Source organism: Veronia nyctiphanis (assembly GCF_004116385.1).
Taxonomy (GTDB): Bacteria; Pseudomonadota; Gammaproteobacteria; order Enterobacterales; family Vibrionaceae; genus Veronia; species Veronia nyctiphanis.
Window position 1 is genome coordinate 1 of record NZ_PEIB01000037.1, and the last position, 42,826, is coordinate 42,826.

36 protein-coding genes, 1 tRNA gene and 9 pseudogenes are annotated in these 42,826 nt (G+C 47.1%); 23 read left to right on the forward strand and 23 right to left on the reverse strand.

The features are described 5' to 3' along the window. Positions 1 to 116 precede the first annotated feature (116 nt). A pseudogene (gene ligA / locus CS022_RS20760) lies at positions 117 to 2,125 on the reverse strand (NAD-dependent DNA ligase LigA). Between the two features lie 336 nt (positions 2,126 to 2,461). Between ligA and CS022_RS20765 the strand changes: the two are divergent. Next, on the forward strand, positions 2,462 to 4,027 hold the full coding sequence (locus CS022_RS20765) for a lytic polysaccharide monooxygenase (RefSeq protein WP_129123859.1): 1,566 nt from the start codon (positions 2,462 to 2,464) through the stop codon (positions 4,025 to 4,027). An 89-nt stretch (positions 4,028 to 4,116) separates the two neighbouring features. On the opposite strand, the gene zipA is transcribed toward CS022_RS20765, so the two are convergent. Continuing rightward, positions 4,117 to 4,989, reverse strand: a complete 873-nt coding sequence (zipA, locus tag CS022_RS20770; protein WP_129123860.1) for a cell division protein ZipA — start codon at positions 4,987 to 4,989, stop codon at positions 4,117 to 4,119. A gap of 280 nt (positions 4,990 to 5,269) precedes the next feature. Between zipA and cysZ the strand changes: the two genes are divergently transcribed. The 5 genes from cysZ to crr all read left to right on the forward strand — a co-directional run bounded on the left by cysZ (position 5,270) and on the right by crr (position 10,098). Beyond that, positions 5,270 to 6,031, forward strand: a complete 762-nt coding sequence (cysZ, locus tag CS022_RS20775; protein WP_129123861.1) for a sulfate transporter CysZ — start codon at positions 5,270 to 5,272, stop codon at positions 6,029 to 6,031. Positions 6,032 to 6,221: 190 nt separating this feature from the next. After that, on the forward strand, positions 6,222 to 7,190 hold the full coding sequence (cysK, locus tag CS022_RS20780; protein ID WP_129123862.1) for a cysteine synthase A: 969 nt from the start codon (positions 6,222 to 6,224) through the stop codon (positions 7,188 to 7,190). 315 nt (positions 7,191 to 7,505) lie between these two features. Then, positions 7,506 to 7,763 (forward strand): HPr family phosphocarrier protein, encoded by a 258-nt coding sequence (locus CS022_RS20785; RefSeq protein WP_129123863.1) that lies wholly within the window; start codon positions 7,506 to 7,508, stop codon positions 7,761 to 7,763. Between the two features lie 55 nt (positions 7,764 to 7,818). Beyond that, positions 7,819 to 9,546, forward strand: a complete 1,728-nt coding sequence (gene ptsI, locus CS022_RS20790; RefSeq protein ID WP_129123864.1) for a phosphoenolpyruvate-protein phosphotransferase PtsI — start codon at positions 7,819 to 7,821, stop codon at positions 9,544 to 9,546. A gap of 42 nt (positions 9,547 to 9,588) precedes the next feature. Further along, positions 9,589 to 10,098, forward strand: a complete 510-nt coding sequence (crr, locus tag CS022_RS20795) for a PTS glucose transporter subunit IIA (RefSeq protein ID WP_129123865.1) — start codon at positions 9,589 to 9,591, stop codon at positions 10,096 to 10,098. A gap of 70 nt (positions 10,099 to 10,168) precedes the next feature. On the opposite strand, the pseudogene CS022_RS20800 reads toward crr, so the two are convergent. From CS022_RS20800 to CS022_RS20810, 3 genes and pseudogenes are all read right to left on the reverse strand, one after another. Continuing rightward, a pseudogene (locus tag CS022_RS20800) lies at positions 10,169 to 11,070 on the reverse strand (Dyp-type peroxidase). A 199-nt stretch (positions 11,071 to 11,269) separates the two neighbouring features. Next, positions 11,270 to 11,662, reverse strand: coding sequence for a hypothetical protein (locus CS022_RS20805; protein ID WP_129123866.1), 393 nt, complete (start codon positions 11,660 to 11,662; stop codon positions 11,270 to 11,272). Positions 11,663 to 11,671: 9 nt separating this feature from the next. Further along, positions 11,672 to 12,139: a DUF2919 domain-containing protein gene (locus CS022_RS20810; protein ID WP_129123867.1), complete on the reverse strand. Its 468-nt coding sequence runs from the start codon at positions 12,137 to 12,139 to the stop codon at positions 11,672 to 11,674. A 399-nt stretch (positions 12,140 to 12,538) separates the two neighbouring features. Here CS022_RS20810 and CS022_RS20815 point away from each other — a divergent pair, with 399 nt between their 5' ends. Next, positions 12,539 to 13,102 (forward strand): thioesterase family protein, encoded by a 564-nt coding sequence (locus tag CS022_RS20815; protein ID WP_129123868.1) that lies wholly within the window; start codon positions 12,539 to 12,541, stop codon positions 13,100 to 13,102. A gap of 26 nt (positions 13,103 to 13,128) precedes the next feature. Next, positions 13,129 to 13,569, forward strand: a complete 441-nt coding sequence (locus CS022_RS20820; protein ID WP_129123869.1) for a DUF1499 domain-containing protein — start codon at positions 13,129 to 13,131, stop codon at positions 13,567 to 13,569. A 6-nt stretch (positions 13,570 to 13,575) separates the two neighbouring features. Here the strand turns inward: CS022_RS20820 and CS022_RS20825 are convergent, their stop codons facing one another. Next, a complete protein-coding gene (locus CS022_RS20825; protein ID WP_129123870.1) occupies positions 13,576 to 13,860 on the reverse strand; it encodes a helix-turn-helix domain-containing protein in 285 nt (94 codons plus the stop codon). Positions 13,861 to 14,100: 240 nt separating this feature from the next. On the opposite strand from CS022_RS20825, the gene CS022_RS20830 reads away from it, so the two are divergent. From CS022_RS20830 to CS022_RS20840, 3 genes and pseudogenes are all read left to right on the forward strand, one after another. After that, a complete protein-coding gene (locus tag CS022_RS20830) occupies positions 14,101 to 14,448 on the forward strand; it encodes an ArsC family reductase (protein WP_129123871.1) in 348 nt (115 codons plus the stop codon). Between the two features lie 27 nt (positions 14,449 to 14,475). Next, the gene (gene dapE / locus CS022_RS20835; protein WP_129123872.1) at positions 14,476 to 15,612 is read left to right on the forward strand and encodes a succinyl-diaminopimelate desuccinylase; all 1,137 of its coding nucleotides are present in this window, start codon (positions 14,476 to 14,478) and stop codon (positions 15,610 to 15,612) included. Continuing rightward, positions 15,613 to 16,277 (forward strand): annotated as a pseudogene (locus tag CS022_RS20840) (M15 family metallopeptidase). A 303-nt stretch (positions 16,278 to 16,580) separates the two neighbouring features. Here the strand turns inward: CS022_RS20840 and purC are convergent. From purC to dapA, 3 genes and pseudogenes are all read right to left on the reverse strand, one after another. Then, on the reverse strand, positions 16,581 to 17,303 hold the full coding sequence (gene purC / locus CS022_RS20850) for a phosphoribosylaminoimidazolesuccinocarboxamide synthase (protein WP_129123873.1): 723 nt from the start codon (positions 17,301 to 17,303) through the stop codon (positions 16,581 to 16,583). 55 nt (positions 17,304 to 17,358) lie between these two features. After that, positions 17,359 to 18,374, reverse strand: a pseudogene (gene bamC / locus CS022_RS20855) (outer membrane protein assembly factor BamC). A 15-nt stretch (positions 18,375 to 18,389) separates the two neighbouring features. Then, positions 18,390 to 19,267: pseudogene (dapA, locus tag CS022_RS20860) on the reverse strand (4-hydroxy-tetrahydrodipicolinate synthase). Positions 19,268 to 19,486: 219 nt separating this feature from the next. Here dapA and bcp point away from each other — a divergent pair. Continuing rightward, positions 19,487 to 19,960 (forward strand): thioredoxin-dependent thiol peroxidase, encoded by a 474-nt coding sequence (bcp, locus tag CS022_RS20865; RefSeq protein ID WP_129123875.1) that lies wholly within the window; start codon positions 19,487 to 19,489, stop codon positions 19,958 to 19,960. Between the two features lie 50 nt (positions 19,961 to 20,010). On the opposite strand, the pseudogene CS022_RS28275 reads toward bcp, so the two are convergent. The 3 genes and pseudogenes from CS022_RS28275 to CS022_RS20880 form a co-directional block, all read right to left on the reverse strand. Next, positions 20,011 to 21,455 (reverse strand): annotated as a pseudogene (locus CS022_RS28275) (FAD-dependent oxidoreductase). Positions 21,456 to 21,573: 118 nt separating this feature from the next. Beyond that, positions 21,574 to 22,644 (reverse strand): AI-2E family transporter, encoded by a 1,071-nt coding sequence (locus CS022_RS20875; RefSeq protein WP_129123876.1) that lies wholly within the window; start codon positions 22,642 to 22,644, stop codon positions 21,574 to 21,576. Between the two features lie 12 nt (positions 22,645 to 22,656). After that, positions 22,657 to 22,878 (reverse strand): sulfurtransferase TusA family protein, encoded by a 222-nt coding sequence (locus tag CS022_RS20880; RefSeq protein WP_129123877.1) that lies wholly within the window; start codon positions 22,876 to 22,878, stop codon positions 22,657 to 22,659. 134 nt (positions 22,879 to 23,012) lie between these two features. Here CS022_RS20880 and bepA point away from each other — a divergent pair, with 134 nt between their 5' ends. Genes bepA through CS022_RS20900 form a run of 4 tightly spaced genes read left to right on the forward strand, consistent with a single transcriptional unit; the run spans position 23,013 to position 25,872 of the window. After that, on the forward strand, positions 23,013 to 24,467 hold the full coding sequence (gene bepA, locus CS022_RS20885; protein ID WP_129123878.1) for a beta-barrel assembly-enhancing protease: 1,455 nt from the start codon (positions 23,013 to 23,015) through the stop codon (positions 24,465 to 24,467). Positions 24,468 to 24,501: 34 nt separating this feature from the next. Next, entirely contained in the window at positions 24,502 to 24,852 is a 351-nt protein-coding gene (gene arsC, locus CS022_RS20890; protein WP_129123879.1) for an arsenate reductase (glutaredoxin), read from the forward strand. Then, a complete protein-coding gene (gene wrbA, locus CS022_RS20895; RefSeq protein ID WP_129123880.1) occupies positions 24,849 to 25,442 on the forward strand; it encodes an NAD(P)H:quinone oxidoreductase in 594 nt (197 codons plus the stop codon). The genes arsC and wrbA overlap by 4 nt, the downstream gene beginning before the upstream one ends. Before the next feature lie 10 nt (positions 25,443 to 25,452). Next, positions 25,453 to 25,872: a DUF2069 domain-containing protein gene (locus CS022_RS20900; RefSeq protein WP_408057285.1), complete on the forward strand. Its 420-nt coding sequence runs from the start codon at positions 25,453 to 25,455 to the stop codon at positions 25,870 to 25,872. An 81-nt stretch (positions 25,873 to 25,953) separates the two neighbouring features. Here the strand turns inward: CS022_RS20900 and CS022_RS20905 are convergent, their stop codons facing one another. Next, the gene (locus tag CS022_RS20905) at positions 25,954 to 27,150 is read right to left on the reverse strand and encodes a DUF2066 domain-containing protein (RefSeq protein WP_129123881.1); all 1,197 of its coding nucleotides are present in this window, start codon (positions 27,148 to 27,150) and stop codon (positions 25,954 to 25,956) included. A gap of 222 nt (positions 27,151 to 27,372) precedes the next feature. Between CS022_RS20905 and CS022_RS20910 the strand changes: the two genes are divergently transcribed. Continuing rightward, entirely contained in the window at positions 27,373 to 28,614 is a 1,242-nt protein-coding gene (locus CS022_RS20910) for a uracil-xanthine permease family protein (RefSeq protein ID WP_129123882.1), read from the forward strand. 83 nt (positions 28,615 to 28,697) lie between these two features. On the opposite strand, the pseudogene upp reads toward CS022_RS20910, so the two are convergent. Beyond that, positions 28,698 to 29,323, reverse strand: a pseudogene (gene upp / locus CS022_RS20915) (uracil phosphoribosyltransferase). A gap of 178 nt (positions 29,324 to 29,501) precedes the next feature. On the opposite strand from upp, the pseudogene purM reads away from it, so the two are divergent. Both purM and purN read left to right on the forward strand, forming a co-directional pair. Further along, positions 29,502 to 30,544: pseudogene (purM, locus tag CS022_RS20920) on the forward strand (phosphoribosylformylglycinamidine cyclo-ligase). After that, positions 30,537 to 31,175 (forward strand): phosphoribosylglycinamide formyltransferase, encoded by a 639-nt coding sequence (gene purN / locus CS022_RS20925; protein WP_129123883.1) that lies wholly within the window; start codon positions 30,537 to 30,539, stop codon positions 31,173 to 31,175. The pseudogene purM and the gene purN overlap by 8 nt, the downstream one beginning before the upstream one ends. A 97-nt stretch (positions 31,176 to 31,272) precedes the next feature. Here purN and CS022_RS20930 read toward each other — a convergent pair whose 3' ends face one another. Continuing rightward, complete coding sequence (locus CS022_RS20930; RefSeq protein ID WP_129123884.1) at positions 31,273 to 32,076, reverse strand: class II glutamine amidotransferase; 804 nt, start codon at positions 32,074 to 32,076, stop codon at positions 31,273 to 31,275. A gap of 30 nt (positions 32,077 to 32,106) precedes the next feature. Next, the gene (lpcA, locus tag CS022_RS20935; RefSeq protein ID WP_129123885.1) at positions 32,107 to 32,685 is read right to left on the reverse strand and encodes a D-sedoheptulose 7-phosphate isomerase; all 579 of its coding nucleotides are present in this window, start codon (positions 32,683 to 32,685) and stop codon (positions 32,107 to 32,109) included. A gap of 291 nt (positions 32,686 to 32,976) precedes the next feature. Here lpcA and fadE point away from each other — a divergent pair, with 291 nt between their 5' ends. Continuing rightward, positions 32,977 to 35,472: an acyl-CoA dehydrogenase FadE gene (fadE, locus tag CS022_RS20940; RefSeq protein WP_129123886.1), complete on the forward strand. Its 2,496-nt coding sequence runs from the start codon at positions 32,977 to 32,979 to the stop codon at positions 35,470 to 35,472. Positions 35,473 to 35,556: 84 nt separating this feature from the next. On the opposite strand, the gene CS022_RS20945 is transcribed toward fadE, so the two are convergent. The 3 genes from CS022_RS20945 to dnaQ are packed head-to-tail and all read right to left on the reverse strand — an operon-like array spanning position 35,557 to position 37,604. Continuing rightward, positions 35,557 to 36,525 carry a TIGR03503 family protein gene (locus CS022_RS20945; RefSeq protein ID WP_235869834.1) on the reverse strand — a complete coding sequence of 323 codons (969 nt, stop codon included), beginning with the start codon at positions 36,523 to 36,525 and terminating at the stop codon, positions 35,557 to 35,559. Next, positions 36,522 to 36,869, reverse strand: a complete 348-nt coding sequence (locus tag CS022_RS26825) for a hypothetical protein (protein ID WP_235869835.1) — start codon at positions 36,867 to 36,869, stop codon at positions 36,522 to 36,524. Before CS022_RS26825 ends, CS022_RS20945 begins: the two co-directional genes overlap by 4 nt. Positions 36,870 to 36,878: 9 nt before the next feature. Continuing rightward, positions 36,879 to 37,604, reverse strand: coding sequence for a DNA polymerase III subunit epsilon (dnaQ, locus tag CS022_RS20950; RefSeq protein ID WP_129123887.1), 726 nt, complete (start codon positions 37,602 to 37,604; stop codon positions 36,879 to 36,881). Positions 37,605 to 37,655: 51 nt separating this feature from the next. Between dnaQ and rnhA the strand changes: the two genes are divergently transcribed. Next, positions 37,656 to 38,120 carry a ribonuclease HI gene (rnhA, locus tag CS022_RS20955; RefSeq protein ID WP_129123888.1) on the forward strand — a complete coding sequence of 155 codons (465 nt, stop codon included), beginning with the start codon at positions 37,656 to 37,658 and terminating at the stop codon, positions 38,118 to 38,120. Positions 38,121 to 38,129: 9 nt separating this feature from the next. On the opposite strand, the pseudogene CS022_RS20960 reads toward rnhA, so the two are convergent. Continuing rightward, positions 38,130 to 38,865: pseudogene (locus CS022_RS20960) on the reverse strand (methyltransferase domain-containing protein). Between the two features lie 27 nt (positions 38,866 to 38,892). Here CS022_RS20960 and gloB point away from each other — a divergent pair. Together gloB and CS022_RS20970 are read left to right on the forward strand one after the other, a co-directional pair. Next, positions 38,893 to 39,651 (forward strand): hydroxyacylglutathione hydrolase, encoded by a 759-nt coding sequence (gloB, locus tag CS022_RS20965; protein WP_129123889.1) that lies wholly within the window; start codon positions 38,893 to 38,895, stop codon positions 39,649 to 39,651. Between the two features lie 69 nt (positions 39,652 to 39,720). After that, a complete protein-coding gene (locus CS022_RS20970; RefSeq protein ID WP_129123890.1) occupies positions 39,721 to 41,295 on the forward strand; it encodes a LysM peptidoglycan-binding domain-containing protein in 1,575 nt (524 codons plus the stop codon). Positions 41,296 to 41,338: 43 nt separating this feature from the next. On the opposite strand, the gene CS022_RS20975 is transcribed toward CS022_RS20970, so the two are convergent. From CS022_RS20975 to CS022_RS20985, 3 genes are all read right to left on the reverse strand, one after another. Beyond that, a complete protein-coding gene (locus CS022_RS20975; RefSeq protein WP_129123891.1) occupies positions 41,339 to 42,187 on the reverse strand; it encodes an endonuclease/exonuclease/phosphatase family protein in 849 nt (282 codons plus the stop codon). Then, positions 42,184 to 42,522 (reverse strand): DUF1904 family protein, encoded by a 339-nt coding sequence (locus tag CS022_RS20980; protein WP_129123892.1) that lies wholly within the window; start codon positions 42,520 to 42,522, stop codon positions 42,184 to 42,186. The genes CS022_RS20975 and CS022_RS20980 overlap by 4 nt, the downstream gene beginning before the upstream one ends. A gap of 145 nt (positions 42,523 to 42,667) precedes the next feature. Continuing rightward, a tRNA-Trp gene (locus CS022_RS20985) sits at positions 42,668 to 42,744 on the reverse strand. Positions 42,745 to 42,826 lie beyond the last annotated feature (82 nt).

Below are 42,826 nucleotides of genomic sequence, written 5' to 3' on the forward strand. Positions count from 1 at the left end.
TTACGGGCTTAGCCCCGATTTAACGATCACCACCTCCATAGGAGGTGGTTTAATACTGACAACAAAAAACCAGCGCCACAAGGCACTGGTTTCATGGGATAAAGACAGGCCAGTTTTTAAGGCAAGAGATCTATCATTCCCTGTTCATCAATGATCTCGATACCCAAATCCTGCGCCTTGGTTAATTTAGAACCGGCAGCTTCACCCGCAATTAACAAATCGGTTTTGGCTGAGACACTTCCCGTTACTTTTGCACCCAGCGCCTGCAAAGCGGCTTTCGCATCACCACGTGACATCTGAGACAAGCTACCTGTCAGTACGATCGTCTTACCCATCAAAGGTTGTGGCTGATCTTCAGCTGGCGCAGAAATCTCTGGCCAATGAATGCCAGCAGAAAGCAGGGCATCGATAACTTCTTCGTTATGCTTCTCAGAGAAAAACGAAATCAAATGGCGGGCAACCACTTCGCCACATCCTGCACATCAATCAATTGTTCTTCGTTAGCTGCGCGGATTGCATCCAGCGTTTTAAATTGATTAGCAAGGTTAGCTGCTGTAGCTTCACCCACTTCACGAATCCCAAGCGAGTAGATAAAGCGCGGCAAAGTCGTTTCTTTCGCAGCATCCAGCGCATTGACAAGATTCTGTGCTGACTTTGGCCCCATACGGTCAAGCATTGTTACTTTACCCGCCGAGAGCTTAAACAAATCTGCGGGGGTTTCAATCAACTCTCTGTCAATCAACTGTTCAACAATTTTGTCGCCAAGGCCATCAATATCCAACGCTTTGCGCGATGAGAAGTGCTTGATGGCTTCTTTGCGCTGCGCAAGACAGATAAGTCCGCCACTGCATCGAGCAACCGCTTCACCTTCGATACGCTCAACGTGAGACTGACAGACCGGGCATTCAGTAGGAAAAACAATGTCACGGGCGTTATCAGGGCGACGGCTGTCTACCACCCCAACAATCTGTGGAATAACGTCACCAGCACGACGGATGATCACCGTATCGCCAACTTTTACGCCAAGGCGCTCAATTTCGTCAGCATTATGGAGCGTGGCATTTGATACCGTGACACCGCCGACGAATACAGGATCGAGTTTGGCAACCGGTGTAATTGCGCCAGTTCGGCCAACTTGAAATTCCACATCCTCCAGCAGGGTGATTTCCTCCTGAGCTGGGAACTTATATGCAATCGCCCAACGCGGTGCCCTTGCAACAAAGCCAAGGCGCTCCTGCATTGCAATATCATCAACCTTAATCACCACACCATCGATTTCATACGGCAGTGCGTCCCGTCGGACGGAAATATCCTGATAATACGCTTTAACCTCTGCCAGATTCGCAATGCGTTTAACCTCAGGGCTGAGCGGTATTCCCCATTCCTTGAGCTGATGAAGACGACCAACGTGCGACTCACCAAAAGCCTCTGACATCACCCCCACCGAATAGGCGTAAAAACTCAGCGGACGGGTGGCTGTGATTTTGGAATCCAACTGACGCAAACTTCCGGCTGCCGCATTTCGAGGGTTAGCGAATGTCTTTTCTCCTTTCTTGAAGTTAGTTTCATTCAGTTTTTCAAACCCTTCTTTGGGCATGAACACCTCGCCTCTCACTTCAAGACGCACCGGCCAGCTATTGCCCTGAAGCCTGAGAGGAACGTTACGAATCGTTTTTACATTCTGGGTGATGTTTTCACCCGTAGAGCCATCACCGCGCGTTGCGGCCTGCACCAATACGCCGTTTTCATACATTAGACTCACGGCGAGTCCATCCAGTTTTGGCTCACAGCTATAGGTAACGGGATCATTGCCAGCAAGACGGTCTTTCAAACGCTTTTCAAAGCCATCAAGGTCGTCATCATCAAAGGCATTATCCAGCGACAACATGGGAATTTCATGCTGTACCTGTGTAAAGGCAGAGAGCGGCGCACCTCCAACTCGTTGGCTGGGGGAATCGGTCGTGACTAACTGTGGGTTTTCGGCTTCCAGTTTCAACAACGCCTGCATCATTCTGTCGTATTCGGCATCAGGCAATTCGGGGTTGTCCTCGACATAGTAGAGGTGGCCGTGATAGTTGAGCTGCTCCCGCAGCGACTGGTGTTGTGCTTGGATATCGGTTGTCATCGTAATGCCTGGTTGAGTGCGCTTTCATGGTGATCAGCGTTCAATCTGATCACGTGCCTGATATGCCCGTTAGTATATGGGGGAAGGATTTACTTGGAAATGATATCGCCAAGAAATTTGTTCGTTGTCCTGTATAAAAGCACCAATTGATAAAACTGTTTTTTCGGTGACGCTCGTCGATCGAATGTTCTCCCTTAGTTCGATTCATGAAATAGCTAAAATAGTTTTTCGAGTCGGTTAATAAATGGTTAGAAGAATGTTTGCAAAGTGTTCCAATTTATTCGAGATAAGTAGGTGTAGTACCCAAACCACTAACATACTTATAAGGAAATCATTATGTTACGCCTCACTTCCACTCGCCTTAGCGTTGTTGCAGGGAGCGTTCTCGCTGCATTGGCGTCAACAGGCGCTGTCGGTCACGGCTACATGGACTATCCCCCTGCCCGTCAGGAGGTTTGTGAACGGGATGGCGGTCATTGGGACTCAGATGATGGTTCTACCATTCCCAATGCAGCTTGCCGTGCATCATTTCTTGAATCAAGCTGGACTCCTCTGGTTCAAAAACACGAGTTCGCGAAACTTGTCTCCAATTACCGAAGTCAGGATGCTGTTGAGCAAGCTGTACCCAACGGCTTGCTGTGTTCAGGTGGTGATCCGGATAAAAAAGGCATGTCTTTGCCTTCTGCCGACTGGCAAACGACTCCCATTGACCCAGCTCAAAACGGTAAGCTTCGCCTGACCTACCGCGCTTCCACCCCTCATAACCCTAGCTACTGGAAAATCTATTTGTCTAATACCAGTTTTAATCCAGCAACCGATGAACTGGGTTGGGACGATGTGGATTTAATTGCTGAATTTGGCAACCTTCCGTTAACCGAAATTAACGGCAAGAAGTATTACCAAATGGATATAACCCTCCCGACAGACCGTTCAGGCGATGCTGTTCTTTTCTCTCGCTGGCAGCGTAACGATGCCGCAGGTGAAGGCTTCTATAACTGTAGCGATATCAGCTTCGGTGGAGATATTGACGTGCCAGAGTGGACCAGCTTAGGCAGCTTGGTCAAATCGTCAACTGACGCGCAAGCAGGTGATACTGTCTGGTTCAGGGTGTTTGACGGTTCAGGCAGCGAACAGGTTTTTGAAAAGCTCAATATCACCGCCAATAACGAAGACGAAAGTACTTGGGCGGCGCAGTTGGCTGATGTCGTTAACACTGGATTTTCGTCTGTGGCTAAGCTGGGCGTCGAACAATCGGACGGTCAGGTGAACTGGGACAGTTCTGATCTTTACAGCAACCTGGTATTTGTTAAAGACAAAGAGGCGACCTTCCAGCTTGAAGTTAAAAAGCCAACGCCAAACCAACCACCTATTCTGAGTGGCCCATCATCAGTGAACACCGTGAGCGGAAAGACTGTTTCGTTCAATGTCAGTGCTTCAGATCCAGAAAATGCAGCTTTGACTTTCACCAGTGATAAAGGCGAACTCAATGCATCAGGAAACTCAGCGTCAGTAACGTTCACGGCGCCAGTGACTGATACCTCTCTGACCGTCGATATTACTGTTCAGGTATCCGATGGCGAACTCACAGACTCACTCACAGTCACTGTGAACGTCGAGCCTGAAGACGTTACATCAACGTGGGACAGCGACAAGATATACCTCGCTGGCGACACTGTCACCCACAAGGGTAAAACGTTTACTGCACAGTGGTGGAATAAAGACGCTGAACCAGGTGTTGCACCTGTGTGGCTTGAAGAAAGTGCGGGTGACAAAAACGAGTGGGTGAAGTCTAAAGCCTACACGACGGGACAGAAAGTCACTTATCAGGGGAGCTCTTATGAGGCCAAATGGTGGACTCGAGGAGATGTGCCTTCTGCAGGCGGTCCTTGGAAATTATTGTAAGCAGCATTAATCAGGTTGAAGTACCTTTGATTAACATAAACAAAAACGCCCTTGAAAAAGGGCGTTTTTTTATTTCTGGCTAGGTTGTGTTAGGCAGGCTCAGAGAAGCTTTTCACCTGTTCACGATAACCATCAAGGCGCTGAGGCGTCATCAAGTTTCTTGAATCATCGGTTACCAAACCACCTAACTGATCTGCCACCTTTTGAGCCGTTTGCAACATGAGCTTGAAGTTTTGCTCTGCATCTCCGTAGCAAGGCAGGGTCATGAAAAACGAGATACCTTGCGTGGTAAACTGATTGATGTTCTCAAGCGGGAAACTGCCAGGGTTATACATATTTGCCGCACTGAAAAGTACCTTACCCGTGCCCGATAAATCAGCATGACGATGGAATATATCCATTTCACCGTGGATCATGCCATTCTGCTCAAGGCTGTTCATCAGGTCGATCCCCTGAAATTGGTCATTGGCAGAAGATTGCACGTTTACAATCAACACTTCTTGTCTAACAGGTGATTCAGAAACCGCTTCTTCTTGCTCACTTTCACCAACAGGCAAAGGCTCAGATATCTCCGTTGATTTATCATCTGCTTCGTCGGCATAAGGTGCATCAGTAAACAGTAAATCTTTTTCTTCATTGGTCACAGGGGATGATGAAGGCTCAATGTCAGCTTTCAGATCAGCAAATAGTGGGTCTACCGCCGCGGGCTCATCATCAAAATGAAAACCTGGCTCCTTGCGTTGGATCTCTTCGGGCTTGTCAGTGTTGCTCTTTATCACCCTGACCGCACCGATACCGTCCTCGTCAAAACCACCCTCTTCTCCGTCTTTCAACTTACCCAGCGGCTTATCAGCAAATTTTTCCGGACGTTCTTTTCGACTGCTCCATAATCCATGGATGATCAGCGCGGCAATCACCAACGCTCCCAGAACAATCAATACAAGGCGCAATTCCTGCATCATTTTATCTCAGCATTTGTTCATTTAACGACTTATCACCTGATGAAGCGATAACCACAACGTTTCATACCCCAAGCTCGAGGCGTAGGCAATGTCGCATAGACTTACCCTTTACTGTATCAAAAAGGGGAGAAAAGTTAATGCTCAGTGCCTACTTCTGTCTAAAAAGTGGTTGTTATATCGGACTTTTGAGCCAGTTACTGTTCAAAGTATCACCTTAGTTAACATTGCCAATAGACGGGCAATGGCTTTAACATGTCAGTATATAAGGAAAGGAGATAGTATGAACCCAGCAAATTTGGCACAGCAGCCCACATCCGGCGCGAAGTATTTTATCCGAGGCTTTTCGCTCGCCTTCACTCCGGGTATTCGCCGATTTGTGATCATTCCACTCGTTATCAATCTGATGCTGATGGGGAGTCTTATTCTTTTTGTCCTGTCTCAGCTCGGCAGTTGGATGGACAGCTGGCTATCATATATCCCGGGTTGGTTAGACTGGCTCGCCTATCTCATCTGGCCAATGGTGGCCATCGGCCTGTTGGTTGTCTGCTCGTACTTCTTCAGTACAGTCGCCAACTGGATAGCCGCTCCCTTTAACGGTTTGCTTGCTGAGCACTTGGAAGCCAAGCTTACTGGCCAGAAAGCACCCGATGCAGGTTTGGCAAGCGTATTGAAAGACTTACCTCGGATTTTTAAACGTGAATGGCAGAAGCTCTGGTACTACCTACCGAAAGCGCTGGGACTGTTACTTCTGATGTTTATCCCAGCGATAGGCCAAACTGTCGGACCCGTTTTGTGGTTTCTATTCAGCGCCTGGATGATGGGAATACAATACTGTGACTACCCGTTCGATAACCACAAAGTTCCCTTCCTTGATATGAAACAATCACTGCGTGAGAAGCGAGGCTCGACACTCAGTTTTGGCAGTCTGGTGATGCTTTTTACCATGACCCCGGTTTTAAATTTGTTTGTTATGCCAGCAGCGGTGTGTGGAGCCACAGCGATGTGGGTTGATGAATACAGGACTAAACACGGTCAATACTAGAAAATACAACGAAGCCATATCTCGACGGCCTGCAGTTTCTTCTGTGGGCCGTTTTCATCTCTAAGATGTCATTAAGCACCGAAAAAGTGCATCAAACAATATCATATAACTATCTGTTACTTTTCAATCCCTCCCCGCTGTATATGCTGTATTTACACGAAACGTATGACCATACGAAGGAACGATTGAGATGGGTAAAATTTACGAAGATAACTCAACCACAATAGGGAATACCCCACTGGTACGCCTTAACAGAGTAAGTAACGGTAAAGTACTGGTAAAAATTGAAGCTCGTAACCCAAGCTTCAGCGTTAAATGCCGTATCGGTGCCAACATGATCTGGAGTGCAGAAAAATCAGGTCAGTTAAAAGCAGGTACCGAACTTGTTGAACCAACAAGCGGTAACACGGGTATTGCTCTAGCATACGTTGCAGCTGCACGTGGCTACAAACTGACTCTGACTATGCCTGAGTCAATGAGCCTCGAGCGTCGTAAACTTCTCAAAGCACTGGGCGCAAACCTTGTTCTGACTGAAGCAGCGAAGGGCATGAAAGGTGCTATTGCTAAAGCAGAAGAAATTGTTGCTACTGACCCAGCAAAATATCTGATGCTTCAGCAGTTTGATAACCCTGCTAACCCAGAGATTCACGAAAAAACTACAGGCCCTGAGATCTGGGACGACACAGACGGTGAAATCGATGTGTTTGTTTCTGGTGTTGGTACGGGCGGTACACTGACCGGTGTTAGCCGCTACATCAAAAACACCAAAGGCAAAGTGATCACTACAGTGGCTGTTGAGCCTTCAGAGTCTCCTGTTATCCGACAAACCATTGATGGTGACGATGTACAGCCTGCACCACATAAAATCCAGGGCATCGGCGCTGGTTTCATCCCAGGCAACCTTGACCTGTCATTGATCGACAAAGTCGTACAGGTTTCTTCTGACGAAGCAATGGACATGGCGCGTCGTCTGATGGAAGAAGAAGGCATTCTGGCGGGTATCTCTTCAGGTGCAGCCGTTGCTGCTGCAAACAAGATTGCTGAGCTGCCTGAGTTTGCGGACAAGAACATTGTCGCTCTCCTGCCAAGTTCTGCAGAGCGTTACTTAAGCTCTGCACTGTTTGCAGGTATCTTCACTGAGCTTGAAAACCAGCAGTAATATACATTACTGATCTCATAGATCAGCATGCATACCTCATAAAAGCCCCGTTAGGGGCTTTTTTATTTGATTTTTGGAGCCCTCTCTAGTAAAAATTCCCCGCTATTTATTTTTAGCTCCAAAATAAAACATTGCCTCCAGCTAAAGACACATGACCTGTTGACGAAAAATGTCGTAAAACTTTGATACAGGTTAAGCCACGGTAGGCAAAATCTGGCTAGATTAGCACCAGACATAGCATCATATGGCTATTCGGTTTAAGCTAGCCAGGTATTTATTACATGAACATAAATTATTAATGCATTGGGGTAAAACATGTATCAGAAGCAAGTAGAAATCACGGCTCCTAACGGTCTGCACACTCGCCCAGCGGCTCAATTCGTTAAAGAAGCTAAAGGCTTCGATGCGAAAATTACTGTTGAGTCAAATGGTCGTGAAGCAAGCGCAACCAGCCTGTTCAAACTGCAAACTCTGGGCCTGACTCAAGGTACTGTTGTTACTATCAAAGCTGAAGGCGCTGATGCTGAAAACGCTGTTGAAAGCCTGGTAAAACTGATGGACGAGCTGGAATAATCCAGCTCTACTTCTACACACCAGTCAATTCATTCAGTCAACGTAGGACAAGGCTATGATTTCAGGTATCCTGGCATCTCCTGGTATTGCTTTCGGTAAAGCACTTCTTTTGCAAGAAGACGAAATCGTCATCAATAAAAATCCGGTTGCAGCGGACAAGCTCGACCAAGAAATTCAGCGTCTCTTTGATGCGCGCGAAAAATCAAAAATACAATTAGAAGCCATCAAAGAGAAGGCTCGCGAGACATTTGGTGAAGAGAAAGAAGCTATCTTCGAAGGCCACATCATGTTGCTGGAAGACGAAGAGCTGGAAGAAGAAATCATCGCTTTCATCAAAGACAATAAAGCGTCTGCCGAATTCGCGATCCACAGCGTGATTGAAGAACAAGCAGTAACGCTTGAATCACTGGATGACGAATACCTGAAAGAACGTGCTACGGATATCCGCGATATCGGCTCACGTTTTGTTAAGAACGCACTGGGTATCAACATCGTGTCGCTAAGCGCAATTAACGAAGAAGTTATCCTTGTTGCTAATGACCTGACACCGTCTGAGACAGCACAAATCAACCTCGATTATGTTCTGGGCTTTATCACTGACATTGGTGGTCGCACTTCACACACGTCTATTATGGCGCGCTCACTGGAACTGCCCGCGATTGTCGGAACTAACGACATCACGAAGAAAGTGAAAAATGGCGACATGCTGGTACTGGATGCTATCAACAACACCGTTGTTATCAACCCAAGTGCCGATGAACTTGAGAAGTTCAAAACTATCAGAAACACTTTCCTTGCAGAAAAAGAAGAGCTGGCCAAATTGAAAGATTTGCCCGCCATCTCTCTGGATGGTCACCAAGTAGAAGTTTGCGGCAACGTAGGTACAGTGAAAGACTGTGACGGCGTAAACCGTAACGGTGGCGAAGGTGTTGGCCTCTATCGCACTGAGTTCTTGTTCATGGACCGCGATTCGCTGCCGACTGAAGAAGAGCAGTATAAAGCTTACAAAGATGTGGCTGAAGCCATGCATGGCCACCCTGTCATTATCCGCACCATGGATATTGGTGGCGACAAAGACTTACCATATATGGACTTGCCACAGGAAATGAATCCATTCCTGGGCTGGCGTGCTGTTCGTATCAGCCTTGATCGCCGTGAAATTCTGCGTGACCAGCTGCGTGCTATCCTGCGTGCCTCTGCACACGGTAAGCTTCGCATCATGTTCCCGATGATTATCTCTGTTGAAGAAATCCGTGAACTGAAAGCAGCGATTGAGCAATATAAAGCGGAACTTCGTAAAGAAGAATTAGCGTTTGACGAAAATATCGAAATCGGTGTAATGGTTGAAACGCCTGCTGCGGCTGCAATTGCGCATCACCTTGCAAAAGAAGTTGCGTTCTTCAGTATTGGTACCAACGACCTGACCCAGTATACTCTGGCTGTAGACCGCGGTAACGAACTGATCTCGCACCTGTATAACCCGCTATCGCCAGCTGTACTGACCGTGATTAAGCAGGTTATCGATGCCTCTCACAAAGAAGGCAAGTGGACAGGTATGTGTGGTGAACTGGCTGGTGACGAACGTGCAACCCTACTTCTGATGGGTATGGGTCTGGATGAGTTCAGCATGAGTGCTATCTCTATCCCGCGCGTGAAGAAAATTATCCGTAATGCGAATTTTGCTGACGTGAAAACAATGGCAGAAGAAGCATTAGCAATGCCTACAGCCGCTGAAATCACTGCACATGTAGAAAAATTCATTGCTGAGAAAACTGTCTGCTAGAATACAGCAGCACCAAATTGATTACGCTTAGGAGCAAACACTATGGGTCTGTTTGACAAACTGAAGAAACTGGTTTCTGAAGACAGCAATGACGCGAACGCGATCGAGATCATCGCACCGCTTTCCGGTGAAATTGTTAACATCGAAGACGTGCCAGACGTTGTTTTCGCAGAGAAAATCGTCGGTGACGGTATTGCGATTAAACCATCAGGTGACAAGATGGTTGCACCAGTAAACGGTACGATCGGCAAGATCTTCGAAACTAACCACGCGTTCTCGATTGAATCTGAAGATGGCATCGAGCTTTTCGTTCACTTCGGTATCGATACCGTAGAACTGAAAGGCGAAGGCTTCAAACGAATTGCTGAAGAAGGCCAGACGGTGAAAGTGGGCGACCCTATCATCGAATTCGATCTTGCAATGCTGGAAGAAAAAGCGAAATCAATTCTGACGCCGGTTGTTATCTCAAACATGGACGAAATCAAAGAGCTGAGCAAGCTTTCTGGTGCCGTAAATGTTGGTGAAAACCCAGTGCTGCGTATCAAAAAGTAATTGATACGATGAGAAGAGAAAGCGCGGCCTAGGCTGCGCTTTTTTTGTTTCTGGTGATAGACGTTTCCATTTATGCACTCAGTGATTCAAGCTGAGTCTGCGAAGGCGCATACAGGTAGGCCCCCGTCACCGCTTTAGAAAAACGCAAAATGGCGTCAGTTTTTCCGTCTGTCGCACCAAACATACTTTTGACCATCGCATCGAGGTTATGCTGATTATCACAATAGGCTAAAAACAACAGACCATGATCGCCCGATACACTGCCATATGGCAGACTGTGCCTTACAATCTTTAACCCTTTACCGTTTTCTTTAATATCGACACGACCAACATGAGAGTCCGAAGGTACATCTTCAAGTTCAATAGAATCAGGTTTTGTACGTCCGATAATCTTCTCTTGTTTTTCCACTTCCACCTGTTCCCATGCAGAAAGGTTATGCACGTAACGCTGATGCAAAACAATACTTCCACCAGCACATGGCCCTTCTTTAACAATGGCAACATCAAAGCGCGCCTGATCGCCCGCAGGGTTTTCAGTGCCATCGACAAACCCCGTCATGTCTCGTGAGTCCAAATAGCGATAGCCGTAGGTCTCATCAACGACGTTGACCACATCGGCGATCGGCGTCAAAAATTTTCTCAGGAGATGAAAGTTAAGGTCATGGCGTTCTGAATGGATATGAATCAATATATCGCAATTCGTTGATGGCGCCTCAGCGTTACCCTCACCCACGGCTTCAAACCCTGAAAAGTCAGCAGGCACATCTATGTTCAATAAGGCACAAACAGATGGCTAAACGAAACCGCCGCTTTCAGGTGACTGTTCGGCTGAAAATCAGTAATCTCCTGACAAAGTGATGCAATATCACAACAGCGAGCAACAACGCTTGGCAGATCAGACTTTACTTTAATTAATGCGTAGAGAGCGAATGCCCCTGCTGCTGGCACAATTGCCGCTTGAGGTTGACTCACGATAGCCTCCATTCAGTGTTATTAGTATTGATTTGCGATCAACATAACGTTGTGGGAAAACTATAGCAAGCCAGTGCACATAGCCTTGGGGAAAAAACGCCACAAAATACATCTAACTCACATCATGTTTGATCCCTATCATCCAGACACAAAAAAACCAGCGCTAGGCTGGTTTTCAGTTGCTGCATTACTTTTCTTATTACACAGACGTGAGCTGAATTTTCAATGAAGCAAACTCTTCGGATTGCGTGTCGCTGACATCAAATGATGTTGGAGCATCTAAACCTGTTTTCATGATCGGTGACATGATCGTGCGGCGTGCACCGTCATCCAACTCCTCTTGAATCAACATAGCAATACTGACTTCTTCTGCCGTCACCTCAATAAGCTCAGCTTTGCCTATCAAAGTACGCCCGCTGTTAACTTCAAACAGCAATGTCTCTTCACCCGGTACCAAAGAGACTGATGTCTCGGTGCTTTGACTCAAACCTTCACGGGAAAATTCGAAGGCGACATCCATTTGCCAGTCCGCCATTGCCAGCGGGCTCAGCATAGCGCTAAACAGCACTAAACCTTTTTTCCAGTCATTCATAATCATTGCTTAATCAAGGGCACAAAAAAGCGACCTAACCCGGCGGCTTTTAAAAATATAAAACGTCATCCAAACTCCAACGAGTAGTGTTACTGCTGCACTCCACTGAAACTGCCAGTGCAACACATTCATATGTCGGACCTGAATGGCCAAATCAACAACACAACTTACGGGCAGGCACCACCAAAAGTGCTGCCACTTATTTTTAAGCCAACTTGGAAAGCGGTGCTGGCTACCCGTCATTAACATCATACAAATTGCAGGTAAACCGGTTACCAAGCCTGTGTACAACGCATACTTATCTGGGTATAGCAGGCTGAGAATACTCTCTCCCTGCTGCCTACTTGCACCAGCTAATATGAAAACCCACCACGCGCGAGCCAGAAATACTGAAACCAAGAGATAAAGAACGGGAGCTTTTCTATTTCCGTGTTTATCAAAGTGGTCTGGGTTTTCAAGTAGCATACTGCTTTCCATTATTATTTGCTGATTGGCAGATATTTCCCGTCAACACAGCAATTTATAACGTTACTGTGTCAAAAAATCGCCGTATCGCATAGCGTAAGAAAATAAATGTGAGGCCTGATTCAAAGAGTTATCGGCGACTCTAGAAACAAGATCACACTTTAAGCGTACTTTTAATAAAAATTTAATTGAACGTGTGTTTTTTAGACAGTAACTGAATCACTAATGCCAAGAACCAATGACAAAATTTTAACGTTAAATGTCTTAACCGTAGAGGCAATACCTACCAAGCTCTCTGTCTCAATTTGGGGTCACATGATGAAAAATCAACCAAACTTGCCGACTGGTACGACCTCTGTTAGCCTGATTCTGCGAATAACGAAATAATGAAGACAACAGTAGGGACAGTATATGAATTTGCTCTTCAGGTTACTTTGGGTCGTGCTATGGAAAGCTCGCCAAGGCAAACAAACCGGTGCATTTGACACTTCGTACATTTCATTCCGAGCATGGCCAACTGATTGCGACGTTTATATGCACATGACTAACTCACGTTATTCATCGTTTAACGACTTAGCGCGGACTAACTTACTCGCCAAGATTGGTGTTTTACCAACGTTAATTAAACGCAACATGAAGTTCTACGTTAATGCCTCTGAATTTACTTTTATTCGCGGCATTCAACCTCTACAGAAATTCACAATTGAGGCGCGCTTAGTCGGATGGGATGAGAAGTATCTCTATGTTGAGCATCGTTTTGTCAGTAAAAAAGGGTTACATTGCATTGCCCATGCACGCGCTGTCATCACTACAGCAAAAGGTCAGCAGGTGCATTTGACTGAGCTGTTAAGTGAAAAACGCTATGAGGAGCAACCACAGCTTCCTGAAGCCGTCATTGCGTGGAAATCACTGCTGGAAAAAAAGAAAGAATCTTCTGTTCAATCCGGCGCTGGGACTGAAGCCAGAGCCTGTTGATGAATGCCATATAGGGAGGAAACTTAATGATACGTTTTGTCGCACCGACATTTGCAGTTGTAGCCATAAGTGGATTACTAACAGGCTGTGTATCTGGAGAAAAGACCATGGCAGACAAATCAATGCAGCCTTGTGGTTATAAACCAAACTGCGTGTCGACTCAAGACGAACGACAAAAATATACCCTATCTCCCTTCTTACTCAGCTCTGAAAGCGACATTGAGAGTATCAAAACCGCCGCCCTCACTTTACCTGGGGCAAAACTTGCTGAGCAGGAAGAAGATTATTTACGCATTGAGTGTACAAGCCGTTTTTTGCGCTTTGTTGATGACCTTGAGCTGCGCATCGATCAAGGAAAACTCATTGTTCGCTCGCAGTCACGTCTCGGCTACTCTGACTTTGGCGTTAACAGAGCCCGTGCTGATGCCCTTCGGGCTGCACTGGCAAACAAGGGTCTGTTGAAATAAGTAATGTTAAGACGGCTGAAACATTTGGGCCAATTGAATGTGGTGGTTATGCACCCACTCTTTATTGATTGGTCCCCAGTCGTCAATCTGATAAAAACCGTCATTATGACGTTTTCCATCCTCAACGAAACTCATCGAAACACCAAACTGAGGTAGCGACTTAATCGCATCCTGAAGGGTTCGACGGGGCCAATCTGTGATATTCATCAAGTGAGGTACATTCGGCCGCTCAGTGGTATCTATCAGGTACATGAGATATAGACGTCGGGCAAAAACAGGATTGAGATCCACGGTAATTCCTTGTTGTACAAAAAGTTATAATACTGTTAAAGATACCATTTTACCTCACAGACTAACGATGTCTTATTCAAAGTTCGTGTGGTTTCCTGAGCAATCTTATCAGTCGATGATATGCAGGCTCATCGGCTCCCACGTTGGGAGCGATATTCGCCTTTGGTCTCTCTTGCTTTACTGTCATCTCAATGTCACTCTATGCCCCAGAAAACAACAGCAAAAATGGGGAAGTAGCGAATGACTACAGTTGTTTATGGGATCAAGAACTGCGATACGATAAAAAAGACGCTGAAGTGGCTAGAAGCGGAAAATAAGGCATTCGAGTTTCATGATTACCGTAAAGACGGTATTGATCAGGCGATGGTGCAACGGTTTATTGATGCATTAGGCTGGGAAGCTCTAGTGAACAAACGTGGGACCACCTATCGCCAATTAAGCGATGAGCAAAAAAACAACCTTAACGCAGACAACGCTGCGGCCCTCATGCTTATTCATCCTGCTATGATTAAACGCCCTTTGCTCGAACATAATGGCGAATATCACCTAGGCTTCAAGCCAGAGCAGTACGGAACAATTTTTAGTTAATACATCATTAAGAAGTAAGGAAACCCAATGACAGACAGCGCAGTATTGTCTTTAGCCAAGGATTTGATCAGCCGACCATCCGTCACACCAGAAGACGAAGGCTGTCAGGAAATGATGATTGCCCGTCTGGAGGCGTTGGGCTTTACCATTGAGACAATGGTGTTTGAAGATACCACCAACCTTTGGGCACGCCGAGGCAACACCGGCCCGCTACTTACCTTTGCCGGTCACACAGATGTCGTGCCTGCTGGCCCACTTGAGGACTGGAATACACCTCCTTTTGAGCCTACGGTTATCGACGGATATCTTTATGGCCGTGGCGCTGCTGATATGAAAGGCTCTTTGGCAGCTATGTTGGTTGCGGCAGAGCGTTTTGTCACTGAGAACCCCGATCACAAAGGCTCAATTTCCTTTCTGATCACCTCCGATGAAGAAGGTCCGTTCATCAATGGTACGACACGTGTTGTTGATACTCTGATGGCCAGAAACGAAATCATCGATATGTGTATTGTCGGTGAACCTTCGAGTACTAAAGAAGTGGGAGACGTGGTCAAGAATGGACGTCGCGGGTCAATTACTGGTGATTTGACCGTAAAAGGCATTCAAGGGCATGTCGCATATCCTCAGCTCGCTAAAAACCCCGTACATGAAGCCTTGCCCGCTCTTGCAGAGCTCGCCAGCACAGAATGGGACAAAGGAAATGATTACTTCCCACCAACCAGCTTCCAAATTCCTAACCTTGCATCAGGAACCGGTGCATCGAATGTGATCCCTGGTGAATTTTCTGTCCAATTCAATTTTCGTTTCAGTACAGAGCTGACTGACGAACTGATTAAGCAACGTGTTCATGATGTATTACAGAAGCATGATCTTGAATATGACCTTAAATGGACACTCAGTGGCCAACCTTTCCTGACAGATACGGGTGATCTGTTGGATGCCGTGGTCGATGCGGTTGCTGAAGTTAACGATCAAAAACCAGAACTACTGACTACTGGCGGGACATCCGACGGCCGTTTTATTGCGCAAATGGGCAGCCAAGTGATCGAGTTAGGGCCAGTTAATGCGACCATTCATAAAGTAAATGAGTGCGTAAAAGTGGCGGATTTGGAAAAATTGACCGATATGTATCAGAAGGTATTGGAAAAAGCATTGGCGAAATAAATGACACCTTCTGAGCTGACTGGCCGGGAAACCGGCCATTTGATTCAACATGGTTCACACTGGCTTCATCGCGATATCATTGATGACTTTCTGCTGTTATCACAGGCATCTCAAGAAGCGGGCTTCACCCTTGATATCGCCAGTAGCTTTCGTGATTACGACCGACAAAGCCAGATTTGGAATGCCAAGTTCGATGGTAAGCGCCCTATCCTCAACGATGATGGCCTGACGCTCAATCCAGACAGCTTATCTGACAGTGAAAAAGTGCATGCTATTTTACGCTGGTCGGCCCTTCCCGGCGCCAGCAGGCACCACTGGGGCACAGACATAGATATTTTTGCCAGTAACCTTCTACCAGCAGAAACGTCGCTTCAACTTGAGCCTTGGGAATATGATGACGGTTACCAGCGCCCCTTCTCTCATTGGCTGGATAATCACCTCTCAGACTTCGGTTTTTCCGCCCATACGCTGCCGATAGAGGCGGAGTAGCGCGCGAGCCATGGCATATCAGCCATGTAAAGACCAGTGAGCCACTTCTGTCACAACTTACCAACACCTTACTTCATGACGTCGTGGTCAAAAGCCAAATCTCAGGAAAAGATACTGTCCTCACAGAGCTTGATTCGATATATTGCCGATATATAAGCAATATTTGCGGACATTAATATGGACATCCTAACAAACCCGTATGTCATCATCGCGATCGTCTTAGCTGTGATCATCAGTAATATCATGCAATAAAGTACACGGCCAATTCTAAATTTGGAATGAAGAACAAAGATAAGACCGAAGAAAGGAAAAACGACAGCAGCAAGAAAAAAAAGCAAAGTGGATATGATGACGAAGATGACGATAAGTCCTCTTTTCTCTAACAAGGTTAATGGCTCTCGATAGCGTAACGAGTCACAATAAAATAAACAGCCTCATAGCATTATTCTTTACCTCTGGGAATACAATCATATGTGAGCCTAATGCTCACTCAGATCAAGTCCAATGCGGCGTGCAACCTCAATGTATGAGGTAATAATTCCATCGGCTCCAAGGCGAAAACGGTCTTTATCTAACTTAACCCGTGTCTCTTTATCCCATAATCGACAACTTTCAGGGGTAAATTCATCACCAAGGAAAAGCTTACCTTCGCTGTCGATACCGAACTCCAGCTTATAATCAACAAGAAGCATCCCGGCATCATCAAAGAGCTGACTTAATACCGTGTTCACTTTGTAAGTTTGGGCTTTTATCTCAGACAATTGAGCTGGCGTGGCAAATCCCAGTGACTCACAAAGTGATTCATTGACCATCGGGTCATGTAAGACATCGTTTTTGAGGAATAACTCAAACGTTGGCGGCGAAAGATCGGTTCCCTCTTTGACTCCCAGTCGTCGACACAATGAGCCAGCAGCCACATTGCGAACAACGCACTCGAGAGGGATCATATCCAGCCTTCGTACCAGCGTTTCACGGTCAGAGAGCAGCCTATCTATCTGCGTTGCAATGCCCGCACTTTCAAGCTTACACATGATGAAATAATTGAATTTATTATTCACCTCACCTAAACGATCAAGCTGTTCACTGCCCGGTTCATCAAATGCGAACGCATCATTACGAAAATGGAAGATCAGGCGTTGTTCATTGCCAGAGGTATAAACAGATTTTGATTGATCACGATATAATTCAACACGTTTTGTCAAAGCCCGAAATCCCTGAAAATAAGCAAAAAAAAGGAGCTATCGCGTCCTCTGTATTTTAATTTTCGACACTCTGACGACCTACACCCGCCGAGAGCACAGGCACCAGATTTGATAATGCCTGTTCACTGATCGGTTTACCTTTAGAATCAGTGACATTGATAGATGTTCTGTTACCGAGGTCACCCAGCAGCAATATGTATTTACTGCGTTTAAATTCAAGTTCGCTGTCGCCAATGTTCTGCCAAAGCTGCTCGTTTGTGCTTCAAATTCCGCATTAATTGTGCCTTGTGAGCGGTTGCGATACTCAACCTCAAAGCCAATCAACTCAAGAATACCCGGTAAACGCTCCCACACAATGTCATAAGGTGCTCTGGCAATAATGACAGGTAAACCGCCACGGTCTTTACCCAAAGTAATAGGGATATTTTTGTTGAGTGCGACCGCACGCTCCCGCGCTTCGGCGCGGACTGACGCGTCGTAACCCTCGGTGATCAAATTGGCCATGCGCGCATTGAAACTTTGACGAACACTTTGGTTCGGCGCGCCTTTATCTGAGTTCTGCCATTCAATCACATCAAGGCGCAAACCGTAGCGTTTGTTACTCGACAGTTTGCTAATCATGTAACGGGCTTCTGACGCACCACCGTTTGGCCATTTCACCCAGTCTGTTTCAATCTCTTCGCTGTTCTGACTGCGAACAGTAAACTGCTCATTAGCAGCAAGCTCAGTGGCTGTTCGCCATAGACGGTCAGACTTTTTATCAGTGTCTACCCAAAGTGTCACACCGCGGCGATCATTGACAATTCGGGCACCCGGAATGGTCCCCAACACCTGAAGAGGTGGACGAATATCTACACCCGCGCCAAATTCACCAGGGAAGTTACCCGATGGAACCTTAAACGCACTGGGAGCCGCAGATTGTTGGTTAGGAAGCGCCGTCAAATCAATCAATGGCGGCGTTTCAAGATAAGAAAAGTCATCTTTGGCCTGATGCTTATCAGCAACGCCACCAGCACAACCTGCCAGAGATAGAATCACTACACTGGCAGAGAGCTTAAAAATGGGTTTCATCGGCAAGTATATCCTTTATACCATTCCGGCTTGTGAGAGTGCCTGCATCACCTGTGGTTGGAGATTCTTATCCAACTCAGTCAGTGGCAAACGAAGGGTGCATGATCAATCAGTTTCATTTGGTGCGCCGCCCACTTAACCGGAATCGGGTTTGCTTCAACAAAGAAGCCTTTATGAAGAGGCATCAAACGCTCATTGATGGCACGAGCTTCTTCCAGATTTCCAGCAAGCGCCAACTTGACCATTTTTGCCATATCTGCAGCAGCAATGTTGTTAACAACAGAGATAACGCCCTGACCACCTTCAGCAATGAAATCAAGCCCAGTTAAATCATCACCGCTGAATAGGACAAAGTCTTCGCCACAAAGTTCACGATGTTGTTTTACACGGCTTAAGTCAGCTGTGGCATCTTTTAAGCCAATGATGTTGTCGAACTCGGAGAGGCGAGCAACGGTCTCCGGCAACATATCGGCGACAGTACGGCCCGGTACATTATAGAGAATTTGTGGAAGTTCAGATGCTTCTGAAATCGCTTTGTAGTGTTGGAACAAGCCCTCTTGAGAAGGTTTGTTGTAATAAGGCACAACACTTAGGCAGCCGGCAATACCAGAGCCTGCGAACATTTTACTGAACGTGATAGCTTCATGAGTAGCGTTTGCGCCTGTACCCGCAATCACTGGGATACGGCCATCTGCAAACTCTAGGGTCTTCAGGACGATCTTGATGTGTTCTTCAACGGTAACGGTTGCTGACTCACCGGTTGTCCCAACGGCAACGATCGCATCTGTCCCTGCGTCCACGTGAAAATCCACCAACTTCTTAAGACTCGTATAATCCACTTCCCCTGATGAGTCCATTGGTGTCAATAACGCAACGATGCTTCCTGAAAACATGCCTTTACTCCAATCTTTTGTTTGTTTTGACATGGTACTTTATGCCACAGGGCAAAAACAAGCACAGACAGAGTAAGGACTCCCGTGCTTTGCGTGGTTGATCACCGTCTTATTGAGCGCTATCGTCACTACTAACGTACTGATTTCCACTTGGTTAAGTATTACTATTTGCAGCGTTATCCATCTTACATCTAATGAAACCATCAAAAAGGAAAGAATATGCAAACCCTGACAGCAGGCACACCCGCGCCAGATTTCACTCTGCAGGACCAAAATGGAAATGATGTTACCCTGAGCCAATTCAAAGGCGAAAAGAACGTACTGGTTTACTTTTATCCTAAAGCGATGACACCGGGCTGCACCACACAGGCGTGTTCTCTGCGAGATAGCAAGGCTGAGTTAGACGCGCTTGATACGGTCGTTTTCGGCATTAGCCCTGATGCGGTCAAGCGTCTGACCAAATTCACTGAGCGTGACGAGTTGAACTTCACACTTCTTAGCGATGAAGATCATGCCGTAGCCGATGCATTTGGTGTCTGGGGCCTTAAGAAATTTATGGGCAAGGAATATGATGGCATCCATCGCATCAGCTTTTTGGTGGGGAAAGACGGTGACATCGCGCATGTATTCAATAAGTTCAAAACCAAAGACCATCATGATGTGGTGCTGAGCTACCTAAAAGAAAACGCATAGCCCCGAATAGAAAAAAACCGGCGAATCGCCGGTTTTTTTTATCCCATTGTTTACTGGGTAGGATTTACAGGGACTGGGACTGCCAATGATTCAGGGTACCCCCTTGACGCTGCTTGTTTCCTTGCCAGAGACGTTACATCGCTTTCAGTAAGCACCGAAGACGCCAAATTCGTCGGACTTTCCCACCCTTCTGTCAAATGAATGCTGCCTTGTTCATTCAAATGACGAACAATTTTATCTATCGCAACCAGCGCGGAGGACGCTTTCACTGTTTCGACTCTCGCATAATGGTCACCAACAAATGACGTATCCGCTGCACGCAGGCTAGGCTCAGCTCCCGGTATCTGCTGGGCGCCACATAACGGCTTTCCGCCTACTTCAGCATCATTGAACGCTGGCATCCACTGGGAAAAATGCTCGATAGCTCGTTCAGTTCTTTCTCGCATCTCATCAAGCTGCCAGCCTATATCAATCTTGTTAAGGAAAGACGTTGCCAGCTTAGGTTGTGCACTGCGTTCATCACTGCTCACGAGGCCATTGTCGAACAGGGTAATGTTTTTTGTCATACCATGAAGTTGGAAGAAACCATCGGGGTAAGGCGTCAGCTGTGCCATACCCGTTGGAGTGCCTCGCTCCCCGTGGACAATCACTTCAGGCCAGTGTCCTTGCTGTGATGGCCAATGTGCAATGTAAGCCGCTTTGTACTCGACCATACGTTTCTTGGGAGCCTGAACTAAATCGTCGACAATGCCAGTCCGGAATCCACAAGCATTAATCACAAAATCGACATCTTGGGCCGATTCAATACCATATCTATCGGTCGCGGTGATTTTCCAACCCTTTGTGGTCTCAACAACGTCTTTAACCCTGTGCTTCAGCTTGATGTCACAACACGTGCTGTTTTGTAGTCCAAGTGTCGCGGATGCAGAAAGACGGAATACACTGACGCCGTACTCTTCAACAAGCACCACTGGTATTTAAGCTTGTCGAGATCCATAAACTTGGCAACAGGTATCATCCATTCGTCAGGCGTGTTGGGTTCATCAGGTAGAGGCTGCTCAGACAAGTCATCCATGTCAGCGCGGCTGTATAAACGGAAGTAATTGTCCGGCTCACCGAGCACTTTGTTGCTTTCATTTTGTGTCACTAATTGACGATAATTTGCCGTCAACGTTTTGAGCCTTGGAATTATGTCTTCTGGGGCGCCTTTATCAATAGTTGGCACCGCAATGACAGTCGGCCGTCGGTTAACGGTATGAGGATAAGCGCGCACCAGATTGATGGATTGCTCGAGCAATCGTAAGCACTGCTCTTCGCTTATTTCACGATAGAGGTTTCCACCCGCGTGTAAATGACAAATAGGTGGGCCGCTTACAAGGCTCTCACTGGATTCAAAAAGTACACTCTCAACCCCTAAAGAGGAAAGACGCAAGGCAGCCGTTGAACCAGCTACTCCGCCCCCAATGATACCTACACGAAATCCTTTGTTTTTCAAATCAACCTCAACAGGATATTTACGCTTCGACAGGGCTTCTATGCCCTAAAGACGGCTTGGTAAAATGCCGGGTAACTTCCCCGGCAAGTTCAGTTTGATGGTATTACGTTAGAACATCCTATTCAGATTTAGCCTCTTCTAAATCAGATGTCGGAAATGCATTCCAAACTGCTTTAACCAATGTGGCAAGAGGGATAGCAAAGAAGACGCCCCAGAAACCCCACAGACCACCAAAAAACAGCACCGCAACAATAATGGCAACAGGGTGCAAGTTGACTGCCTCTGAAAACAGTAGAGGGACGAGAAGGTTGCCATCAAGCGCCTGAATAACGCCGTATGCCAGCATCAGATAACCTAGCTCAGGCGTCAGTCCCCATTGAAACAGCGCCACAAAGAAAATAGGCACAGTGACTGCCACGGCACCAATGTATGGGATCAAGACTGATAGTCCAGTTGCAACACTCAACAAAGCGGCATAACGAAGGTCAAGAATGGAAAAAGTGATGTACGTTGCTACACCGACAATCATAATCTCAGTGACCTTGCCACGAATGTAATTGGTGATCTGCATATTCATTTCTACGCCTACTTTATCGGTGAGGCGACGGTTGCGGGGCAGCACCCGAAAGAAGGCAGACATCATCTGGTCTTTGTCTTTGAGGAGGAAGAAAGCCAACAAAGGCACCAGAATAAGGTAAATCAGCACCGTAACAATGCTCACGAGAGAAGCCAGTGAAATGGTTACAACACTCTCACCCAGCTTCAGCACCCTATCTTGCAACGTATCGAGAAACGTCGTCACCATATGTGGCTGGATGAGCTCAGGGTATTGCTCTGGCAGTTTTGATACGAAGCTTTGCAGGCCGTTAAACATCTTCGGCAAATCAGACATCAGGTTAACCACCTGCGTCCATATCGTCGGCATCAAACCGAGGAAGGCAATCAGCATTAGCCCGGCGAAGAGTATTAAGACCACAGAGACCGAGACTGTCCGGTTCAAACCAAGACCGATCATCCGGTTGACTGGCCACTCAAGTAAGTAAGCAATGACAATAGCGACCAATAGCGGCGTAAGTAAGTTACCGAAAAAATAGATAGTGACAAAACCAATGAGGAGCAACATCACCAGACTCACTGCATGTGGGTCTGAGAACCGCCGTTTATACCAGCGGCTGAGCATTTCAAACATTCTTCTTCCCGTTTACTGTTTGATGACTAGTAGGACTGTCGCAAATGCATCAGTCGATTTTGTTACCTGAAAAGCCTGCTTGAGCAAATATCGGTGAATATCTTGTTCTGATGCAGCATCCGATATCATGATCATCAATCCTTGCCCTTTATCCAACCCTGTACAAGCTCGCTTCACCAGCAACAAGCTCATAGGACATCGTTGATCTCGTAAATCAAGGGATTGAATTTCCATTATCTTTCGCTGCTGGCTATTATCAGAAGCATTGTAAAGGACAAAAGTATTAACACCAAAGAAACCCTCGTGTGAATTGGGTGTCTATTTGTTTACACCACAAGTTTTTTCGACAGAGGTTTACCAACTACGATATGCCTAAAATCCGTAAATCCTTGCTCGGTCTGTTCGTCGGCGTTCTGTTTAATTCTCCCTTAACGTTTGCCGATACATCAGGATATGGTTTGCCTGATCTGGGCACCGCAGCAGCCAGCACACTCACTATCGACAGAGAAAGGGAATATGGTGATGCATTCGTACGAATTCTGCGTGCGCAGCAGCCGATAGTGACAGATCCGCTGTTGAATCATTATGTCAACGATTTGGGCAGTCGCTTGGTCGGCAGTGCCAACGATGTGAAAACGCCTTTCACGTTTATGTTAATACAAAAAAATGACATCAATGCGTTTGCGTTCTTCGGCGGCCATATCGCGCTACATACCGGATTGTTCCGCTATGCACAGACAGAAAGTGAGTTGGCATCTGTCATGGCTCATGAGATTGCTCACCAGACCCAACGTCACCTTGCCCGCGCGATGGAAGATCAGGCAAGACGCACTCCCCTGACCATCGCAGCGACAGTAGGGTCAGTGCTGTTAGCCATTGCAGCACCAGAAGCAGGCATTGCTGCTGCGCATGCGACAGCTGCTGCAACCGTACAAAGTAAAATTAATTATACGCGCGACAATGAGAAAGAGGCAGACCGCATTGGCATCAGTATTCTGTCCCGAGCAGGATTCGATACCCGAGCGATGCCAACATTTTTTACCCGGCTTGCTGACCAGTACCGCTATGCATCAACGCCGCCAGAGTTTTTGCTGACACACCCCCTGCCTGACTCCAGGGTGTCAGACACCCGAGCGCGAGCACAGAATTATCCAACAAAATCCGTCTCCGTATCAGAGAACTATCAACTGGCAAGAGCCCGGGTCATCGCTCGCTACACAGAGAGCAAAGCTGCGTTAGACTGGTTTAATCGCAAGCTTAAAGTGGCACCAAAATCGCTGAAAGCCCCTTTACAATTCGGCAAAGCATTACTCAGCATTGATGAAGGAAAGTTTAAAGAGGCCAAGGTGCTACTATTGCCTTTGTACCAGTCTGAGCCTGCTAACCTCTTTTACCTCGATGCCATGACAGATTTGGATTTGGCTCAGGGGCAAACAAGCTCGGCTATTTCACGTCTCAGAAAAGCGCTGGACGTTAATCCTGAAAACGGTGTTCTCAAGCTAAATCTTGCCTACGCACTCAACAAAGCAGGCCAATTTGAAGACGCTATCAGCCTGCTGCAGCACTACACACACCTCGCTCCCGACAATATTATTGCCTTCACCATGCTCCAGGAGGCATTTGAAAAGAACGGTAATCGCCATGGTGCACTGGCAGCTCAGGCAGAAACCTTCGCACTACAAGCAAGGTGGGACGACGCTATCAATAATTACAGCCTCGCCAGCGAGTTGGTTCCTCTGGGCAGTCTTGATCAAGCAAGATATGATGCACGTATTGATCAGTTGCGGACCAAGCAACTGCGATTTAACCAGCTAAGAAACTGACGCTGTCAGAGCAATTAAAGAGTAAGGAATATTCATGAGCGTAACCATTTATCACAATCCACGCTGCTCAAAGAGCAGACAGACTCTGGCCCTACTGGAAGAGCGCAATATTACACCTGACGTCGTGAAATATCTTGATACGCCGCCTTCTGTCGATGCATTGAAAACACTTTTCACTCAACTGAATTACGACTCGCCGCGTGAGATGATGCGTACCAAAGAAGATATCTACAAATCACTGAACCTTGGTGCGAACACCGTGACTGACGAGCAGCTTTTTGAAGCCATGGCCGCAAACCCCAAACTGATTGAGCGCCCAATCGTTGTCGCAAATGGCAAAGCAGCCATGGGGCGTCCACCGGAGCAAGTACTGGATATTCTGTGATGAAAATTTTGGTTCTGTACTACAGCAAGCACGGCGGAACCCAGCAACTCGCGCGGGCCATAGCCCGTGGTGTAGAAGCCGAGGGCGCTGAGGCTGTATTGAGAACAGTGCCAGATCTCCCACCATTTGGCGCCCAACATAACCAAAGCAGTAATGGCAATGCATCAACCGACCCCATCGTCACCCTTAATGATCTGAAAGGTTGTGATGGTATGGCATTGGGGAGCCCAGTCAGGTTTGGCAATATGGCTGCGCCGCTAAAACAATTCATCGACAGCACCAGCAAAGACTGGTTATCCGGAACATTGATTGGTAAACCGGCTATCGTCTTTAGCTCAGGCTCGATGATGCATGGCGGGCAGGAAACCACACTTCAATCAATGATGCTGCCTTTGTTACACCATGGCATGGTGTTAGTTGGCTTACCGCACAGTGAAGCGGCGTTGCACTCGACAGTATCAGGTGGCACACCTTACGGGCCTACCCACCTAACCTCTGAGAGTCAACGTTCACTGACAGCTGATGAAAAGGCATTATCCCTTGCTGCAGGTAAACGGCTTGCTGCTGTTGCCCAAAAACTGAAAGAGTGAACAAAGGAGTATTCATGTGACTGTCAGGCAACTTAGGTACCTCGCACTCAGCGCGCATTTAGCTATGATGGCACTCGTCGTACTTTGGCACAGTGTGCTGTTCCCTCATGCGGATATTAGCTCTGTCGGGTTGACGGTTGGTTGGTTACTTCCACTAATGCTTCCATTGCCAGGTATATTGAAAGGCAAGCCATACACCCATGCGTGGGCAAATTTCATCCTGATGTTTTACTTCCTTCACGCCCTGACAATGATCTGGGTAGACGAAGGCAAACAAGGCATCGCCATCGCTGAGTTGATATTGACCAGTATTTCCTTCCTTGCCAACGTCAAGTACGCCAAGCTGCGTGGACGGGAGCTGGGGCTAGGGCTGAAAAAACTGTCTCAGGTGGAGAAAGACGAAAAAGCTTTTTTTGAATCGTCAAATTGATGTCTTGGTTGCTATGTGCTTAACGCTGGCATAAAAAAAGCAGGCTAACGCCTGCTTTTTTTTGTACTCAGAACAAATCAATTACTGACTATCGTCACCACCGTTGTCCACGACCTCAGTACTTTGTATATCCTGTTCTGTGCCCTCAGTGGCGACTTCCGTGGCAATCTCAGTACTTGAGGTACCGTCCTGAACCGTTTCTGTGGTGACAGGTGCTGGTACAGGCAGCTTTGCAATGCCCTGCCAACGGTAATTCAGTCTCAGTGGTACCACATTACCATCAACAATTTCAGTGTCTGCGTCCTGTTTGCGGATTCGGCGGTCAACCGTTAATTCGTTGTTGAATACGTCCTCAGAACTCAACAAGCTGATTCTGTAAGTCACCAGCTCCTTGCTTAACGTTTCCAGCTCCATAGAGGCGATAGAGTTAAGACCTTTCAGCGTTCTCTCTAAAGCAAAATAATCTTCAGATGACTGAAGACCTGAAACAGACAGCAGTGTCGTGTTGGTTGCATCATTGCCTAACGATACCGCAGTACGGCTGGCATATTGATCGGCAATCTGATCAACCACGCTGTTCAGCATAGCGTTAATTTCACCTGACTCAGACCCTGACACAGGCGCAGAGTATTTCATGTCTGCAAATTTGGGGTACAGCTGCCAGCTCAAGCGGTTGCGGCGAATTTTCACCAACACCACACCATCAGGGTTGTAACGCTCACTGACATCACTCAATGGATTCACAAAGCCACCCCAGATATCTGGTACAGACACGTTCACCACGTCATCGAAGTCACCCACAGGTACCAAAATAGGCAAGCCGCGTCGCTCCCCTTCAGCTTTGAGCACAGACACCATGTCGTTTTCCGACTGCTCCCAGATAACATTGCGTCCGTTGGCGCCGTCCTCAACCAGCCAAAAAAGCACATAGGGTCTTGGTTCCCCCCAGAAAGTGGCGTCAGCCTGAATAAGCAGAGCGCGAATTTTACTGCTTTCGAATCCTGCTATCAGTGTCTTTTGCTCATTTTTCTCGCCGTAACCGACCGAAGAGATAAAGGTATCAACAGAACCCAAAGATTTTTTGACGACCGGATTTTCAGTGATCTCTGATTGACCCGAGACCCTCACTAACACTTCCAGCATTGCCTGTTGCTTAGCCGCCAGCTCCGTTGCCGTATCACTGTCTTCCACTGGCACCTCAGCATTGTAGAGCGATGAGGCAAAAGCGGTGAATGAAGCTAGAAAAAGTGTCGAAATTAAAACAAGTAACCTTAACATATCCGTGCCGTTAGTCTTTTTGATTGACTCTGATCATAATCGTAACCACGATTATTCAGCAATGCCAAATCAGGGAAAATGCGCCTGAATCACCCTAATGTGGCGCTTTAATATGCAAAACATTGTCGGAATGACCCATATCATGGAAAGCTTCTGCTGTTTGAAGGTATTCAGAATGCCCGTGTGCTAGTATTCCGCGATTTTTTACAGAGGGATAGCTTAATGATGCAGATACTCCAAGGCGCACAGATGCTTTTTGTCGCATTTGGCGCACTGGTTTTGGTTCCACTATTAACCGGGCTTGATCCAAATGTTGCGCTGTTTGGCGCGGGCGTTGGCACTCTTTTATTTCAAATTATCACTAAACGCTCAGTACCTATCTTTCTTGCTTCCTCGTTTGCGTTTATTGCCCCCATTTTATATGGCGTTCAGGCTTGGGGCGTCCCCGCTACCATGGGCGGGCTAATGGCAGCAGGCGCTGTCTATGTGATGCTCGGTGGTTTAATAAAAGTTAAAGGCATTAACTTTATCCATAAGCTGTTACCACCTGTCGTTGTTGGGCCTGTCATCATGGTCATTGGCCTGGGGCTTGCTCCGGCCGCGGTAAATATGGCGCTCGGTAAATCAGGAGACGGCGGCACTGTTTTGGTTGATGGATCAGCAGCATTATCTATCTCACTGGTCTCATTGCTGACAACCATTATTATCTCGGTATATGCAAAGGGGATTTTCAGGCTGGTACCTATCCTTGCTGGAATTGTCGCGGGCTATACGACCGCACTGTTTTACGGTGTTGTGGACTTTACCCCCATTCACAATGCAGCGTGGTTAGCCATTCCTGACTTCACGCTGCCGGAATTCAATATCAACGCCATCCTTTTCATGATCCCTGTCGCGATAGCACCTGCCGTTGAGCATGTTGGCGATATGCTTGCCATTTCAAATGTCACGGGCAAAGACTATCTGAAAAAGCCGGGGCTACACCGCACTATCTCCGGCGACGGTGTTGCCACCATGATGGCATCAATGGTGGGTGCGCCACCCAATACCACTTACAGTGAAGTAACTGGCGCAGTCATGTTAACCAAGACATTTAATCCGGTCATCATGACATGGGCGGCTGTAACGGCAATCGTATTGGCCTTTGTTGGTAAGCTCGGAGCGGTGCTTCAAACGATTCCTGTTCCCGTCATGGGTGGGATCATGATCCTGCTGTTTGGCTCTATTGCCACAGTGGGTTTGAACACCTTGATCAGCAAACAAGTCGATCTTCACAAATCACGTAATTTGGTCATTGTTGCCGTTACTTTGGTGTTTGGTATTGGCGGAATGGCGTTTGGAATTGGCGAGTTCAGCCTTCAAGGAATCAGCCTGTGTGGTATTGTCGCCATCATTCTGAATCTTGTGCTGCCACAGGATATGGGCGAAAACGATGTCGCGAATCAGGCATCCGGCAAGAAATAGACCAAAGAAATACCACAAAAGAAAAAGGGCCTCACTGAGGCCCTTTGATGTTTCGAAAAGAGATAGACGTTAGTGTCAGAGGATTACTTAGTACCAAATATCTTATCCCCTGCGTCACCGAGACCTGGCACGATGTAGCCTTTGTCGTTCAGCTTCTCGTCGATAGCCGCCGTATACAGCTCAACCTCAGGGTGAGCTTTTTCAAGCGCCGCAATGCCTTCAGGCGCAGCGACTAACACCAGTACTTTAATATTGTTGCAGCCATTCTCTTTCAACAAATCAATGGTTGCGATCATTGAACCGCCCGTCGCCAACATAGGGTCGACCACCAGCGCCATGCGCTCATTGATGTTACTGGCCAGTTTGTGGAAGTACGGCACAGGCTCCAAGGTTTCTTCGTCACGGTAGATTCCCACCACACTGATACGGGCACTTGGTACGTGTTCAAGCACACCATCCATCATACCAAGGCCTGCGCGCAGGATTGGCACAACGGTGACTTTCTTGCCTTTGATTTGGTCAACTTCAACCGGGCCGTTCCAGCCCTCAATCACCACTTTTTCGGTTTCGAAATCTGCCGTCGCTTCATACGTCAGGAGCTGCCTACTTCTGTCGCCAGTTCGCGAAAACGCTTGGTGCTGATATCACCTTCACGCATCAGGCCAATTTTGTGCTTCACTAACGGGTGATTCACTTCGACGATTTTCATCACAAACTCCTGCTTAAATTAAAACGCTGGGATTATACACGAGAATATAGGTACAGATACCAATGCGTGCCATCCTCTGCACAGACTGTGAAAGCAGATGACGCAAACGTTTTCTTTTTGACTGATGCGCTGTTAAAATGGCGCCGCTTTTTAGTCCCAACTGGTAAAGGATCCTTCAGTGAGCGGTAATAATTCTTCTCTAAGCTACAAAGATGCGGGTGTTGATATCGACGCAGGTAATGCGTTGGTTGACAGAATCAAAGGTGTGGTGAAAAAAACTCGCCGTCCCGAGGTGATGGGAGGTATTGGCGGATTCGGTGCCCTGTGTGAGCTGCCAACCAAATATAAACAACCTGTGCTGGTGTCAGGTACTGATGCGTCGGCACCAAGCTACGTCTTGCCATGGACCTGAAAAAACACGATACCATTGGTATCGACTTAGTCGCCATGTGTGTTAATGACCTGATTGTTCAGGGCGCTGAGCCACTTTTCTTCCTTGATTACTACGCAACAGGAAAATTGGACGTTGATACAGCAGCAGATGTAGTGACAGGTATCGGCGAAGGCTGCCTGCAATCTGGCTGTTCACTGATCGGCGGCGAAACGGCAGAAATGCCGGGCATGTACGACGGTGAGGACTACGACGTCGCTGGCTTCTGTGTCGGTGTTGTCGAGAAAGAAGAAGTCATTGATGGCTCAAAAGTGACTGAAGGCGATGCGCTGATTGCTGTTGCTTCTTCAGGTCCACATTCAAACGGCTACAGCCTGATCCGTAAAATTATCGAAGTATCTGGCGCAGATCTCAGTGAAGAACTTGAGGGCAAAGCCCTGTCAGAGCGACTTCTGACACCAACACGTATTTACGTGAAGCCTGTTCTTAACATGATGAAAGAGTGTGACGTTCACGCTATCTCTCACATCACAGGTGGCGGCTTCTGGGAAAACATCCCTCGCGTACTGCCTGAAGGTACAAAAGCGGTTGTTGACGGCAATAGCTGGGAATGGCCTCCTATTTTCAACTGGCTACAAACTAACGGCAATGTTGAGACACACGAAATGTACCGCACGTTTAACTGTGGTGTAGGCCTTGTTATAGCGCTGCCAAAAGAGCAGGCAGAAAAAGCTGTTGAGTTGCTGAATGCCGAAGGCGAAAACGCTTGGGTTTTGGGTCACATTGCTAACGCCGCTGATGGTGAGGAGCAGGTAGAAATCCGTGACTGAGAAGAAAAAAGTTGTTGTTCTGATTTCAGGGAACGGATCAAACCTTCAAGCAATCATCGATCAATGCCACGGGCAAGATGCTGACATCGTTGCAGTTATCTCCAACAAAGCTGACGCATATGGGCTCGAAAGAGCCCAAAACGCAGACATTCCCGCTCAAGTCATTCTGAGTAAAGGAAAAACCCGTGAAGTATTTGACGGCCAGTTGATGGAAGCCATTGAACGTCACCAGCCGGACTTGGTCGTTTTGGCTGGATTCATGCGGATCTTAACCCCTGAGTTTGTTCGTCAATATCAGGGCAAAATGATCAATATCCACCCTTCTTTGTTACCCAAGTACCAGGGGCTGAATACCCACCAGCGTGCGATTGACGCTGGAGATGCGGAACATGGCGCATCGGTACATTTTGTCACTGAGGAGTTGGACGGCGGACCTGTGATCGTACAGGCACGTGTTCCCGTTTTTGATGATGACGCCGCCAGCGAGCTGGCTGCTCGTGTTCAGACGCAGGAGTTACGTATCTACCCACTGGCAGTGAAATGGTTCTGTTCTGGCAGACTTATCATGAATGGTGCCCATGCAGAGCTTGATAATGCGGCTCTGAGCCCAGCAGGCTACGCTGCGGACTGATTTGCTTGTCGATATGGTCATGCAATAAAAAACGCGCTAACAGCGCGTTTTTTGTTTCAAGAAAACGATGACGTTTTCAATGCGTCAAAGGGATAAATTAGCTAACAGTCTCTTGCTGAAATTCATCCTGATTGGTGGCATATACCTCACCAAGGTGGAATACGCAGTATTCGCCCTCTGACATCTTGTGCCAGTTTTCGTTGTTGGTCAGCGGTTGCGTTGCAATTACGGTGACAACATCGTTTGGCGTCGTTTCCTGCTGGAAATCGACTGTCATGTCATCATCAATCAGGCTTGCTTTACCAAACGGCGCACGACGCGTTATCCAATGAAGATTATTCGTGCAATATGTCATGACATAATCGCCATCACTGAACAACATATTAAACACCCCCAACTCCCGTAATTTGTCACAACGCTTGGCGATAAACGCAAACACTTCTGACATATCTTCTGGCTTTTCAGGGTAGTGCTGTTCAATTTCGCTGAGCAGCCAACAAAACGCCTTTTCACTGTCCGTTTCACCAACCGGCTTGAAGTGTCCGGTATTTAGCTTTTCATAGCCCGTCAGTTGCCCGTTGTGGGCATAGGTCCAGTAACGTCCCCATATCTCACGGGTAAACGGGTGAGTATTTTCTAGTGAGACTTCACCCCGATTTGCCTGCCTGATATGGCTGACAACCGCACAGCTCTTTATGGGGTAGCTCTGAACCAATTGAGCGATCTTTGAGTCACAGCTTGGGTTTGGATCTTTGAAGGTACGAAAACCTTTACCTTCATAAAACACAATACCCCAGCCATCTCGATGAGGACCCGTTTTCCCGCCTCGCTGGATCAGCCCAGAGAAGCTAAAACAAATATCTGTTGGAACATTGGCACTCATGCCAAGTAATTCGCACATGTTCCCTCGTGTCTATCTCGTGTTGTGGTTTTACTTTTCCATTTCCTTTTCGACCAGCTGGATCAGGATATGGATGATCTTGATATGAATTTCCTGAATTCTGTCCGCGTAACCGAAGTGAGGAACTCGGATTTCAATATCCGCAAGCCCTGCCATTTTGCCGCCGTCTTTGCCCGTCAGCGCAATGGTTTTCATTCCTTTCGCTTTTGCCGCGTCAATCGCATTGAGGATGTTCCCTGAGTTACCTGAGGTCGAGAGGCCAAATAACACATCACCTTCCATACCTACTGCCTCAACATAGCGCGAGAACACAAACTCGTAGCCAAAATCATTGCTCACGCAAGAAAGGTGGCTGGGATCAGAAATTGCAATCGCCGGGTAACCTGGACGATTCTCCCGATAACGACCAGTAAGTTCTTCCGCAAAGTGCATCGCATCGCAGTGTGAACCGCCGTTACCACACGATAGTACCTTACCACGATGTTTAAACGACTCAGCCAATAACTTGGCAGCAGCCTCAATGTTAGCGATGTTTTGTTCATCCGCTAAAAACGCACTCAGTACATCAGCAGCTTCATTAAGTTCAGAACGAATCAAATCTTGGTACATGGGAATACTCTGTTAAATTTGTCATTTTCGCATGCCGTTTCAGTTCACATGCGGTTAAGGGGAAGTTTACCTGTAAAGTAAGAGACGTGTCGACATTAGAACGCACATAGTCTTTACCCTTGAGTTCAAAAATAAATATCGTTAAACACCGAGTTTCACAAAAGCTTTTCTCATTTATGAGGCATGGTTCATTACCTTAGGGTTTTACATTCGAGTAAAAACTTGCTTACAATTAAGTGGTATGACCTCTTACCTTTTTGTTTTGGGTTGCGTGTAATAGGAGAAATAAGTATGGAAACGGCCCTTTTTGTCATCGCCTTTATCGGTGTTCTTGCTGTTCTGGCATATCATCAGGCCAGCTTGAAGCTTTTCACCGCTGTAGCGGCAGCCACACTTTTAGTGGGCTCTCTGCTTGATATTGTCGGCGAGATGTCTTGGCTCATTTTCTTTGTCGTAGCAGTAATACTCAATGTTTCATCTTTCCGTCAGAACTGGTTATCTAAACCTGTACTGAAAGCATTCAAGTCAGTAATGCCGGAAATGTCTCGTACTGAGCAAGAAGCTATCGATGCAGGTACCGTATGGTGGGACGCTGACCTTTTCAGCGGTGCACCTGACTGGAATAAACTCCACGATGTTCCTGCTCCACGCTTAAGCGCGGAAGAGCAGGCTTTCCTCGATGGTCCTGTTAACGAAGTTTGCGCCATGGTTAACGAATGGGAAGTCACTCACGAACGTGCTGACCTGCCTCCGGAAGTTTGGCAATACCTGAAAGACAACAAGTTTTTCGCTATGATCATCCAAAAGAAATATGGTGGTCTTGAGTTTTCTGCGTACGCACAATCGCTCGTCTTACAGCGTTTGGGTACGGTATCTGGCGTCATGGCCGCAACGGTAGGCGTTCCAAACAGTCTTGGTCCAGGCGAACTGCTCCAACACTACGGAACTGAAGATCAAAGAAATCAATATCTGCCTCGTCTTGCTGCAGGTAAAGAAATCCCATGTTTTGCACTGACGAGCCCCGAGGCGGGATCTGACGCTGGTTCGATTCCTGATGAAGGTATCGTTTGTAAAGGCATGTGGGAAGGTAAAGAAGTACTGGGTATGTCACTTACCTGGAACAAGCGCTATATCACTCTGGCTCCTGTTGCTACCGTTCTTGGTCTTGCATTTAAACTGAAAGATCCAGAAGGTCTATTGGGTGGTGAAGAAGAGTTAGGTATTACCTGCGCACTGATCCCAACTGACTTAGAAGGTGTTGAGACAGGCCGTCGCCACTTCCCGCTAAACATGCCATTCATGAATGGCCCAACTCGCGGTAAAGATATCTTTGTTCCTATCGATTTCATTATCGGTGGTCCGAAGATGGCCGGTCACGGCTGGCGTATGTTGGTTGAGTGTCTATCAGTAGGCCGTGCTATTACTCTCCCTGCGGCAGCAGCCTCAGGCGCGAAAACCGGTGCACTAGCAACAGGTGCTTACGCACGTATCAGACGCCAGTTCAAACTGCCTATCGGTAAAATGGAAGGTATTGAAGAGCCAATGGCACGTATCGGTGGTAACGCGTATGTGCTTGACGCAATGAACCGTCTGACGCTAGCAGCTATCGATATGGGTGAGAAGCCATCGGTTATCTCGGCTATCATGAAGTATCACTCCACTGACCGTGCTCAGAAGCTCGCCGTAGACGCTATGGATGTTGTAGGTGGTAAAGGTATCTGTCTTGGTCCAAGTAACCCTGCAGGCCGTGCGTACCAAGCAGCACCAATTGCAGTAACGGTAGAAGGTGCAAACATTCTGACCCGTTGTCTGGTTATCTTTGGTCAAGGTGCAATTCGTTGTCACCCTTATGTCCTTGCTGAAATGAACGCAGCAAAAGAAGCGGACAAGTCAAAATCTCTGAGAGACTTCGACAGTGCTTTCTTTGGTCACATTGGTTTTGTATTCAGCAACATGGCTCGTGCCATTTGGTTGAGCGTAACTGACGGTCGCTTCTCTTCAGCGCCTCGTAAAGACGCGACAAAACGTTACTACCAGCAAATGAACCGTTATAGCGCTATGCTGCCATTCCTGACAGACGTTGCTATGGCAACCATGGGTGGCAACCTGAAGCGTAAAGAGCGTACCTCAGCACGTCTGGGTGACGTTTTAAGTCAACTCTACATCAGCTCATCAATTCTCAAGCGTTATGCGGATGATGGCTATCAGAAAGACGATTTGCCACTGGTTCACTGGGGTTGTCAAGACGCGATGTACAAAGCAGAACGTGCTGTTATCGATTTCTTAGACAACTTTACGTTCCGTTTCGTTGCTGCGCCTCTGAAAGTGTTGCTGTTCCCATTTGGTACTAGCCGTAAGCCAACTTCCGATATTCTTGACGGTCAAGTTGCAACTATTATCCAGACTCCGGGCGCAACACGTGACCGTATTGGCCACAACCAGTTCAGAGAGCCTACTGAGTTCAATAACTTCGGTCTGTTGGAAAAAGCGTTTTTGGATATCCTGAAAGCTGAGCCAATCCACGCGAAGATTTGCAAAGCGAAAGGCGAGAAGCTGCCATTTATGTTCCTTGATAAGCTGGCAGAAATTGGTCTCGAAGCGAATGCAATTACGGAAGAAGAAGCTGACTTGTTACGTCTTGCTGAAGAAGGTCGACTGTCTGTAATCAACGTTGATGATTTCGACTCTGATTATCTCAAAGCAGGTCAAACCGGAAAAGACGCGCCGAAAGTTGAGAAAAAAACGCCAGCGCGAGCAAGAACAAAGAAGACTACAACTGCAGCGTAAGCTGAGTTGATATACAAAAAGGGAGAAGCATGGCTTCTCCCTTTTTTATTGCGGCTTTACGAACTTTACATTACCGTGAAAGTGTCAGGCGGCTTTTTCACCTTCAGTCGGTTCATCATCAATATCTTCTGGTAACTCATCTTCGTCGCCTTCTTCTTCCGCTGCCAGCTTTTTCGCTTTGATTTTTCTATAGACGAACCAACTTACTAAGAAAAGAATCAACAACAGACTGTTACCACCAATGATAGTGATAAGGGCTGTACTCTTATCTGCCGCTTTCTTCTCAGCAATTTTAGCGGCCTCTTCTTCAAGACGCTTTGCTTCTTCTTCGGCTTCTTTTTCTAGTCTGGCTTGCTCAAGAACCGCAAAATCCTCAACTTCAAACGTTTGTTCAGCAACAGGGAAAATCAAAGGCCTACCCGACACTTTGTCTGTGGCATACAACCAGGCATGCCAGCGGTGAACGCCAGGAGTTTCGAAGTTGATAACATCAACTTCCAGATAACTCAGCCCGGGAACAGAGCTCCCCTGAAACAAGGAGACATTGTCTTTGCTATCAATAAACTCGGCATGGACGGCCAACGACCCCTGCTGAACACTGGCAGGATCGGATTCGATGAGCAAAAGGTGAGGGTTAATCTTGCGCCGACTTTGCTTGAATACCGCCATCACAGGAGAGGGGTAAACAAGGATTTCTTTTTCTAACGCCCTAAAGAATATGCCGTTACCCGTTTCAGCGCGCAACATGTATTTCCCGGGTGACGCTTTAATGGCAAACTCCGCAGTGAATACGCCGTCGCGAGGTAATTCGTCATAGCCATTGCCGTCGTCCATCACTTTACCAAGCGGAAACGTTTTGGGCTCATCGAAAATCTCATCGTCAGATGTCTTCTCAATGATTTCGGTCAAGGAGACTTTCAACACGACTTTATTGATAAAATCCCGGCGAATATATTTCTTCCCGTCTAACATCACACGGGCAGTCATCTTAATATTCTCGCCCTCGTAAAGCGTTGAGGGAAAGTCATCAAGATGGAGTTTCAAATCCGTCATGATTTGAACTTTGTTGTCAGGCGACACCTCACCGATAGCCTGCCAAGGGCCCGGCATAGGCTGGTGATCGAAACAATATCCATCTCTGGCGTCTGTTGCCAATACACGTAATCAGGGTGGCGAGATTTGTAGTACTTTTTACCATCAGGCCTTACAAGGACAGCAGACTTGGTGTCGTCTATTCTGCGGATGACAAACGTAACCTGACTCATGGTCGGGTCAATGCGGAATCGGTTATCGAGTATTTTCATCTCAACTGGCTCTGCAGGCATCTCTGCCAAAGCATTGCCAGACAGCATCAGGCATGAAAGTAAACTTATGCCTGTTGCCCACCGATATCCCATAATGTCTCCCTATGTACGCCAGAGGCAGCTGCCTTTTTTCTCCAAGGTATCCAGCTGCGATTCATGTTCACTTAGTTCATCGGCAGAAGCAGCGATGATCTTTAGCGATTTTGTCCGGCTTGCCTTACGAATTGATGTCGGATCACTTCCACCTGCTGAAGAAGAGTCAGAGAATGCCAGCTTTGTCTGGCCGCCCGTCATCAGAAGAAACACATCGGCAAGGATTTCGGCATCCAACAATGCGCCGTGCAGCGTTCGGTGGGAGTTATCTATGCCATAGCGATCACACAACACATCAAGGTTATTTCTTTTACCTGGGAACAGCTTCCTCGCCATCGCCAGTGTATCGGTAACACTGCAATAATTTGTTGTCTGGCCAATGCCTGAATCCAGCTTCCTGAACTCATAATCCATGAAGCCAACATCAAAGGGGGCATTATGGGCAACAAGCTCAGCATCTTTGATAAATTCAATAAACTCATTATGGATGTCTTGATATTCCGGTTTATCGACAAGAAATTCGTCAGTGATCCCGTGAACAGCAATGGCTTCTGGGTCTATTTCGCGATCAGGCTTGATGTATACATGAAAGTGATTACCCGTGAGCTTGCGGTTAACGATCTCCACAGCACCAATTTCAATGATCCTGTGTCCCTCATAGTGAGGTCCACCCTCCCGGTTCATACCGGTTGTCTCCGTATCAAGTACGATGATTCTGTTGTGACTGGCTTTCATAGCAACACTTATGTAAGACTTAGCGATTCGTTGACAACGATACTAACAAATATGGTCAAACAGGTAGAAATTTTCACGGATGGTTCTTGTCTTGGAAATCCCGGTCCGGGCGGATACGGGGTTGTTTTACGCTACAAGCAGCACGAAAAAGAGTTGAGCCAAGGGTTTACTCAAACAACAAACAACCGCATGGAATTGCTCGCCGCTATTGAGGGGCTGGCTAGCCTGAAGGAGTCATGTGCTGTAACGCTGACTACGGACAGCCAGTATGTCCGTCAGGGGATCACCCAATGGATCCACAATTGGAAAAAGCGAGGCTGGCAAACAGCAGATAAAAAGCCTGTGAAAAATGCAGACTTATGGCAGAAGCTAGATACGGAGACGCAGCGTCATCGTGTCGAGTGGTTATGGGTTAAAGGTCACGCAGGTCATATTGAAAATGAACGTTGTGATGTATTGGCCAGAGAAGCTGCATCAAGTCCAACACTCACCGACCTCGGTTATCAGACAAGCTAAGCAGAAACATTACATTTCAATATCGGAGCGGGCGCGATAATTGACGCCCAGCGGAGAAAAACCCTTTCTAAGTTTCCATGCCGGTTTGATGGGTTTAAGTGGGTAAGTGCGTTTTCTCGCAACAATGAAATACAGAGAGCCAAGTGCAGGGACAAGCGCCGAAAAAGTGCTTTCAAACCAAAACCCGCTTGCTCTCTCTTTTTTCGATGGAAACAGCCCAAAGCACGAGAGCTCGACGATTTCGTAATTCAGAACCCCCAACCAGTCTTTTATCCGAAGCGGGGTAAACATTCTGCCGTTCCATGGAAGGTGTCCCTTTCGCCATGGCAAAAGGCGGCCAACACCCATCATGCTACTGGGTTAACCCAGATATAACAATGTACCCATCGTCTATCATCACCCTATCCACTTCACGAAGCAGACGATGTGGATCTTCTGTAAAATCTAGCTGATTGGCTAACACACAGACATCAAAGGCTTTATCGACGAAAGGCAGTTGGTAGCAGTCGGCCTCAACATTACGCAACGGATTGATCTTATCAATGCAAATCTGGTGTTGAATGTTACAATGAGCGCTGGTCAGTTCACAGCTCAGGCCACCGAGTTTCAGGAGGTGATAGCCGAAGAATTTTGGCAACCACTCATCCAGCCGGCACTGGATATGCCTGCACGCCCACTCACCATGAGCAAACTGTTCCCATGTATAAGGATATTCCAATGGACGGCGACTACGTGCTGATTTCATATTTTTCGGGCAGCTGGAGAAATTAAAATGCTATCTGTAACAAGCATACCTGCATTCACTGACAATTACATCTGGCTGCTAAATAATGATGATAATCAGTGTATTGTTGTTGACCCAGGCGACGCAACTCCTGTCATTAACCATCTGAAAAATAGGTCTTTTGAGCTTGTTGGGGTTCTGATTACCCACCATCACGCTGATCACACTGGCGGTATCGACACACTTACCCGTCAATGGCCGGGTATCCCCGTGTACGGGCCTGAAAACGAATCTATCGCGGGCGTTACACATAAATTGCATGAAGCTAGTTCGTTCGAATTACTGGGAGCAACATTTAACGTCTTGGATGTTCCTGGCCATACCAGAGGCCATATTGCTTATTTGACGGGCGGAAAAGTATTTTGTGGCGACACACTTTTTTCGGCGGGCTGTGGAAGACTTTTCGAGGGCACGCCAAAGCAAATGCTGCAGTCTCTGCAAAAGCTGAAGTCCCTGCCTGATGAGACAGAAGTCTATTGCACCCACGAATACACGGCTGCAAACCTACGTTTTGCCACAACCGTCGACGCCAGCAATTCCACACTGCTCAGTTACGAAAAAAGTGTGAGGGAGCTCCGCAAAAAAGGACTCATTACCTTACCATCGTCGATTGGTGTTGAAAAAGCCATCAATCCTTTCCTAAGGTGCGATAATGATGATGTCATTAACGCAGTAAGTCATCGAAAAGACGTATCAAACGAACTCGAAACCTTTACAGAACTTCGTCGATGGAAGGATGAGTTTTAGTAAGATAAAACAGGTTTCAAAAATATACGCATCATAATACATACACGGAATATCGAAGGTTTCCCTACAATGAAGATCCGCTTTCTGATCTTGAGTTTTTTTGTTCTGTCAGGCTGTAGCCTTGTTCAGACACCGGATACAACATCAACCGAGACGGAAACGTCTGAAAATCCTCCCTCTATTGCAACTGAGGTTGTCAAACAAGAAGCGACAGAGCCTACTGAGCTAAAAGTCGTTGCGCCTGAAGCCCCAGTCCCTCAACTTCAGGATGATGTCTGGCAACGTATCGCCATGCAGCTCTATTTCGACATACCCGACAATAAGCGCGTAGATTATTATCGCAACTGGTACCTCAAACGCCCTACTCACATGGTGACTGTCTCTGAGCGTGCCAAGCCCTTTCTCTACATGATCACCGAAAAGATTGAACAGAGAGGAATGCCGCTGGAGTTGGCACTGCTTCCTGTTGTAGAGAGCGCTTATGACCAATTTGCCTATTCTCATGGCAGGGCTGCAGGTCTGTGGCAATTTGTTCCTGAGACCGGTAAGCGTTTTGGCCTTGCTCAAAACTGGTGGTATGACGGCCGACGGGACATTGAAGCCTCAACCGATGCGGCACTTGATTTACTGACTTACCTGAGCCGTAAATTTGATGGCGACTGGCTGTTGGCGTTAGCCGCTTATAATACTGGGGAAGGTCGAGTTTTTCGGGCTATGAGGAACAACAGGAAAGCGGGTAAGCCAACTAATTTTTGGGCATTGGATTTACCCAAAGAAACACGCGGTTACGTACCCAAGTTGATTGCTCTCGCTGATTTAGTTAGGAATAAAGAATATTTCAACTTTGACTTACCCGCGATCGACAACAAAGCCGTCCTTGTAAAAGTTGAACCCAAAATGCAGATGGATTTGGCTCTGGCTGCAAACTATGCTGGCCTCACCTTATCACAGCTTCAGAAATTAAATCCTGGCTATAACCATTGGGCAACCGCTCCTGAAGGCCCTAACCACCTTCTGCTCCCTCTGGATAAAGTAGACCGATTCCAACGAGAGCTCGCTGAGAATAAAAATCGTGGTGTTCAGGTTGTTCGCTATAAAGTTAAAAGTGGTGATTCCCTCGGACTTATCGCACAAAGAAACAACACGACGGTCAAAATTATACAACGTGCTAACCAGCTCAAAGGCACGCGTATCAGAGCAGGACAACACTTGTTGATTCCAAAGTCGATACAAGATGAAGCCCATTACACTTTGAGCTCTTCACAGCGACTTGCAAAAATCACCAGCCAGCCACATGGTGACTACAAAGTTTCACACACTGTCGCCAGTGGAGACAGCCTTTGGACCATAGGGAAGAAATACAAGGTCTCACACAAAACGTTAGCACGCTGGAATGGGATGAGCCCGAAAGATACCCTGCGCCCAGGCCAGAAACTGGTTATCTGGAAAAAAGGCCAGAGTGGAGCCCGTATTAAAACCATTGTCTATCAAATACGCCGTGGCGACTCATTGAGCAGTATCGCCGCAAGATACAAGGTATCCGTCACGCAACTCAGACAGTGGAACTCACTGAAGAAAGGCTCATACCTGCAACCGGGTCAAAAGCTCAAACTTCACATTAATATCAATAATGTCAGTGCATAAAGAAAAGGAGGCGAAAGCTCCTTTTCTTTATGCTCAAGCACAATTAAGGTTGGAATCGAAACCTGATAACAAGGGGAGTATGGTCCGAGGTATCAGTGTCCACCACACTCGCTTTTTCAAGCAATAAACCACGATAAAACACATGATCTAAAGGCATACCAAATACACGCAAACGGCGATCATCTTTGCTCTGAAAATCTACCTGTCTTAACCCAACCGAACCCATACGCTTTTTCATGGCGTTATTTCTAGCTGAATTCCAACTGTTAAAGTCACCCGCGACGATGAGTGGCCCCTCAAAGGCTTTAATCGCATCAACGAGTGCGTTGATCTGCTGCTGATACTCTTCAGTACCAACGGTGAAATTTACTGCGTGAAGATTGATGACGGTTAGAAGGCGACCGTCACTCAACGGATAAACCGTTCGTATAGCACTTTTAGGAAGCCTAAGATAAGGCTCCATCGCTCTGTAAGCGCATGCCTCACGTGGCGCATTACGCGATAATGTCATCACACCCGCAACTTTATTGATAAAGGAAAAAGCATAGACTTGGTCGTCATGAAGACCTTGCGCGTTTATCCATCTATGCAATGCGGGCTTGCCTGTAGCCTCTTGTAATAAAATGAGCTGACTTTCCTCAGCAAGCTCCGTTAAGGTGCGATCCCAGCCTTGGCGCTGCTGCTTATAGATATTCCACACAGACACAGTCAACGGTTCATCGACATTCAATGCCGTATCAAGCGGGTACAAACGGCATTCAACAGCTGGCTGACGACCTGCCGCGTAAAGCTGCGCCGAATCAGGTACAGTAAATAAACTGTTCAAAGCAAGCCCCCCAATCATAAGAGCAAGGGAGCCTGCAACTATCGATCGACGGCGCCACAGGCTCATCCGTAATGACTTCCATTATCATAGTACTGCGAGGGAACAAGGGCGCTAAAAATCACCGCGACATCTTGTTCTTTGTTATTCAGGCACGTTCTGACATGTTCAGTGATAATTTGTGCAACGCTATCTTGCGTGTCTTGCCCCCTATCAAACCAAAGTACTTCGACAAACGGGCAATCATTTCCAGCCTTTCCTTTGAAATAGAAAGAGGCCGATATGTGCTCAAACGTAAAATCTTCTTCAGAGCACTCCATCAAAGGCTTTAAGGGTTCAAGAAGGGAGTCAGACAACTCAGCAACTCGCGCTGAATCAATAGCGCGAGAACGAAAGTGCGGCATAAGTAGACCTCTCTAAGATTCATGCTCCTAGTGTAGCTGAAAGCACTAAATGATAAAAAGATACAATAAATTGAAAGGCACAAAGCAAAAAGGTATGAAAACAAAACGCGAAAAAGCCCCAGCATTTCTGCTGAGGCTTTGAATGTGGCAGGGGTGGAGGGATTCGAACCCCCAACACGCGGATTTGGAATCCGCTGCTCTGCCAATTGGAGCTACACCCCTATCGTCAGTTTTAAGAGATGACACTCTGAAGAAGTGGCGGAGCGGACGGGACTCGAACCCGCGACCCCCGGCGTGACAGGCC

Bases quoted from the DNA above. Each gene is read 5' to 3' on its own strand.
- CS022_RS20765 (WP_129123859.1), top strand. From the start codon at position 2,462: ATGTTACGCCTCACTTCCACTCGCCTTAGCGTTGTTGCAGGGAGCGTT.
- zipA (WP_129123860.1), bottom strand. From the start codon at position 4,989: ATGATGCAGGAATTGCGCCTTGTATTGATTGTTCTGGGAGCGTTGGTG.
- cysZ (WP_129123861.1), top strand. From the start codon at position 5,270: ATGAACCCAGCAAATTTGGCACAGCAGCCCACATCCGGCGCGAAGTAT.
- cysK (WP_129123862.1), top strand. From the start codon at position 6,222: ATGGGTAAAATTTACGAAGATAACTCAACCACAATAGGGAATACCCCA.
- CS022_RS20785 (WP_129123863.1), top strand. From the start codon at position 7,506: ATGTATCAGAAGCAAGTAGAAATCACGGCTCCTAACGGTCTGCACACT.
- ptsI (WP_129123864.1), top strand. From the start codon at position 7,819: ATGATTTCAGGTATCCTGGCATCTCCTGGTATTGCTTTCGGTAAAGCA.
- crr (WP_129123865.1), top strand. From the start codon at position 9,589: ATGGGTCTGTTTGACAAACTGAAGAAACTGGTTTCTGAAGACAGCAAT.
- CS022_RS20805 (WP_129123866.1), bottom strand. From the start codon at position 11,662: ATGAATGACTGGAAAAAAGGTTTAGTGCTGTTTAGCGCTATGCTGAGC.
- CS022_RS20810 (WP_129123867.1), bottom strand. From the start codon at position 12,139: ATGGAAAGCAGTATGCTACTTGAAAACCCAGACCACTTTGATAAACAC.
- CS022_RS20815 (WP_129123868.1), top strand. From the start codon at position 12,539: ATGAATTTGCTCTTCAGGTTACTTTGGGTCGTGCTATGGAAAGCTCGC.
- CS022_RS20820 (WP_129123869.1), top strand. From the start codon at position 13,129: ATGATACGTTTTGTCGCACCGACATTTGCAGTTGTAGCCATAAGTGGA.
- CS022_RS20830 (WP_129123871.1), top strand. From the start codon at position 14,101: ATGACTACAGTTGTTTATGGGATCAAGAACTGCGATACGATAAAAAAG.
- dapE (WP_129123872.1), top strand. From the start codon at position 14,476: ATGACAGACAGCGCAGTATTGTCTTTAGCCAAGGATTTGATCAGCCGA.
- bcp (WP_129123875.1), top strand. From the start codon at position 19,487: ATGCAAACCCTGACAGCAGGCACACCCGCGCCAGATTTCACTCTGCAG.
- CS022_RS20875 (WP_129123876.1), bottom strand. From the start codon at position 22,644: ATGTTTGAAATGCTCAGCCGCTGGTATAAACGGCGGTTCTCAGACCCA.
- CS022_RS20880 (WP_129123877.1), bottom strand. From the start codon at position 22,878: ATGGAAATTCAATCCCTTGATTTACGAGATCAACGATGTCCTATGAGC.
- bepA (WP_129123878.1), top strand. From the start codon at position 23,013: ATGCCTAAAATCCGTAAATCCTTGCTCGGTCTGTTCGTCGGCGTTCTG.
- arsC (WP_129123879.1), top strand. From the start codon at position 24,502: ATGAGCGTAACCATTTATCACAATCCACGCTGCTCAAAGAGCAGACAG.
- CS022_RS20905 (WP_129123881.1), bottom strand. From the start codon at position 27,150: ATGTTAAGGTTACTTGTTTTAATTTCGACACTTTTTCTAGCTTCATTC.
- CS022_RS20910 (WP_129123882.1), top strand. From the start codon at position 27,373: ATGATGCAGATACTCCAAGGCGCACAGATGCTTTTTGTCGCATTTGGC.
- CS022_RS20930 (WP_129123884.1), bottom strand. From the start codon at position 32,076: ATGTGCGAATTACTTGGCATGAGTGCCAATGTTCCAACAGATATTTGT.
- lpcA (WP_129123885.1), bottom strand. From the start codon at position 32,685: ATGTACCAAGATTTGATTCGTTCTGAACTTAATGAAGCTGCTGATGTA.
- fadE (WP_129123886.1), top strand. From the start codon at position 32,977: ATGGAAACGGCCCTTTTTGTCATCGCCTTTATCGGTGTTCTTGCTGTT.
- CS022_RS20945 (WP_235869834.1), bottom strand. From the start codon at position 36,525: ATGACGGATTTGAAACTCCATCTTGATGACTTTCCCTCAACGCTTTAC.
- CS022_RS26825 (WP_235869835.1), bottom strand. From the start codon at position 36,869: ATGGGATATCGGTGGGCAACAGGCATAAGTTTACTTTCATGCCTGATG.
- dnaQ (WP_129123887.1), bottom strand. From the start codon at position 37,604: ATGAAAGCCAGTCACAACAGAATCATCGTACTTGATACGGAGACAACC.
- rnhA (WP_129123888.1), top strand. From the start codon at position 37,656: ATGGTCAAACAGGTAGAAATTTTCACGGATGGTTCTTGTCTTGGAAAT.
- gloB (WP_129123889.1), top strand. From the start codon at position 38,893: ATGCTATCTGTAACAAGCATACCTGCATTCACTGACAATTACATCTGG.
- CS022_RS20970 (WP_129123890.1), top strand. From the start codon at position 39,721: ATGAAGATCCGCTTTCTGATCTTGAGTTTTTTTGTTCTGTCAGGCTGT.
- CS022_RS20975 (WP_129123891.1), bottom strand. From the start codon at position 42,187: ATGAGCCTGTGGCGCCGTCGATCGATAGTTGCAGGCTCCCTTGCTCTT.
- CS022_RS20980 (WP_129123892.1), bottom strand. From the start codon at position 42,522: ATGCCGCACTTTCGTTCTCGCGCTATTGATTCAGCGCGAGTTGCTGAG.